The sequence below is a fragment of the Nostoc sp. genome, from assembly GCF_036917195.1.
Classification (GTDB): Bacteria; Cyanobacteriota; Cyanobacteriia; order Cyanobacteriales; family Nostocaceae; genus Nostoc.
Window position 1 is genome coordinate 1 of record NZ_JBALDG010000031.1, and the last position, 51,844, is coordinate 51,844.

The 51,844-nt window shown below is 41.0% G+C and carries 49 protein-coding genes, 1 tRNA gene and 2 pseudogenes; 30 read left to right on the top strand and 22 right to left on the bottom strand.

Translation table 11 applies throughout. From position 1 onward, the window contains the following. Positions 1-277 precede the first annotated feature (277 nt). Positions 278-880 carry a heme-copper oxidase subunit III gene (locus V7K40_RS10675; protein ID WP_334959275.1) on the top strand — a complete coding sequence of 201 codons (603 nt, stop codon included), beginning with the start codon at positions 278-280 and terminating at the stop codon, positions 878-880. An 83-nt stretch (positions 881-963) separates the two neighbouring features. Here V7K40_RS10675 and egtC read toward each other — a convergent pair whose 3' ends face one another. Continuing rightward, positions 964-1,773: an ergothioneine biosynthesis protein EgtC gene (gene egtC, locus V7K40_RS10680; protein ID WP_334959278.1), complete on the bottom strand. Its 810-nt coding sequence runs from the start codon at positions 1,771-1,773 to the stop codon at positions 964-966. A gap of 191 nt (positions 1,774-1,964) precedes the next feature. Between egtC and V7K40_RS10685 the strand changes: the two genes are divergently transcribed. Then, positions 1,965-2,471: a DUF1993 domain-containing protein gene (locus V7K40_RS10685; RefSeq protein ID WP_334959280.1), complete on the top strand. Its 507-nt coding sequence runs from the start codon at positions 1,965-1,967 to the stop codon at positions 2,469-2,471. 94 nt (positions 2,472-2,565) lie between these two features. Here the strand turns inward: V7K40_RS10685 and V7K40_RS10690 are convergent, their stop codons facing one another. The 4 genes from V7K40_RS10690 to V7K40_RS10705 form a co-directional block, all read right to left on the bottom strand. Next, positions 2,566-3,345, bottom strand: a complete 780-nt coding sequence (locus V7K40_RS10690) for a hypothetical protein (RefSeq protein ID WP_334959282.1) — start codon at positions 3,343-3,345, stop codon at positions 2,566-2,568. Between the two features lie 521 nt (positions 3,346-3,866). Beyond that, positions 3,867-4,703: a protein-glutamate O-methyltransferase CheR gene (locus tag V7K40_RS10695; RefSeq protein WP_334959284.1), complete on the bottom strand. Its 837-nt coding sequence runs from the start codon at positions 4,701-4,703 to the stop codon at positions 3,867-3,869. Positions 4,704-4,925: 222 nt separating this feature from the next. Beyond that, entirely contained in the window at positions 4,926-5,468 is a 543-nt protein-coding gene (locus V7K40_RS10700) for a hypothetical protein (RefSeq protein WP_334959286.1), read from the bottom strand. A 160-nt stretch (positions 5,469-5,628) separates the two neighbouring features. After that, positions 5,629-6,195 (bottom strand): HD domain-containing protein, encoded by a 567-nt coding sequence (locus V7K40_RS10705; protein WP_334959354.1) that lies wholly within the window; start codon positions 6,193-6,195, stop codon positions 5,629-5,631. Positions 6,196-6,363: 168 nt separating this feature from the next. Here V7K40_RS10705 and V7K40_RS10710 point away from each other — a divergent pair, with 168 nt between their 5' ends. From V7K40_RS10710 to V7K40_RS10720, 3 genes are all read left to right on the top strand, one after another. Beyond that, positions 6,364-6,936 (top strand): Uma2 family endonuclease, encoded by a 573-nt coding sequence (locus V7K40_RS10710; protein WP_334959288.1) that lies wholly within the window; start codon positions 6,364-6,366, stop codon positions 6,934-6,936. A 472-nt stretch (positions 6,937-7,408) separates the two neighbouring features. Next, on the top strand, positions 7,409-8,152 hold the full coding sequence (locus V7K40_RS10715) for a DUF2993 domain-containing protein (protein WP_334959290.1): 744 nt from the start codon (positions 7,409-7,411) through the stop codon (positions 8,150-8,152). A 34-nt stretch (positions 8,153-8,186) separates the two neighbouring features. Continuing rightward, positions 8,187-8,738, top strand: a complete 552-nt coding sequence (locus V7K40_RS10720; protein WP_334959291.1) for a DUF2231 domain-containing protein — start codon at positions 8,187-8,189, stop codon at positions 8,736-8,738. A 255-nt stretch (positions 8,739-8,993) separates the two neighbouring features. Here V7K40_RS10720 and V7K40_RS10725 read toward each other — a convergent pair whose 3' ends face one another. Then, positions 8,994-9,842, bottom strand: a complete 849-nt coding sequence (locus V7K40_RS10725) for a CmcJ/NvfI family oxidoreductase (protein ID WP_334959292.1) — start codon at positions 9,840-9,842, stop codon at positions 8,994-8,996. Between the two features lie 322 nt (positions 9,843-10,164). Between V7K40_RS10725 and V7K40_RS10730 the strand changes: the two genes are divergently transcribed. The 4 genes from V7K40_RS10730 (at position 10,165) to V7K40_RS10745 (ending at position 13,048) form a co-directional block, all read left to right on the top strand. After that, complete coding sequence (locus V7K40_RS10730) at positions 10,165-10,455, top strand: metalloregulator ArsR/SmtB family transcription factor (RefSeq protein ID WP_334959293.1); 291 nt, start codon at positions 10,165-10,167, stop codon at positions 10,453-10,455. Positions 10,456-11,249: 794 nt separating this feature from the next. Further along, entirely contained in the window at positions 11,250-12,206 is a 957-nt protein-coding gene (locus V7K40_RS10735; RefSeq protein WP_334959294.1) for an aldo/keto reductase, read from the top strand. 220 nt (positions 12,207-12,426) lie between these two features. Then, positions 12,427-12,837 (top strand): DUF2809 domain-containing protein, encoded by a 411-nt coding sequence (locus V7K40_RS10740; RefSeq protein ID WP_334959295.1) that lies wholly within the window; start codon positions 12,427-12,429, stop codon positions 12,835-12,837. Beyond that, positions 12,821-13,048 (top strand): DUF167 domain-containing protein, encoded by a 228-nt coding sequence (locus tag V7K40_RS10745; protein WP_273764283.1) that lies wholly within the window; start codon positions 12,821-12,823, stop codon positions 13,046-13,048. Before V7K40_RS10740 ends, V7K40_RS10745 begins: the two co-directional genes overlap by 17 nt. A 107-nt stretch (positions 13,049-13,155) precedes the next feature. Here V7K40_RS10745 and V7K40_RS10750 read toward each other — a convergent pair whose 3' ends face one another. Next, on the bottom strand, positions 13,156-13,782 hold the full coding sequence (locus V7K40_RS10750) for a glutathione S-transferase family protein (protein ID WP_334959296.1): 627 nt from the start codon (positions 13,780-13,782) through the stop codon (positions 13,156-13,158). Positions 13,783-13,981: 199 nt separating this feature from the next. Here V7K40_RS10750 and V7K40_RS10755 point away from each other — a divergent pair, with 199 nt between their 5' ends. The 4 genes from V7K40_RS10755 to V7K40_RS10770 all read left to right on the top strand — a co-directional run bounded on the left by V7K40_RS10755 (position 13,982) and on the right by V7K40_RS10770 (position 17,200). Then, entirely contained in the window at positions 13,982-14,683 is a 702-nt protein-coding gene (locus tag V7K40_RS10755; protein WP_334959297.1) for an SOS response-associated peptidase, read from the top strand. A 160-nt stretch (positions 14,684-14,843) separates the two neighbouring features. Continuing rightward, the gene (locus V7K40_RS10760) at positions 14,844-15,365 is read left to right on the top strand and encodes a photosystem I assembly protein Ycf3 (RefSeq protein WP_334866519.1); all 522 of its coding nucleotides are present in this window, start codon (positions 14,844-14,846) and stop codon (positions 15,363-15,365) included. 91 nt (positions 15,366-15,456) lie between these two features. Next, positions 15,457-15,747: an Asp-tRNA(Asn)/Glu-tRNA(Gln) amidotransferase subunit GatC gene (gene gatC / locus V7K40_RS10765; protein WP_334959357.1), complete on the top strand. Its 291-nt coding sequence runs from the start codon at positions 15,457-15,459 to the stop codon at positions 15,745-15,747. A gap of 484 nt (positions 15,748-16,231) precedes the next feature. Next, entirely contained in the window at positions 16,232-17,200 is a 969-nt protein-coding gene (locus V7K40_RS10770) for a glutathione S-transferase family protein (protein WP_334959298.1), read from the top strand. 333 nt (positions 17,201-17,533) lie between these two features. Here V7K40_RS10770 and V7K40_RS10775 read toward each other — a convergent pair whose 3' ends face one another. Further along, on the bottom strand, positions 17,534-18,895 hold the full coding sequence (locus tag V7K40_RS10775) for an efflux RND transporter periplasmic adaptor subunit (protein WP_334959299.1): 1,362 nt from the start codon (positions 18,893-18,895) through the stop codon (positions 17,534-17,536). 93 nt (positions 18,896-18,988) lie between these two features. Next, complete coding sequence (locus V7K40_RS10780) at positions 18,989-22,507, bottom strand: efflux RND transporter permease subunit (RefSeq protein ID WP_334959301.1); 3,519 nt, start codon at positions 22,505-22,507, stop codon at positions 18,989-18,991. A gap of 1,111 nt (positions 22,508-23,618) precedes the next feature. Here V7K40_RS10780 and V7K40_RS10785 point away from each other — a divergent pair. Beyond that, on the top strand, positions 23,619-24,131 hold the full coding sequence (locus V7K40_RS10785; protein ID WP_334959303.1) for a hypothetical protein: 513 nt from the start codon (positions 23,619-23,621) through the stop codon (positions 24,129-24,131). A gap of 317 nt (positions 24,132-24,448) precedes the next feature. Here V7K40_RS10785 and V7K40_RS10790 read toward each other — a convergent pair whose 3' ends face one another. After that, positions 24,449-25,030, bottom strand: a complete 582-nt coding sequence (locus V7K40_RS10790) for a thioredoxin family protein (RefSeq protein WP_334959305.1) — start codon at positions 25,028-25,030, stop codon at positions 24,449-24,451. 145 nt (positions 25,031-25,175) lie between these two features. After that, a complete protein-coding gene (locus V7K40_RS10795) occupies positions 25,176-25,391 on the bottom strand; it encodes a high light inducible protein (RefSeq protein WP_334959307.1) in 216 nt (71 codons plus the stop codon). A gap of 285 nt (positions 25,392-25,676) precedes the next feature. Here V7K40_RS10795 and V7K40_RS10800 point away from each other — a divergent pair, with 285 nt between their 5' ends. Then, a complete protein-coding gene (locus tag V7K40_RS10800) occupies positions 25,677-27,215 on the top strand; it encodes a thymidylate synthase (RefSeq protein ID WP_334959309.1) in 1,539 nt (512 codons plus the stop codon). Between the two features lie 25 nt (positions 27,216-27,240). Here the strand turns inward: V7K40_RS10800 and dcd are convergent, their stop codons facing one another. Beyond that, on the bottom strand, positions 27,241-27,840 hold the full coding sequence (dcd, locus tag V7K40_RS10805; protein WP_334959311.1) for a dCTP deaminase: 600 nt from the start codon (positions 27,838-27,840) through the stop codon (positions 27,241-27,243). Between the two features lie 56 nt (positions 27,841-27,896). After that, on the bottom strand, positions 27,897-28,430 hold the full coding sequence (locus V7K40_RS10810) for a P-loop NTPase family protein (protein WP_334959313.1): 534 nt from the start codon (positions 28,428-28,430) through the stop codon (positions 27,897-27,899). A gap of 582 nt (positions 28,431-29,012) precedes the next feature. Between V7K40_RS10810 and V7K40_RS10815 the strand changes: the two genes are divergently transcribed. The 8 genes from V7K40_RS10815 (at position 29,013) to V7K40_RS10850 (ending at position 34,248) form a co-directional block, all read left to right on the top strand. Next, positions 29,013-29,636, top strand: a complete 624-nt coding sequence (locus tag V7K40_RS10815) for a nucleoside monophosphate kinase (RefSeq protein WP_334959315.1) — start codon at positions 29,013-29,015, stop codon at positions 29,634-29,636. Positions 29,637-29,879: 243 nt separating this feature from the next. Further along, complete coding sequence (gene rph, locus V7K40_RS10820; RefSeq protein WP_334959317.1) at positions 29,880-30,623, top strand: ribonuclease PH; 744 nt, start codon at positions 29,880-29,882, stop codon at positions 30,621-30,623. A gap of 269 nt (positions 30,624-30,892) precedes the next feature. Next, positions 30,893-31,615 (top strand): 6-phosphogluconolactonase, encoded by a 723-nt coding sequence (gene pgl, locus V7K40_RS10825; RefSeq protein ID WP_334959319.1) that lies wholly within the window; start codon positions 30,893-30,895, stop codon positions 31,613-31,615. Between the two features lie 280 nt (positions 31,616-31,895). Next, positions 31,896-32,771, top strand: coding sequence for an FHA domain-containing protein (locus V7K40_RS10830; RefSeq protein WP_334959321.1), 876 nt, complete (start codon positions 31,896-31,898; stop codon positions 32,769-32,771). 77 nt (positions 32,772-32,848) lie between these two features. Then, on the top strand, positions 32,849-32,980 hold the full coding sequence (locus tag V7K40_RS10835) for a hypothetical protein (protein WP_298919359.1): 132 nt from the start codon (positions 32,849-32,851) through the stop codon (positions 32,978-32,980). Positions 32,981-33,062: 82 nt separating this feature from the next. Beyond that, entirely contained in the window at positions 33,063-33,806 is a 744-nt protein-coding gene (locus tag V7K40_RS10840; RefSeq protein ID WP_334959324.1) for a M50 family metallopeptidase, read from the top strand. Further along, positions 33,806-33,991 carry a hypothetical protein gene (locus tag V7K40_RS10845; RefSeq protein WP_334959326.1) on the top strand — a complete coding sequence of 62 codons (186 nt, stop codon included), beginning with the start codon at positions 33,806-33,808 and terminating at the stop codon, positions 33,989-33,991. The genes V7K40_RS10840 and V7K40_RS10845 overlap by 1 nt, the downstream gene beginning before the upstream one ends. A 2-nt stretch (positions 33,992-33,993) precedes the next feature. Next, the gene (locus tag V7K40_RS10850; RefSeq protein ID WP_334959328.1) at positions 33,994-34,248 is read left to right on the top strand and encodes a hypothetical protein; all 255 of its coding nucleotides are present in this window, start codon (positions 33,994-33,996) and stop codon (positions 34,246-34,248) included. Positions 34,249-34,359: 111 nt separating this feature from the next. Here the strand turns inward: V7K40_RS10850 and V7K40_RS10855 are convergent, their stop codons facing one another. The 3 genes from V7K40_RS10855 to V7K40_RS10865 all read right to left on the bottom strand — a co-directional run bounded on the left by V7K40_RS10855 (position 34,360) and on the right by V7K40_RS10865 (position 38,073). Then, positions 34,360-35,364 carry a 2-hydroxyacid dehydrogenase gene (locus V7K40_RS10855; RefSeq protein ID WP_334959330.1) on the bottom strand — a complete coding sequence of 335 codons (1,005 nt, stop codon included), beginning with the start codon at positions 35,362-35,364 and terminating at the stop codon, positions 34,360-34,362. A 220-nt stretch (positions 35,365-35,584) separates the two neighbouring features. Then, complete coding sequence (locus tag V7K40_RS10860) at positions 35,585-36,607, bottom strand: serine hydrolase (protein WP_334959332.1); 1,023 nt, start codon at positions 36,605-36,607, stop codon at positions 35,585-35,587. A 596-nt stretch (positions 36,608-37,203) separates the two neighbouring features. After that, positions 37,204-38,073: a class I SAM-dependent methyltransferase gene (locus tag V7K40_RS10865; RefSeq protein WP_334959334.1), complete on the bottom strand. Its 870-nt coding sequence runs from the start codon at positions 38,071-38,073 to the stop codon at positions 37,204-37,206. A gap of 371 nt (positions 38,074-38,444) precedes the next feature. On the opposite strand from V7K40_RS10865, the gene V7K40_RS10870 reads away from it, so the two are divergent. Further along, positions 38,445-38,529 (top strand) — tRNA-Ser (locus tag V7K40_RS10870). A 292-nt stretch (positions 38,530-38,821) separates the two neighbouring features. Here the strand turns inward: V7K40_RS10870 and V7K40_RS10875 are convergent. Then, entirely contained in the window at positions 38,822-39,070 is a 249-nt protein-coding gene (locus V7K40_RS10875) for a hypothetical protein (protein ID WP_334959336.1), read from the bottom strand. A 17-nt stretch (positions 39,071-39,087) separates the two neighbouring features. Between V7K40_RS10875 and V7K40_RS10880 the strand changes: the two genes are divergently transcribed. Continuing rightward, a complete protein-coding gene (locus V7K40_RS10880) occupies positions 39,088-40,263 on the top strand; it encodes a CapA family protein (RefSeq protein WP_334959338.1) in 1,176 nt (391 codons plus the stop codon). An 8-nt stretch (positions 40,264-40,271) separates the two neighbouring features. Here the strand turns inward: V7K40_RS10880 and V7K40_RS10885 are convergent, their stop codons facing one another. Beyond that, positions 40,272-41,870: a protein kinase gene (locus V7K40_RS10885; RefSeq protein WP_334959359.1), complete on the bottom strand. Its 1,599-nt coding sequence runs from the start codon at positions 41,868-41,870 to the stop codon at positions 40,272-40,274. Between the two features lie 503 nt (positions 41,871-42,373). Between V7K40_RS10885 and V7K40_RS10890 the strand changes: the two are divergent. Together V7K40_RS10890 and V7K40_RS10895 are read left to right on the top strand one after the other, a co-directional pair. Beyond that, a pseudogene (locus tag V7K40_RS10890) lies at positions 42,374-42,487 on the top strand (DUF2887 domain-containing protein); the annotation flags it as partial. A 162-nt stretch (positions 42,488-42,649) separates the two neighbouring features. Continuing rightward, entirely contained in the window at positions 42,650-44,014 is a 1,365-nt protein-coding gene (locus V7K40_RS10895; RefSeq protein WP_334959340.1) for a lipid-A-disaccharide synthase-related protein, read from the top strand. Between the two features lie 156 nt (positions 44,015-44,170). Here V7K40_RS10895 and V7K40_RS10900 read toward each other — a convergent pair whose 3' ends face one another. Further along, complete coding sequence (locus V7K40_RS10900; RefSeq protein ID WP_334959342.1) at positions 44,171-44,893, bottom strand: response regulator transcription factor; 723 nt, start codon at positions 44,891-44,893, stop codon at positions 44,171-44,173. A gap of 770 nt (positions 44,894-45,663) precedes the next feature. Between V7K40_RS10900 and V7K40_RS10905 the strand changes: the two genes are divergently transcribed. The 3 genes and pseudogenes from V7K40_RS10905 (at position 45,664) to V7K40_RS10915 (ending at position 48,727) form a co-directional block, all read left to right on the top strand. Beyond that, positions 45,664-45,816 (top strand): hypothetical protein, encoded by a 153-nt coding sequence (locus V7K40_RS10905; RefSeq protein WP_334959344.1) that lies wholly within the window; start codon positions 45,664-45,666, stop codon positions 45,814-45,816. A 416-nt stretch (positions 45,817-46,232) separates the two neighbouring features. Then, positions 46,233-47,566 (top strand): annotated as a pseudogene (locus tag V7K40_RS10910) (ATP-binding protein). Positions 47,567-47,602: 36 nt separating this feature from the next. Continuing rightward, positions 47,603-48,727, top strand: coding sequence for a hybrid sensor histidine kinase/response regulator (locus V7K40_RS10915; protein WP_334959346.1), 1,125 nt, complete (start codon positions 47,603-47,605; stop codon positions 48,725-48,727). A 119-nt stretch (positions 48,728-48,846) separates the two neighbouring features. On the opposite strand, the gene V7K40_RS10920 is transcribed toward V7K40_RS10915, so the two are convergent. From V7K40_RS10920 to V7K40_RS10930, 3 genes are all read right to left on the bottom strand, one after another. Next, positions 48,847-49,737 carry a hypothetical protein gene (locus tag V7K40_RS10920; RefSeq protein ID WP_334959348.1) on the bottom strand — a complete coding sequence of 297 codons (891 nt, stop codon included), beginning with the start codon at positions 49,735-49,737 and terminating at the stop codon, positions 48,847-48,849. 7 nt (positions 49,738-49,744) lie between these two features. Beyond that, the gene (locus tag V7K40_RS10925; RefSeq protein ID WP_334959350.1) at positions 49,745-51,094 is read right to left on the bottom strand and encodes an AAA family ATPase; all 1,350 of its coding nucleotides are present in this window, start codon (positions 51,092-51,094) and stop codon (positions 49,745-49,747) included. Positions 51,095-51,259: 165 nt separating this feature from the next. Further along, positions 51,260-51,745, bottom strand: coding sequence for an RtcB family protein (locus tag V7K40_RS10930; RefSeq protein WP_334959352.1), 486 nt, complete (start codon positions 51,743-51,745; stop codon positions 51,260-51,262). Positions 51,746-51,844 lie beyond the last annotated feature (99 nt).

A 51,844-nucleotide genomic window follows, 5' to 3' on the forward strand; every position in this document is an offset into this window, starting at 1 on the left:
TCTGAACCCTACGGCTACGGCAAATCTGAACCGTTGACTGCTAACCTACGCGAAAACACTCACTCAACATTGACAAGCCCAGACTAACTTTTATTGGAGAACCAAAACCCATTTTAGATATCGTTTCTAAGTAGTACCTGGAAATGCTCTTCATTGGGCTACTGCCGCGAGTAAGAAAGGCGGTAGCCCTCCTGTGTGCATTAAGAGCCAGAGACTAGGAACGAGGAAATGAGGCAATTACACGTTGCAGTTTGCAAGATAAAGGAGAATTTCACCAATGGACAGTTATATCAATTCAAATGAGTTGCACCAGACAAGCGCAGAACATAGCCACGACGAAGAAGGCAACAAGATGTTTGGCTTCATTGTGTTCCTACTGTCTGAAAGCGTCATTTTCCTGAGTTTTTTCGCAGGATATATCATCTACAAAACAACAACTCCTAACTGGCTACCAGCTGGTGTTTCTGGACTAGAAGTAAAAGATCCGACAATCAACACAGTAATTCTTGTTGCCAGTAGCTTTGTGATTTACTTAGCGGAACGCGCCCTTCAACGCCATGACTTAGTGAAATTTCGCCTGTTTCTCTTGGCAACAATGGCGATGGGAACTTACTTTTTGGCTGGACAAGCGATCGAATGGAGCCACCTGGAGTTTGGCTTCACCTCCGGGACATTCGGTGGAACATTCTATCTACTAACAGGTTTCCACGGTTTGCACGTTTTCACAGGTATTCTGTTGCAGTTGATAATTTTGGTACGTTCTTTCATCCCTGGCAACTACGACACAGGTCACTACGGCGTTAATGCAACTTCGTTGTTTTGGCACTTCGTCGATGTTATCTGGATTATTTTGTTTGTCCTTATCTATGTTTGGCAGTAAACATTAGACTTTTGGTGAGAATACGGTCTAAAGATATTTAGAATCACACATGCACACAGATTGATCTGTGTGCATGTGTGATTCTAAACCCCAATGGGAGCAAATTTCTCCAACAGACTAATTGTTGGCTGGAATGAGTAGGGTTGAACAAATAGTATACTTTGCTCAGCAAAAGCAGTCCAATTTTGGTTGGTTAAAGGCTCAGAGGCAACAATAACTTGGTTTGGGTGCTTGAGAGAATCACTTGACCAATAAAGAGTAGGGGCTTGTGTGCGGTAAGCATAGCGAACTGCTACAACTGCTTGACCATCACTGACAATTATATTGGCACTAAAGCTGGTGTCATGTTCTGATGCCAACTCAGTCAATTTTTGAAGTGTCATACGTAAGGCATCAAACAGAGTGCTGTCTGGATACGACTGCCACATTTGGACTAACAGGGCGAAGATGTGTTCTGAGTCAGTCATGCCTTTAATCAAACGGTATGTGGAATCAGAAAGGCTCTGACGTATTGGTCTATAGAGAGTCTGTTGAAAGTCTGAGATTTCACCATTATGCACAAACAACAGTTTCCCACTGCGAAATGGCTGACAGTTGCTAATGTCGAGCGATTCACCTATCCCAGCTAATCGCGCATAGCCTACAGTACAAGTAGATTCTACATAGTTGCTTAACTCTTCGAGATTCGGATCGTTCCAAAGTGGGATCGTGTTTCGGTAAATGAAGGGTTTACCCACTTCGTCGTACCAGCCTACACCCACCCCGTCTGCACAAACTACTCCTGATTTTAATTCCAAAGGACTGTAACTTTGTTTGTAAAGCGAATGCTCCGGTTTATACAGCAACTCATCTAATCGGATGGGATTACCAAGGTAGCCTATTAATCTACACATAAAAAATGACTTGCTGAAAGAGTAAGGAAATTAAGTTACAAGCCCCGATATCAATCGAACCTTTTAACTATAAAATGACTGCAAAGTATTACTAAGTTAACAACTATTTTTTATTTTGTGTATGCTTGAACTATGACTTTAGTCATGATTTTGTTTGTACCTTTCATTAAACTTTTTCTGGAGAAATGTCAATGACCATTTCAATGTACCAAGCTTCAATACCCGTGTCTATTCGCACACTGAATAACCTTGTAAGTATTCTGGAAAAAGGTGCTACATACGCTGAAACTAAAAAAATAAATCCTTCTGTGTTGGTCAATAGTCGTCTATCCCCAGATATGTTTCCATTATCAAAACAAGTACAAATTGCCTCTGACATAGTAAATAGAGGTGCTGCACGACTAGCAGGGATAGAACCACCCCAGTTTGAGGACAATGAAACTACATTCCCTCAACTTATTGACCGCATTCATCAAACTATCTCTCATTTAAATACATTTAAACCTGAGCAAATTGACGGTTCAGAGGAGAGAACAATTAGCCTTAAAATAGGTGACAACACTCTTGATTTTCAAGGAATGTCATTTCTATTATATTTTGTTTTACCAAACCTTTATTTCCATGTCACAACAGCATATGACATTCTCAGGCACTGCGGTGTAGAACTTGGTAAACAAGACTTTCTTGGTCAACCTTAAAATGAAAAAGCATTTAGGCAAATTACTTTCTTAATTTGCCTAAATGCTGATTGAACTCGCTTTATCTATTTTCCCAATGCAGTGTACTTCTTTTTCAAACTAAATAACTCGTATTTGGTACGATAGCAAAGAAGGCGTACTCATACCAAGCAGTCCAGATGAAACTGCGAATCCATCGCTGACGCTTTTCGGGACTCAATTCATATTCAAACGCCCCACGAGATACATTAATGGAAGATAGATGAGAGTTGCAACCGCAGCCGTGTTGATAAGTAAAACCGTATTTGGAAGCTATACTTTGCACCTTCATCTGGATAGCAAACACCTTACCTGCATGGAGTATGGCATCCCAAGCACGCTTGTGTTCGATATCGCGCTGATCAAATCTTAAGGCGCGTTCTTCAAAAACATGATCGCGGTAAATTGGTGCTAGATGCACATGATAGAAGCTGGCAGGTAGTTCATAACCAAACTCGTTGAATAAATCTATACCAATGCGAGCCACTTTTACTTCATTATCATACTTTGTCCCCTTTGATTCCAGATCACGGAGAATTTCTGCAAAATTTGGATAGCTGTGTTTGAGAAAGTCTTGCCCAAAAAAGTCAAGGGTTTCCCATGCTAGTTGTGCAAATAGCTGGGAAAATGAGGGTATCAAGTGAGCCAGTTGGGGGCGATCGCTAAATAAGTCAACATCACCATGCTCTAATTTGTATAGGAACAACTGCGCCATCTCAACATAGCTTTGGGGATGGGAAAGTCCGACACTCGTGGTTCCTCTAGCAATGTCTTGCCATGTAGAAGGTAGTTGAGAAACGTGAACCGCATTTTCTCCAGCAATGATTGCAACAGGAGGACATTCGAGAAGTTGCATCGACAATCTCCTTTAAAACTCTAATGTGTAATTTACCTTAAGCGATCACTAAGTCTATCTTCTGAACACAATTAAAAATGTTTGACAGACTGTCTTTTGACAGCGATGTCTACTAGGGGCTATTCCGCGTCGCAACTTTATTCATAATATTTTTTCTGGAAAATACTTAGTGCTAATTTGAATGCACTTTTAGTGAGAAGATGTTTTAAAAGTATTGCATGATTAGAAGCATCGGTGTCAACTTAAGCACCAACTCGTTTAAAACCCCGCTTCCATTCCTCTCCCCAAAAAGCCGAGAGGCATTGAAACCTCCCTTCCCTTCTAAGGAATGGGGGTTAGGCTTGGGAGTTTTTGATATTAGTAATAATACTTTTCAAACATCCTCTAAGAGGTTTTACTACACAAAACCTGTCCCTCTCCGACTCCCAGAGAAACAGACTTGAACTAAAGTTCAAGGCAGGGAGATGTTTGTCGAACTCACGTAAAATCACTTTCATCTAATGGTTTAAACAGCCTGGATTTTAAGCACCAGCTATTTTCTTATATAGTTTATCCCCTTTGACTATCTCTTCATAGTGCTGTTCATAAGAGGTAAACCTAATGGATTCTTGTTTTCCTAAACCCAAGATGCCAAAGGTGCAGAGGCTATTATAAAACAGTTCGTGTACCCGCTTTTGAAGTACCTGATTGAAATAGATGAGAACGTTACGACAAAGGATGACATTAAACTCATTAAAAGAACTGTCAGTTGCTAAATTATGCTGGGCAAAAACAATATTTTCTCTTAAGGATGCTCGAAAAATAGCGTTATCATAAGCTGCTGTATAATATTCTGAGAATGACTTCTTGCCGCCTGCTTTCAGGTAAAGCTGGGTATATTCCTGCATCAGTTTTAAGGAAAAAATACCACTTTTGGCACTTTGTAATACCTTCTCATTAGTATCAGTGGCATATATGCGACAACGGTGATAAAGTCCTTCTTCTTGCAGTAAAATTGCCATTGAGTAGACTTCTTCACCAGTAGAGCATCCAGCGTGCCAGATCCGAATAAACGGATAGGTTTGCAAGAAGGGGATAACTTGATTTCTGAAGGTGTTATAAAAGCTGGGATCACGAAACATTGATGTTACATTCACCGTCAGACCAAGCAAAAACCGTTCCAAATAAGCACGGTTGTGGAGTAATCGCTCTTGCAAGGCAGAAATATTAGGTAACCCTTCTAATTCCATGAAACTGTGAATGCGGCGCTTGAGTGAGGAAAGAGCATAATTGCGGAAGTCATAACCGTAATACTGATACATCCCTTCCAAAAGCAGATGTATTTCGATGTCCTCCAAGGTAGGTTTGGGCAAAGCCATAGTACGAATTAGCCTATATGCTGAACCAGCTATTTTAAATATACTGGTAATACAACGAGTTAAGTTGCTTGAAGTTAGCAAAACAACTGTTTCCCAAAAAACCTCATGGAGCAAAAATTATTCACATTCTGGGCTGGTAGGGTTTTTATAACCGAAGTGAATTTTACACTGAAAATAGCTTGCTGGATCTATTAAATTTGCTCCCAGTGCTAGCTATGAGTTTCAGTTTAACCTAGCGGCTGTTACTCCTAAAACAGCGATCGCTATTATTGAAATCCCAGCTAGCCATCGGACTTGCTGGCGCAGATTTTTAATCTCTTGGCTCATATTTTCTGTATGTGGTATGGGATATGGTTGAAGTTCTGCAACTTCAACAGCTACTTTTTGAGGTCTATTTTGGGTCTTTTCAAAAGTAACTTGCGTGTGTAGCCAATTAGTAATCAGTTGGGGACAGTTTTTCTTAAACCAATTTAGAGCCAAGGTTCTAAAAACTGGTTTGGACATTCGGGCAATTAATTTCATCACCCTGTTTAGAGGCTTCAAGTGAAGCTTTTGATTGATCAAATTGACTGAACCAACGTCATACAGACAATCCAGGATTAGTTTCACAGTGGCTTCTTCACTGTTGATCAAGTTTTGCAGTAAAAGCTGAACATCGTGCATCCGCTCTGCTTCAAGATACTTTTCCTTTTCTGCCAATGTTTCTGGAGGACTTACTGAAGAATTTAGGGATGTATTTAGAGCGTTTTGTCTTATTATCGTCATATTGGTAACATAGCAGCCATAATAATCTAAGTACACCTATCTACTGAGAGAAAGATTTTTTATCTAGAGAAAGAACCTAAAAGCGAAAATTTGTTCGTGAGAGACATGACTATATTATGTCTGTAAACTATTTACACTGACCTTGGGATAAATAAATTTTTTATTTAGATGCTAATACCTCAATTTGTGCAACGACGCGTTCTAATTCCTCAATAATTATAGTGGTTCCAGTCTTCCTGAAGGTATCCACAAGCGCCCGATAATACCAAAGAGTTCCTTCTTTACGCCCCTGAAAACGTTCCCAAACTGATTCACCTAAAATGCGATAATCTTTGAGAATAGACTGGGCGTTGTAAAGTTTATCTGCTAAGGACACGAGCAGTACTGATGGAGAAGCGGTAGGAATATGAGCAATGTATGCCTCCTTACGCTGTCGCCAAGGGGGTTTTGGAGTTGTATCAGCGTCAGTACAAGCATCTACAATTGCTGTTACATTGTCACCAAAGCGGCGGCGAATTTCTTCACGTGTTGCGGCCCCACCTTGGTCTTCGATCGCATCGTGTAAGAGGGCTGCGATCGCTTCATCTTCATTTGCTCCGTATTCTAAAGCAATACTGGTGACACCTAATAAATGGGCAATGTAGGGAACACCTGAACCTTTACGAACTTGGTTAGCGTGCAGTTGGGTAGCGTAGGTGAGGGCTGCGGTAAAACGTTCTGAGAGCATTGTTTTGAAAGAATAAAACAGCTTATAATCAGATATTGCACTGCTGCTAATGTCAATTTTATAACAAACCGCTCCAGACACAGAGAATCCAGAGCAGGAGAGGGGTACAGAAATAATTGAATCTCAGCCTAAAATTGAGATATCTATCAAGCTTGCTATGAAATCATCATGACCAGCGAAAAAATAACGGTGCAGTCTTTGTATACTGTCACTGATGAAGAATTAATGCTGATGAGTTCGCAAAACCCAGAACTGCGGTTTGAACGTAATGCTAATGGAACATTAGAAACTATGCCCCCAACTGGTGGAATTTCTGGTAATCGAGAAATAAAAGCCGGAGCCTATTTATTGAATTGGGTAGAAAGTCAGGATTTAGGTGAAGTTTTTGGGTCGAGTACAGGTTTTAGATTAGCAAATACTGCTGTCAGAGCACCTGATGCTGCTTTTGTGGCTAAAGGACGTTTACCAGAAGGTTGGGATGAAGAAGACAAATTTATTAATTTAGCACCCGATTTTGTAATTGAAATTCGTTCTAAAAATGATAGCTTGGCAAAACTCAAAGCCAAGATCGAAGAATATATTGCTAATGGTGTTCAATTAGGATGGTTAATTGATAGAAAAAATCAACAAGCTTTAATTTATTACCAGGATGGTTCAATTACTCAATATCCGGCTACAGCAATATTAAGCGGTGAAGATGTTGTGCCTGGGTTTATGTTGCCTTTGAAAAAATTATTGTAAAAGCGATGCCTGCGGTGGTCACTGAGCGGCTGGTGAGCGCAGTCGAACCATGCCGTACCCTTACGGGGAAGCAAGCTACGTGCAGCGTCTTGTAGAGAAGTGCTGGCTACTTACCTACTTTATACCCATCTGATATAATGATGTGCCGCGCCAAACAAAAATTTTATTTTATCTATTGCAAAAACTTTTTATTAAATAGATATTAGCAAAAGTTCATAGATAAACAATATAACTACTAAGTTCTATATATTCAATCTTTCTTTTGAGTGATATCGGATAATCAAACGTTCTGCATCTACGCCTTAAAAACTCTGGATAGAAAAGCAAAAGTTTTGATTATAAATAATATAATTATCCTTTTAGATAGACAGCATTAAAATCTAGATTCCATCGTCAGATAGATAAAAATTTGATGTTAATTATTTTAAAGTAAATGCAAGAAATATTATTTAAAGCAGGAGCTAATTTAATCATGGCAGACAATCCTGGATTAGGAGAGCAAGCGCTAAATAAAGCAGCAGAAATAGGATTATCTAGCCAATTAGATGAAGTAGAAAATTTAGATGTAAACATCCAAACAGATCCGCTGAAACTAGTTCAAGGAGAGGTGGATGCAGTCACGATTGAAGGTGAAGGTTTGGTAATGCAGAAAGACCTCCGCATGGAGGACTTTGAAATGCAAATGACTAGTGTTGCCATTAATCCTCTGAGTGTGGCTTTTGGCAAAATTGAACTCACTAAACCTACTGAGGCTAAGGTACAAGTTGTGTTAACCGAGGTTGATATTAATCGCGCCTTCAACTCAGAATATGTGCGATCGCAACTGCAAACTCAAAAAATCCATATTAACGGGCAACTGACGACTATTGAGCCTCAACATGTAGATTTTCGACTACTCGGTGATGGGAAAGTAGCACTAAATGCCACTATCAAAATAGTAGAAACAGGTGAAAATCAGCAAGTTGCTTTTTCCGCAGTTCCCCAGATTAGCGCTAATGGAAAAACTGTTTCTCTGGAAAATGTCGAATATGGCGAAAGTGAGGAAATATCGCCAGAGTTGACAAAAGCTTTAGTAGACCAAACTAGCGAACTTTTAAATTTGAGTAACTTTGATTTAGAAGGAATGAGCTTGCAAGTTAAACAACTAAAAGTAGAAGTAGGTAAACTAACTCTACAAGCTGAAGCTTATGTTGAACAAATTCCTTCTGGTCAATAATAGGACGCTAATAAATTCAGGATACAAATAAATAATGGAAACTACAGAAACAACGCAAACAAGTTCAACACCTTTCCCAAATATTCCACCAGTTATTGAAAGTAACGATAGTGAGTATCGTGATAGCGGGGTACCCAGTACAGTTGCGATCGCAGGACATCCCCTACATCCCCTGAGTGTGACCTTTCCCATCGCCTTTTTAGCCGCAGCCTTGGGAAGCGACATCGGCTACTGGTTAACTGGTGATTTCTTCTGGGCTAAAGCTTCACTATGGTTAATCGGACTCGGATTAGCTGGAGGCGTCCTTGCATCAGCGATCGGTCTCAGCGACTTTTTTAGAATTGAACGAGTTCGCAAGCGCAGCGCAGGTTGGGCACATTTAATACTTAACGTTTCTCTACTAGTTTTAAGTCTAGTTAACTTTCTCCTGCGTTTGGGCGACGCTGAATCCCGAATACTACCTTGGGGATTGGTTCTCTCCCTCATTGTCGGTACGCTGGTTAGTATTTCCGGCTGGTTCGGTGCTGAACTTTCCTATCGTCACAAAATCGGTGTTGTGGGTGCTGGTAGCAGAAGATATCCTTGAGTGTAAATTCTTCCTTGTGTTTGAGCGATGGGATATTCTTTTTATTTGCAAGTCCCCTACTCTAATGGTAATTAGATTTACTTAAGTAGTTATCTGCTCTAGTTTTATGCTGGGCTGCGTCAGATACAAGCAGCCCAGTTTAGTAGTTTGTAAATTATGAAAGCACTGATTGTGTTTCCAACTTCTGGGTTTTTTGCTTTAAGACGGTTAGTGCTTCTGAGCTGAATGCTTCACCTTGAACCACTTCTGATGAATCTATTCGGGGTAGAAAACTATCGTCCTTAACTCAATGCTCTGACGAGGTGGAGCATCTGGTGGGCTAGTGGGGTCATCAAATCCAGTATGGGCGGCAAACCTGGCCCGTCCTTCTTCTGCGGAGTCAAAGCACTTAATAAATAGCGCTTCGTCTTGTTGCATTTGCGGGAAATAAAACCATTGATGTGATGGGTTATAGGTTATTGCGTAAGTTTCGCCAGCGTAATTGGGGTAGAAGAGATCACTAGCTACAAGGTCTGTAGGTGCGATAGAAAGAGCGTCGCACACTGCCAATGGTGACTCCTCAACTGGTGCAATAGGTCGCCAAATATTAATCAGTGCAAACCTTTTTTGCAGCACTTGATCAATGTTATCTATTCCCTGCTCTGTCAATACCTTGCGTGCGCGAGTATAGCCAGATTTAGCTGTAAAGTCATTATGCACGCGCTTGACGGGTTCCCTGATTTCGTTCTCGCCCGACTGCGAAAGTTGAGCGTTACGAAGAGTGTGATCGAATATTAATACTTCAGTTGCACCTGTCACATCTTTCAATAATTGCTTGGCTTCAGGATAATAGACGCTGCGGATCTCATCTTCATCATAGAAATCACTGACTTTACTTTCATGTGTAGCAAAGTCGAAGCCTTGGCGCTCTAAGGATACTTTATCTGAAATTGCCCGTGCATTATGGATTGGCACTTTGTGTGTCTCGTACTTTCCGTTAGAGCGGGGAACCCCTACTGGGGGTTCATAGGCATAGTTGACAAGCTTTTCTGCCATAGGGGTGAGGTAGGTCAGTTCTGCCTCAACTTGTTTTAGGTCAGAGAAAAAACGATTGCCTGTGCTCATTGCTTACATCCTTGTTCAGAAGTTCAGACAGATAAGATCCCGTGGAGTTGAAGTGCAATTCACGCTCAATATCTGGCAATTGATCGCAATTACATCTAACGGCGTCAGCAAAATTACAACACGCCTCAGCTATGTTGTAAGAGTAGGACTCAAAGTAGCTGTTGATGTTTGTTAACGTCGTATCTTGTCAGGAATCTTCAGTACTAGATAATTATAGTTAAATACTTATTTAACCATTACAGTAATTAGCATAACAGAATTTTTGCAGAATAGTCAAATAATCATTTGACTATTTTAGTAAAATTCCAGATTCTGCTATGATATGGGGATGATTGAGAAAATAAATTACGAAAACCGCGCTAAAATCTTCACAGCTCTTTCAGATGCAACACGCCTGCGCCTAGTAGATTTACTGTTGAATACTGACGAAATCAGCTGTTCAGAAATTGCCGAGCAGTTAGGTATTAGCTTATCTCTTTCTTGTCACCACTTGAAAGTTTTGACGGAAGCAGGTTTGGCGAAGAATTACAAAAAAGGGCAAACAAGATACTACTCAATTGATCGTGCTGTTCTCAATAGTACTTTAGAGAGTTTAAATAGTCTTATTAGATGAATAGTATAGTATACCAATACTGGCTCTTAACTTTGGTTGTGATCAAGGACAATTGAGTGTATTGCTATTAACATACGTTTGATGGGCTGAAAACCAGCGATCGCTTTTAGCAGGCTACTCTTTTCACAACCCGATGACCCAATAATTACAAACTTTTTTTGGGTTCACAGCGAAGCTAACATCTTCTACAGCCGGAAACCGATGCCTACCTTATTTATAGATAATTTGAACACTTCTTGCTATAATTAATAGTTCTAATTTCTCCATGAATTCAATCTCCTTCAACGCCTTTAAGCGTCGGTAAAATTAATTCATCAATTGATTTAGGCTGCTGATTTAGCATCTCTATTCATGCATAAATTATCCATATTTCAAAAAGGCTCTTGGCTCAAGACCGTATTTTACAGCCTTTATATGCTTAAATCGCTTGAATTTCATCATTTTTATATCTTTTGTAGCTGCTTTAATAAGCCTCGTTCTTGCATTTAACATTCCTGAGTAATATTAATTATTTACAAGGCCAAACAGATATAAGCTTTTATCACGTATTGCATCTAAAGGAGAAATAATATATATTCATATTTTGATAAATACGGTAAATCAATAGAGATACAGTATTTTTTAAACTTAAACCAAAGTATTACACAGTCAGAACCAAAAAACAAGGTGTGTTAAGAAGTTTGTAACTTTTCACAGAGACCTCCGTGCCGTAAAGAGCAACTATATTTATGTATGGGGGTAAGGCACGGGCGAATTGATTCGCCGTTAAATAAGGATAAAGGAGTGCAGTGTTGATGGAAAGACTTAAACTTGGACGTTCCGGGCTAGAAGTATCACGACTATGTTTTGGCGGCAACGTGTTTGGGTGGACTATTGATGAAGATACTTCATTTAAGATTTTAGATTACTTCATCAAGGCTGGAGGTAATTTTATTGACACTGCTGATGTCTATTCCAAATGGGCTACAGGCAATCAGGGTGGAGAGTCGGAGATCATCTTAGGGAAGTGGCTCAAGCAGCGAGGCAACCGTGACCAAGTGGTGATCGGCACTAAAGTTGGCAATGATATGGGTATTAAAGGCAAAGGGCTTTCTCCTAAACACATCCAACAAGCTGTTGAAGACTCATTGCAAAGGTTACAAACCGATTATATTGATTTGTATCAATCACATATCGATGATGAAAGTACTCCCCTTGCAGAAACCCTAGAAACTTATGGGGAATTAATTCATCAAGGAAAAGTGCACTACATTGGTGCTTCAAACTATAGTGCAGAGCGTTTGGCACAGGCATTGCAAATCAGCCAGCAGCATAGTTATCCTCGCTATGAAAGCCTTCAGCCTCGTTATAACTTGTATGACCGAGCCGAGTATGAGCAGGAACTACAACAAATCTCCCAAGAACAGGAAATTGGTGTGATTAGCTATTCCTCTCTATGCAGTGGCTTTCTCTCTGGTAAATATCGCTCAGAAAAAGACCTGTCTATTAGTGCCCGTGGTAATTCTGTCAAGAAATATTTGAATGCTCGTGGTTTAGCAATTTTAGAAGCACTAGATGAAGTCGCCAAGATTTATAATGTGACTCTCACCCAAGTTGCTTTGGCCTGGCTAATTGCACGTCCCACTATTACCGCTCCTATTGTTAGTGCTACAAAAGTTGAGCAGCTTCAAGATATCATCAAATCTGTAGATATTAAACTTGAGCCAGATGCTATTCATCTTCTAAATCAAGCCAGTTCCTGGAACAAGTAGTTCAATAAACATTCAACCAACAAGCCAGATAGCACCAACAAGCGCCCCCACAATGAGTTGACGTGTGAAAGAGAAGATAAGTCCGCGTGGGCGGACTAGCCTTCCCTACAAGACGCTACGTGTAGCTGGCTTTTAAGTAGGGGTATGGCTAAGTTTGTGTAGCCGCGACTTCCAGTTGTTCGGGCTGCTAAAATTTTGCTTAGTCTCTAGTCTGTAGAAAATGCTTCGACACCGTAACCAAACAATATTTATTATTCTTTCTGTGCTCATCGTTGTACCGATGGGCTTTTTGTTTAAATATTATAACGGGCCTGCCCATCACTGGTTTAACGACTATGGAGCCGCTGTATTTTACGAAATATTTTGGTGTCTATTTGCATTTTGGTTTTTCAGAAGTCGGGCGGCAGTTATCCAAATTCCTATATGGGTTTTTGTCATCACCTGTATATTAGAATTCTTGCAACTTTGGCATCCGCCACTATTAGAAGAGATTCGCGCCACCTTGATAGGTAAATTGTTACTTGGTACTACCTTTGTTTGGTGGGATTTTCCTCATTATGTATTGGGTTGTGTTTTAGGTTGGTTGTGGCTGCAACAATTACAGAAAATAGGTTATGCAAAAAAAAGTTAAGGTTAAACCTAATTCAAAACAGCAAAAGATTGAAGAACAACCTGATGGCAGTCTGACTGTATATTTAAAATCGCCCCCAGTTGATGGTAAGGCTAATGAAGAGTTAATTAAACTACTAGCAGATAAATTTGATGTACCTAAATCTCATATCAGAATTAAGTTAGGTTTGTCCTCTCGGCAAAAGCTGATAGAAATTGATACAGATGTCTAGTTGATGCTTAGTAACACCTTTTTTGAAGACTCTTTCTTCTGATGAATGTGAGGCTATATCCCACCCAGTACATCCTCTACTAAACCTAATAACCTAGAGACAGAAGCTCACAAAACCAAATTTTTCTGCTGTGTAATACTGATATACCTTGGTTGAGCTTTGACTCTTTCTATCCAAGCTTGAATAGCAGGAAATTGTGTCAAATCAAACCCACCTTCATCAGCTACATGAGTGTAAGCGAACAAGGCAATATCAGCGATCGTGTAACACTCTCCTACAAAAAAAATGTGAGAAGTTAAGTGTTTATCCATCAGGCTAAGTGCTGTATAACCCGGTTCACGTTTTTGCTTAATAGCTTCACTATATTCTTCAGTTTTACCTAAAATAGAAATCCAAAATCTTGATCTAGCAATAAAAGGCTCATGGCTATATTGTTCAAAACATAGCCATTGCAGCACCTGCGCTCGTAGAAAGCGGTCATATGGTAAAAACTCTGTACCTTCACTCAAATACACCAATATGGCATTTGATTCTGCCAAATATTTCCCTGGCTCAATTTCCAGAAGAGGTATCTTACCGTTAGGATTTTTACTTAAAAATTCTCGTGTTTGAGTCTCGCCTTTCAAGATGTTAAGCTCTATTCTCTCAAAAGGCATACCTAGTTGTGTCAATAAAAGACGTATCTTATAACCATTACCAGATGGTAAAAAATCGTACAGACGCAGTAGTTCCATGTTAAAATATAGCTAGTAATATGTTGATAATCAAAGGTTCAAAATACAATATCTTACCAAAAGATTTTCCAAAAACCGGATAATTTTTTTATATTTAGCATCTGAGCGTACTACATAAAATTATCCGAAAAAATAAAAAAAAATATTATTTATTTCTAGATTGAGATGTTTAATTTAGTTAGGGATCGAGAATAAAAGTATGTGTGGAAGATTTACTCTAAACCAGTCAGCAGCAGGATTATCTCAAGTTTTCCATGTCGAGTCAGTTCCCGATTTAGCAGCCGAATATAACATTGCACCTACGCAAATGGTGGCAACAGTGTTACAAAATCCCGAAAGCGAAAAGCGTGAATTTAAGCAGTTGCATTGGGGCTTAATTCCGTCATGGGCGAAAGATGCAGGAATGGGGGCAAAGCTGATTAACGCTAGGGCAGAAACTGTTGCCGAAAAACCCGCTTTTCGTTCGGCTTTTAAGCACAGACGCTGTTTAGTGCTAGCTGATGGCTTTTATGAGTGGCAACGGCAGCAAGGCAAAAAACAGCCGTTTTATTTTCGCCTTCAAGATGGGCAACCCTTCGGCTTTGCAGGTTTGTGGGAGAAATGGCGATCGCCTGCTAACGAGGAAATAATTTCTTGTACAATTTTGACAACGGCAGCTAACGAATTACTCCAACCTATCCACGAACGGATGCCAGTGATTCTAGAGCCACAAGATTACGATTTATGGCTAGATTTGCAGGTGCAAACGCCCCATACCCTACAGCAGTTATTGCGTCCCTATTCAGCGCCAGCAATGACTGCATATCAAGTTAGCACCTTGGTAAACAACTCTCGCCATAATAGTCAAGAGTGCATCATCCCACTCAGTAAGAAGAATGCCACCGCAAATCAGTTAAATTAGCTATTGAGTGTATTAAGGGATTGGGGAAATGAGGGAGCAAAGGAAGCACGGGAAGAAAAACTATTGATTATTGCCCCATGCCCATTACCCCTTATCCGCAGAGGGGACCCCGAGTTCCCCAATCCCCATTACCCCTTATCCCCAATCCCCAGAGACAAATATGCCAAGAACACAAAAAAACGATAATTTTGTTGACAAATCCTTTACAGTAATGGCGGATATCATCCTGAAAATCCTGCCAACCAACAAAAAAGCTAAAGAAGCGTTTGTTTATTATCGAGATGGTATGTCAGCCCAAGCAGAAGGGGAATATGCTGAAGCATTAGAATACTATGAAGAAGCTCTAACACTAGAGGAAGATACCAACGATCGCGGCTATATTCTTTACAATATGGGGCTAATCTATGCCAGCAACGGCGACCACAAAAAAGCTTTAGAACTGTATCACCAGGCAATTGAGTTAAACCCACGTATGCCCCAAGCCTTGAATAACATCGCCGTGATTTATCACTACCAAGGTGAAAGGGAGAAAGAAGCTGGAGATAACGAGGCTGGCGAAGCACTGTTTGACCAAGCAGCAGACTATTGGATTCGAGCTATTCGCATGGCTCCCAATAACTACATCGAAGCCCAAAACTGGCTGAAAACCACTAAGCGATCGCAAATGGACGTATTCTTCTAAAAGTAATGAGTTAGGAATTATGAATCATTCATTCCTAACTCCTGTACAGACGCGATTAATCGCGTCTCTCCTAACTCCTAACTATAAAAATATGATTGACCAAGAACAAGTTCATAAAGTAGCTAATCTTGCTCGTTTAGAATTGACTCCAGAAGAAGAGAAACAATTCACTACCCAGTTAGGAAATATTTTGGATTATATTGAACAGTTGAATGAACTTGATGTTAGTAATGTGCCCCCAACAACACGGGCAATTGATGTCAGCAACATTACACGAGAGGATGAATTGCAACCCTATCCAGATCGGGAAAGTATTCTCAACAGTGCGCCTGAACAAGAAGGCGAATTTTTCAAAGTGCCAAAAATCCTCAACGCTCAATAGTCAAGCAATTTTGGATTTTGGACTTCGGCTCCTTTCGGCAACTCTTGGAGACGCTGCGCGTAGCTTCCCCGCAGGGGTACGCTCAAGGTAAGTCGCTCAGTCGAACGATTTTAGATTTTAGATTGACCCCAGCAATTAAGTCACTTTAAAAGTCAATTAATTTTGGATTTTGGATAATATAATTATTCTCGCGTTCTAATTCGCTTGTTCTCAAACATGCATTGAATAATGGAACGCAAGAATCTTCTCTACGAGAGGCTCCGCCAAAAATTCCATTTTCCAAAATTTCAAATCTAAAATTCGGTCAAAAGTCAAAAGTCCAGAGTTTTAAATTCTTTACTCTTGATTAATAACTAAGTACAACATTGCATTAATTTGTAGCGAAATAAATTAGGCAAAACTCTGTGTCACTTTGCGTTTACTTTGCGTCCCTCTGCGTTTAAAACATTACGCCTTTACGCAAAACTGTACTAAGGAGATAATTATGGGTTTGGGAATTCTTAAGAATGGTCAGTGGGTATCTCAAAGAGATCAAGAAGACTCAGAAGGTAAATTTATCCGTCCATCAACAACTTTCCGTAACCACATTACATCTGATGGTTCTAGTGGTTTGAAAGCTGAAGCGGGACGCTATCATCTGTATATTTCTTGGGCTTGCCCTTGGGCGTGTCGCACCGCCATTATCCGCCAATTGAAAGGACTGCAAGATGTCATTGGGTTATCGGTTGTTGCAGCAGAAATTAATCAAAATAGCTGGGAATTTGGTGATGAACCAGGGTGCATTCCTGATACAGTCAACGGTACTCAATATCTTTGGCAACTTTATCTGAAGGCTGACCCTAACTATAGCGGCCGGGTGACAGTTCCAGTTTTATGGGATATTCAAAATCGGATAATTGTCAATAATGAATCCCGTGAAATCATCCGCATGTTTGATACAGAATTCAATGCTTTCGCTAAACTAAATATTAACTTTTATCCAGAACATTTACAAAAAGTAATTGACGAGACGATTGATATAATTTATCAACCAATAAATAACGGTGTCTACCGGGCGGGATTTGCTACCACTCAATCGGCTTATGATGAAGCGGTAACGGAATTATTCACGGCTCTCGACTACTGGGAAAAAATATTGGGAAATCAACGCTATCTTTGCGGAAACGAAATTACTGAGGCGGACTGGTGTATGTTCACTACTCTGTTTCGTTTCGATGTAGTTTATTATGTGCATTTCAAATGCAACTTACGCAGGATTGTAGATTATCCGAATCTGTGGAATTATCTCAAAGAACTTTACCAACTGCCGGGAGTCAAAGAGACTTGCAACCTTGATCACATCAAACGACATTATTATAAGAGCCATCCCCAGGTTAACCCAACCCGCATTGTGCCAAAAGGCCCGCTGATTGATTTTGATGCACCCCATAACCGGGATAAAATATTTGCTTGATTAACACTGCTGACCTTTAACTATTTTGTTCGCTTGTCGTGTCATCGTTTCATTTTTAGTATTGACAGCTCTAACTCTATTGGTATATATTTTTCTTCTCAACCCTGAAGAAATTAGCGCCAATGATACAGCGGTTGCAGGTGTAGTTTGTACTACTTTTAGCTTTTAGTACAAGAAGTCAGGGGACAGAGGGGCAATTGAAGAAGCGATGCCTTTGGCAAGCAGCAAATTAAAAGTTAATGGAGTACACCCCTCCCTTCCCCAAGGTATGGGGGAGGGTAGGTTAATGTACCCCACTTAGATGAAAAGCGCTGTAAATTGACAACATTGAGTCTACTTTTTTTGTGCAACTGGCTGCACGCGCAAACCCTCTGTCTCATCAACCGTAGGAGTGGCAATCAGCGATTCATTTCCTGTCAGACCGGATGTAATTTCTACTTCAGTACCATAATCTCGCCCAACGACAACTTTTTGATAATGCACTGTTTGGTCTTTGGTTAGAGTTGCTACCTGCGTACCTCCGGCGTTAACGACTAAGGCACTATCTGGCACAACAAAGGGAGTATTAGTACGGTTAATGGCAAATTTAACAGTGGCATACATCCCAGGTCGCAGCGTCGCGTTGTAATTGTCCACTTCTAATTGTGTCAGCAAAGTGCGAGTATTTGGATCTATAGCGTTGCTAGTGCGCACTACTTTACCCGTAAACGCTCGTTGTGGTAACTCTGTGACTGTAATTTGTGCTGTTTGACCAGTCTGAAGTGACGGTGATAAACTCTGTGGAACATTCACATTCACATTTAGCTTGTCATAAGCAGCAATGGTATAAAGGCTGGTATTGCTAGTGTTGGTGTTGCTGGTATTGGTGTTACTACTAGTATTGCTGTTGCCACTACCTGCTGAAATCAAAACACCTGTATTCACATTACGTGCGGTAATTACTCCTGCGAAAGGAGCAGTGACTTTCTTGTAAGACTGCAATACGATATTACGCTGGAAGTTTGCTCGAATGGCGTAGGCGTTAGCTTGTGCTGCTTTGACGTTAGCAGAGTCAGAATTGACAGTATTTTTTGCTGCCTCAACGTTGGCAAGATTCGCCTGATATGTGGCATACCTTGTATCTGCATCTTGTTGAGGCACTGCACCTTGCTTGACAAGAACACTCCAGCGCTGCCAACTCTGACGTGCGATCAATAGATTAGCCTGGGCTTGCTTCAAATCAGAAACACCTTTAGCTAAACTAGCACGACTTTGAAGGACGCTAGCTTGTGCTTGTGCTAACTCTGCCTTCGCTTGCAAAACTTGCTGATCTATGTCTGGTGAATCAATCTCTGCCAACAACTGACCAGCTTGCACGCGATCGCCAATATCTGCGTACCACCGCCGCAAATACCCAGTACTGCGAGCGTAGATGGTCGTTTGGTTAAGAGCTACGACACTGCCAGGTAGTTCCAAATTGGTAGTAGCAGCAGCGCGACGGGGAGTAATAACGTTGACTGAGGGTACAGTGCTTGCTTCCTTGACTGCTGCTTTTAATTCTGACCTTTGGCTTAACCTGGGTAGAATACCTATGGCTAGTAGGCTAGCAAAAAAAACAGCACCAATTACAGTCCAACCAATTCGACCGATGCCGCGCCTTTGTTTTCTAGAAGTCGTTTGTTGTTCTAAATCAGGAGATGGAGGCTGAGAATCCATAGGTAAGCTGTCCCATATTATCTAATTTGCAGAAATTCAGCAGCTAGAGTCATTACCATCATTGGCTTTAGCAATTTTGGACAATGAAATTGCTTATTCCTTGCCTTGGGATGATGACAAGGAGTATGCGGTCTGTGGATCTGAGAAATTTAAATCCTCATCATTCTCATCAATAGGACGAGGTTGTTTACGCCGTAACATACTGTATACAACAGGTACAAAGATGAGTGTAGCAATTGTTGCAGCTGACAAGCCGCCAATTACAGCGCGACCCAAAGGCGCATTCTGCTCACCACCTTCACCAAGACCGAGAGACATTGGCACCATACCAATGAGCATGGCTAAGGCAGTCATCAACACAGGACGCAACCGCGTGTGACCCGCCGCTTGCGCTGCTTTATAGGCATTTTGACCTTCTTGACGCTGGTCATTAGCAAAAGTGATCATTAGAATACTGTTTGATGTCGCCACACCTATACTCATAATTGCACCCATTAATGAAGGAACGCTAAAAGTGGTGCGGGTGACAAACAGCATCCAGACAATACCAGCTAAAGCACTCGGCAATGCCATCATAATAATCAGGGGATCAAGCCAAGATTGGAAGTTCACTACCATTAAGCAGTAAACCAGCACAATTGCAAACACAAGTCCAAAACCAAGTCCCAAAAACGATGAGTTCATCGTTTGCACTTGCCCGCGGACATTAATCTGACTACCGTGAGGCAATTTTTTCTTATAATCAGCGATGATTCGATCCACATCGCGGGCAACTCCCCCTAGATCGCGATCGTAGGAGTTAGCGTAGATATCGAAAACTGGTTGAATATTGTAGTGATTCACAACTTGCATCACTGTGTCGCGTTTGACACTAGCCAAATTTCCTAAAAGTTGGGGTGCAGTTTGACCGTTACTAACTGGCGTATTTTTCAGGCTGTCAATAGAGTCAATTTTGTACTGGGGAACTTGTACAGCAAGGGTGTAACTTACACCTTTTTTGGGATCGAGCCATTGATTGATTGCGGCTTGACCGCTTGAACTTAAAGAAGTGAGAACGCTATTGGCAACATCACGCTGAGTCATACCCAGTTGTTGAGCCTCAGTGCGATCTACATTAAGACGTAACTCTGGCGCATCGACAACTTGCTGCATGTGTACATCTACAGCACCAGGAATGAGCGTCATCCGGGCTTCAATTTGTTTGGCAATTTCAAAGTTGGCCTTTGAGTTTTGCAGAGGGCCAGATACTTGCACGTCAACAGCAGCAGGCAAACCGAAATTCAAAATTTGAGTAACAATATCAGCCGGCTCAAAAAAGAAGGTGTAATTAGGAAATGTCGCTTTCAATTTCTGGCGGAGTTGCTTGACATAAGAAAAAGTTGAACCAGATTCTTTAAGGGACACAAGAATATCAGCATCAGCCGGTCCAATTGTAGCACCGTTGTAGCCATAGGTAAGGTTAATGCCACTGTTGGGTAAGCCGATGTTATCCAGAATCTTCGAGAGATTTTCTTTCGGTACAGTCTGGCGGATAACGCCTTCGACTTGGCTGACAATTCTTTCTGTCTCTTCCAAACGAGTACCAGGTAAGGCTCGAACATGTAAGCTAAACTGACCACCATCGACTTCAGGGAAAAAGTCTTGACCGACGAACGGCAACAAAACTCCTGCACTTACTATAAAAGCACCAAACAGCACAAAGACTATGCGGCGGTGATTTAATGCTGAGGTGAGGACATTGTAGTACCAACTGCGAAATTTCTCAAATTGTCGGTTAAACTTTTCGTGTAGCCGCCATATCCAATCTTTCTTAACAGGTTCGGCAGTTTTCGTTGTTGCTTCTGACCTTTGATGGTGGTTGTCGTGACCATTATTGTTTTGGACTGGCGAATGGGTGTGGTGGTTGCCGCGACTATCATGGATTTCAACTGGTGAATGGGTATGATGGTTGTCGCGACCATTATTGTTTTGGACTGGCGAATCTATATGATGGCGATCGCCATGACCATTATTGTTTTGGACTGGCGAATCAGTATGGTGGTTGTCGCGACCATTATTGTTTTGAACTGGCGAATCTATATGATGGCGATCGCCATGACCATTATGATCCTCACTTTCTCTATGCAAGTCCGCTTCATGCGGTAGGAGATAACTTGCCATCGTCGGTACTACAGTCCGAGATAGCACATAGGAAGCAAGCATGGCAAATACTACCGCCATCGCTAGCGGGACAAACAAGTATTTTGCCACTCCACTCAAAAACACAACCGGCACAAAGACAATACAAATACATAATGTTGCTACAAGTGCTGGAGTTGCGATTTGCTGCGCTCCATCCAAGATTGCTCGCTTGATTGGTTTGCCTTGTCCAAGATTTCGGTGGATATTTTCAATTTCGACTGTGGCATCATCTACGAGAATACCGACAGCTAAGGACAAACCACCCAAAGTCATAATATTGAAAGTTTGTCCCAAACGACTCATCACAATAATCGAAACCAGCATCGAGAGGGGAATCGATACGGCTACGATCACAGTACTGCGCCAACTTCCGAGGAAAATCAAAATCATCAGCGCGGTGAGACACCCGGCAATCAATCCTTCTTTGAGAACGCCTTGAATCGAAGCTTTAACAAATATAGATTGATCAAACAAAAATGCTAAATTCAGTCCTGGGGGCAAGGTGGATTGGATGCGAGGCAAAGCTTTTTTTACCCGATCAATCACATCAATAGTCGAGGCATTGCCACTCTTAAGGATACTGAGTAAGCTTGAACGTCTGCCATTCTCACGTACTATGTTCGCTTGCACAGCAAAGCCATCTCGTACCTGGGCGACATCGCGAATGTAAGTCACGTTACCATTAACTTGCTTAATCGGCAAGTCGTTGAGGGCTGTCACTACATCTGGACTATTATTGATTTGTACGGCGAAGTCGCGAGCGCCTATCTTCATATTGCCTGCGGGCAAGACTAGATTTTGAACACTGACAGCATTAGTCACATCCTGGGCAGAAACACCTTTAGCCAACATCGCTTGGGGATCGATATCAACCATAATTTGCCGAGGTTTACCACCATAGGGCAAAGGTACACTCGCCCCTTGTACTGTTGCTAACTGGGTGCGGACAAAGTTGGTAGCATAGTCGTTGAGCGCTTGTTCCGGCAAGTTTTTGCTGCTGACACTCATCTGGATAATCGGCACGCTAGAAGCGTTGTATTGAATGATGAATGGCGGCGTGATTCCGGGTGGCAAAGGACGGAGAATTGTTTGGCTGACAGAGGTGATTTGAGCGACGGCTGAGGCTATATTGACGCTCGGTTGGAAGAAAACCTTGACGACACTAACACCACTTAAAGATTGAGACTCAATGTGTTCGATGTCACCAACGGTTGTTGTCATGGCGCGTTCGCTAATTGTCACGATTCGCTGTGCCATTTCCTCAGATGTAGTACCAGTATAAGTCCAAACTATACTGACAACCGGAATGTTGATTGCGGGAAAAATGTCAACCGCTGTGCCAAATATTGTTACTACACCCAAGATCACAATCATCAAGGCAGCGATCGCGAATGTATATGGAAGACGTAAAGCAATTTTGACGATCCACATGCAATTTCCTTTTAGATAGGTTTAGCGCTCTATCATCACTATTGCGAGAGAATAATTTAGAATCCTTCATACAAGTGGCTTTTGTCAAAAAGCCACAATTTTGTGCATTGTATTAAAAAATAAAAACTCAAACCCATTTCTTGTCTTGTATTAAAAATGGCATCTGATTTTTCGTTTTCTAAAGTGATGAAACAGAGTTAGATATATAAAGGTCTACTGAAGATATCGTAAATAAATGTAACGCGTTTTCTCCTTTGTGATCCATGTCACCAGTCATAGATGCTATTAAGGAAATATTTCTTAACATTAAACAAAAAGGTATTGGGTCAATCGGTTCGGTTAAGCTTTAAGCAGTATTGAGTACAGAGAACATGAGTGTTTCAATTTTGGCTCCCATTCCTTTGTGTATCAGTTTCTTGGAAGAAAATTTAGCTCTAGTTTTTTTACTGCTCACGGGTTATATTACACACACTTTACGATTCTTTTCTTCGCAACGCTGCACGAACCCAAGAGCGTCTTGTAGAGTTGGAGTATGCTTCATTTGCAATTGACTTTTAACGATTTTAGTAAATTTGCTTGCATTGGGATGCTCCCCAGATGCCAGCCTGTAAAGATAGCCCAATAAAATGGCTGCTGAATAATTAACTTGTGAGAAAGGTCTTGTGAGCTTCTACGGTTATAACAGAAGCCGACATTAGGATACACTGGCTTTTGAATACACCGGAAGTTTATCAGTGACTTTATTTGTCGCTGCTAGTGACTTCCTGCCTAGTGTCCTATCGCTTTTTGCTGTATTGAAACTTACTTCAATCTACGGCAAGTCTCTCTCAATAAGGTTTCTTAGCATCTAAAACGACTCCCACTGTTTTGAGGCTATAGCCTTAGAATATTTACAAGCTTTACTTACGAATTAGCTTTTTCTAGAAAAATACCGTTTTTGCTATCTAAGCTGACATTCTACCTGTTTTTATCCAAATTTTTGTAGCTTGACAAATCAGCTGATTCATTAATATTAAGCCTGTTTTACTATTTAGTTTCTTACCCGTGACCTATTAGACAGTTAGAGTGTTCATTTTACTTTGTTCAATAGCTTTTAGCCCTTATCGCTCCCATGCTCACCCATCACCGCAAGCCCGTGTGCTTATCACTTATTTCCACTGACCTACCAATCTGGTCTGTTGTGGAAACTGCCGCAACATTGTATCAAAAGGATACTAACAGATTCCATTTGCTGTTAACTGCACCGCCCCTAATTAGCTGCGAAGTAGAGAGTGTCGTAAGTCCAGAGGACACACTTACCCAAAGTAAGAGCAAAGCTTATGCCCCTAACAGTCCCAGAATTTTGTGGCTGGAGATTTCCCCTTACCGGGTGATCATGACTATGCAAGGTAACGCTCAAGTGAGTTACCGTCACTTTTGGGAACAGGGCGTTTATGGCATTAGTCGCTATTGGTTGCCAACTGAGTCATTCCAACCTAACAATCCGATTCGTTTACGAAATTTTACTAGTAGCTTAACTCTCAACGGACATCCTTTGCCAGAACATTTGCGTCTGGAATATGAATTGTGGGCAGAAAAAGTCCAACTAGGATGCTACATACTTAATTTGGAAATTAAACATTGATAGTTAGGGGGACTGGGGATTGGGGACTAAAAACATTTTCCAGTACCCAATACCCAATACCTAATACAGTACGGCATAAATAAGCCACCCATTCCAAATCAACGAAACGCTTACGCTGTATTCATTTTAACTTTTGACTTTTGAACGCCAGTTGCTACCCTGCGGGAACGCTAAGAGCGAACAAGTCGGCAGAGCCGGACGCCAGTCGCTCATGGGGGAAACCCCCTTGGCGCTAGCCTCTCCCTTTGGGAGAAGACCGGGCTGGCTCCCCAACGCACTGGCTCCTTTTGACTTCCGCCTTACGGTACTAGTTCCTTTCAACCAAAATAACTGGGTTGGTTTCCAGGTTTCCATTTAATATTGCAACCAACACTCGGCTTTTGCTCGCTTGTCACAGGTTTACCCGCCAGCGCTGCTTCAATGGCTGCGCGTAAATCTGCGCCTGTTACAGGTTTACCATTACTCGGACGGCTATCGTCTAATTGCCCCCGATAAACAAGTTGGCGTTGGTCATCAAATACAAAAAAATCTGGTGTGCAAGCTGCTGTGTAAGCTTTTGCCGTTTCCTGACTCTCGTCGTAGCAGAAGGTAAAATTAAACCCTTGTTCTGTAACAAATGCTTGTAACGACTCTGGCGCATCATCTGGGTAATTCTTTGCATCATTAGCACTGATGGCAACGATCGCTAAATTACCTGTAAAATAATCTTTTCCTAACTGCGCTAATTCTTGTTGGACGTGCTTTACAAATGGGCAATGCCGACAAATAAACATTACCAACAGCACTTTTTTGTCTGCAAAGGTGGAAAGTGAAGTTGCCTTTCCAGATACTACTTCCGGTAGATCAAAATCTGGTGCTTTTGTGCCTAGCGGCAACATAGTTGAAGCAGTTAAAGCCATAATTTACCTGATAACTTTATGCTGATAACTAACGGCTTTTGCTATCAGTATATTTTACTTTACCACTAAGTTTTCCATAAATTAAGAGACGGTAAATTTACCGTCTCTTAATTTATGTTGAGAGTTATGTTACAGGAATCAGTTTTTACAGACTTGTCAAAACACTAACGATACCGTGTCCTGTGAATACTTCTAATGCTATCAGAGAGACAAAACCAATCATTGCTAAACGACCGTTGAGCAGTTCTGCAAAAGGAGTGAAACCTGTGCGATCGCCTTGATCATCTATATAAATCCTTGGTTCGATCGCAAAGTTGTTCAGTTTGCCTTGGTCGTCAATTATAGCAGTGTTTGTACGCATGGATTTTTCCCTGTCTTCTCTTTATGTAAATAACTGTAACAGAGATATTAATATTTGTAAACTAAAAATAGTGATCGGGTTCTAGAGGAAGTATCTGTGGGAGGCATAACCCTAGCTGTAGGAAGGAAAAGAGCGCTCATAACATTTATCAGAAATTCAACTAACTGGTAAACAGATCGCTTGTAGTGTCTCTTGCATCTCAGGTCAATCTCAAGAATCAACTTTCCAAATTAGTATTAATTGTGATTGGATGTTAAACTAGTTAGGTTTTACTTTTAACCAACGATGACAGGAACGGGTCAAGTAACCCAATTTCATTACCAAGCACAGCACAAGCCCAACCAGCTAATCTATGGACATGGGCAAACAGCAGTGATTACAGGGTGGACAGTGAAGCAGGCGATCGCTAAACACCTGCAACCCAAAGAGTATGCTGTAATTGGGCAACTATACTCACCGACAAGAGGGATAAACTTACTAATTCGCAATTTGCTGTTGAATCCCCACGTTCGCTATTTAGTTGTTCTCAACGCTACGAAGGAAGACAAGAACGCAGGCGGATGTCAGTGCCTGCTGGACTTTTTTTGCAATGGTTTTGAAGAAGGAAGGAGTGACACTGGACGGCGTTGCTGGATAATTCGGTCTACTATTCTTAGTTATATTGATATTGATATTGATATTAATGCCCTGGAAAAATTACGACAGTCCGTAGATTGGAAAGAAGCCAAATTAATTACTGATGCAATTAATCAAGTTAAGTCCTATGCTGAACGAGACGTGATTGAACCGTGGAGTTTGCCGTTAAGGTTTAATATGTCAACCGTTGAATCAACTGTTTTACCTGGTCCACGCTACGGACACCGAATTGAAGGCAAGACCATAGCTGAAACTTGGGTAAAAATTATCCACCGCATTAAAACAACAGGCACGATTCGCCCTACGCTTCATGATGGGCAATGGCAAGAACTGATTGACTTAATGGCAATTGTCACAGATGAGCCTAATGACTTCTATTTTCCAGAACCTAATTATTTACCATTTGATCGCTCTTTTATTGATCCTTATACTTCAAACATTTTAGATGATATTTCTCACAGTGAAGAAGGAGTAAAGTATACATATGGTCAACTTCTCCGTTCAGGGTTTTATAAAATTGATCAAATTAAAGAAGTAATTAAAAAACTTGTCAAAAATATTGATTCAGCTAGGGTAGTGATGTCTCTGTGGGATGTACGTAATGACCTTCTCTTAAACGATAGTCCACCTTGTCTTAATCACATTTGGATACGAGTGGTTGATCAGGAACTATCTTTAACAGCAACTTTCCGCAGTAATGATATGTTTTCAGCATGGCCTGCTAATGCTATGGGGTTAAGAGCTTTGCAAAAACATCTCTGGGACGAAGTGACTAAACAATCAACGCATCATCTGAAAATGGGACCATTAATTACTATTAGCCAGAGTGCCCATATTTATGATGACTGTTTTGAAAATGCTGATAAGCTGATTCAACATCAGTACCCCAAAATTTTTAAGCAAAAGGATTACACTGATCCATCAGGTAACTTTATGATTACTGTACAGGATGGCATAATTTTAGTAGAACACACAACACCTGGATCTGGAGAAGTAGTTAATTGTTATTCAGCTAAATCTGCAAGTCAACTCTATCGGCAAATAGCAGCGGATTGTCCAGGTTTAGAAGTAGAACATGCAATGTATTTGGGAGCAGAGTTGCAAAAAGCAGAAGTTGTTTTGTCAATGAGTCAAAGTCTAGTTTATGAACAAGACAAGCCGCTAAAAACCCATTTGATTTCAAAGTAAATTCAATCTGTATTAGGCATAATTACTACATGCGAGCTAAAGTAACAATTTCTAGCTGATCCTGATATTTACCTTGACGAGCTTCGTAACTAATAGCGCAGGGTTCGCCTTCTAAAAATAATAATTGCACCACACCTTCATTAGCGTAGATGCGACAGTCTGCGCTGGAAGAATTGGAAAATTCTAAAGTTAGATGACCCCGCCATGCAGCTTCAGCAGGTGTCAGATTTGCAATGATTCCACACCTTGCATATGTAGATTTACCTATACAAATTACAGTAATATTCTCAGGAACCTCTAGTTTTTCTAAAGCAACCCCAAGTCCATAGGAATGAGCAGGTAAAATAAAATAACTGCCATTGGCATCTGTGTGCAGTGCTGTTGGTTCTAAATTCTGGGGATTAAAGTTTTTGGGATCAACTACAGTTCCGGGAATGTGGCGAAAAATGCGGAACTCAGCCGAGGAAAGGCGTATATCGTAGCCATAAGAAGACAAACCGTAGCTAATTACAGGTTGAACTGCTACAGACTCATCTTTTTGTACTTTTCGGATTAAACTTGGCTCAAAGGGCGAAATTAGACCCTGTTGAGCCTTTTCAGTAATCCAGATATCGTTTTTAATCACAAGTTCACAGCTAATCCAAACTGAATTACTAGAATATCGTGAACTGAGTATTTTGTTTAGGGTCGATAACTCCGGCGGATCTCTGTAATTTGATCTGCTATATCTAAAAGGGATTTGGGCATCTCTGGCCCTGTGAGAATGATATCGACGTGGGGAGGACGTTTTGCCAGAAACCCTAAAACTTCGGTTTCAGGAATTAAACCAAAGTTAATCGCTAAACTTAACTCATCTAAGACAACAAGAGAATACTTACTCTCAGACACTACCTGCTGTGTATACTGCCACAGCTTTTGTAAGGCTTGGTTTTCCGTATCTTCTAAATGTGGTGTATCGATACAACGAGGCAAATCACAGCGAATCCAATCTAAATTTTGCCCTAATTGTATGGGTCGATCATGTCCTTGACGAATACCTCCTTTGAGGAACTGCACTATTAATACTGGCGTTCCTTGTCCAGCTATTCTCAGTGATTGAGCCATAACGCTCGTAAAAAAGTTGCGATGGGAGCTAGTGAAAACTTGCACTAGTCCTTCAACTGGATATAGTAAGGGAAGGGTTGAATTGATACTTGTTTCTAGCTGGGCAACCATAGGGTTAAGTTCAAAAAGATACAATAATTTGAGGCTTTCTGCTGACCGAAGAGGACTCTTGGGAGGGCAGATTTAGGGACTTGGGGAAAAAAGAAAAAACCCCTTGTCTACTTTCTTTTCAAGAAGAGTAAATTCATTTATGCAAAAAAAGAAAAATTTCTTCCGAGATTACTTGCAATGAGGTATAAGGCGTCCAACTTTTCAGACCAAATAGATTTGTCTATGGGGTAACCCCAAAGTCCCCCTATCCAATGAGTCTCAAGAGGACTCTTGTCCCAAAAGTCCTCTTGTTGACAGTAATTATTACAAATCTGCCTGTATAATCAATCTGTTTTTCACACGTGTGGTGGATTTGGCAAATTGCATTCTTAGTCAAACACTACATTTGTGCTGAAGTCAAGAGTTATTTTGGTTTTTTTCTCTGAAAGTAGTTGTAAAAATGAAAACACATGAGTTAGAGTTCCATTTATTTAAAAAAGCTGGGCATAACGGCTGAAAATCGCTAAATGTTAGATTTCCCGGTTGTTTGGGCAAAACAGACTTAACAAGTAGTGAATTTGACAGGATGAGGAGTTAATTGTTGTGAGATTGGTGATTGTGGGAGGTTCAGGATCGGGGAAAAGCACTCAAGGACAAAGGCTTTGCAGATACTTTGATATTCCTCTGATTTCTACAGGAGAGATTTTACGGGAAGCAATATCTGGCGATCAACATATCCCGGAACTTCGATGGTCACATGCCGATCCCCGGACTTCTCTTCCGGTTTACGCTAGCTTGAGTGAATTAGGTTACCACGCACGGCCCTACATGGAAAAAGGGGAGTTAGTTCCAGACGAAATGATTATTGAATTGATCCAAATTCGCCTCAGACAACCAGATATTGACTGTGCTTGGGTGTTAGAAGGCTATCCCCGTACTGCCTTCCAAGCTAAAGAATTAGATTTTTTATTGGATAATTCAGGACAAAAGCTAGATTGGGCAATTTATCTTCAAGTCTCAGAAGCAGTCATGGTTAGCCGATCCTTGGGGCGATCACTACCAGATGACCAACCGGAAATTGTGCAACGCCGTATAGAATTATTCTACGATCGCACCATTCCTATCCTAGAATATTACGACCGTCGTCGCCGCCTATTGACCATCAACGGCGACCAGTCACCAGATATGGTGCAGCAAAATATTTTGACTCTGCTTTCAGTTCCTTAGAAAAGAAGCAGGGGAAACAAATCAATTCAAAATGACGCTTGCAGACTCGCTCTAAGCGTTGGCGCAGCCTCTCCAAGAGTTGCCATGCCGTTGGCGTAGCCTCTCGTAGAGAAGGCTTTACGCTGCGCTAACAAAATTCAAAAACTTCTACCTCCTCTTTCCCAATGCCCAATGCCCCTAAAATGATGATTTACAACACTAAGGTAACCTTAAGGCAGTATTGTAAAACTTGAGGCAACTCTAATGGCTTGGCAGCGTCCAGACGGCCGTCTTCCCTACGAACTACGTCCGATCAGCTTTTACCCCAGTTTCACCCGCTTTGCTCCCGGTTCTGTTCTCACCAGATGTGGTGACACTCAGGTACTTTGTACCGTTAGCGTTACTAAAGGAGTTCCGAAGTTTCTCGAAGGAACTGGTAAAGGCTGGTTAACTGCTGAGTATCGGATGTTACCATCTGCTACTCAAAAACGGCAAGAAAGGGAATTATTGAAATTATCTGGACGGACGCAAGAAATTCAACGTCTAATTGGGCGTAGCTTACGCGCAGCAGTGGATTTTGAGGCTCTGGGAGAACGCACGCTGACTGTAGATGCCGATGTCTTGCAAGCAGACGCTGGAACTCGGACAACAGCGATTACAGGCTCTTTTGTCGCGTTGGCTCATGCGATTTCTAAATTGTTGCAGGAGGGCGGGTTGGAGCGATCGCCTCTGTGTGGACAGGTAGCAGCAGTTTCCGTAGGATTACTGGAGAAAGAGCCATTTTTAGATCTAAATTATATTGAAGATGTGGCTGCAACAGTAGATTTTAACGTGGTGATGAATCAACACCTGGGAATTATTGAAGTCCAGGGAACAGCCGAAGAAGGCAGCTTTAGCCGTACTCAGCTGGATCAACTCCTAGATGTCGCTCAAAAAGGAATTCAGCAATTGTTAATCGCCCAACGCGAAGCGATCGCTGACTGGGAAGCATTGTTTCTAATTAATTAGTTTTATTAATTTTTAATAAGAATTAATCAATGTATCCTCTATGGCGTTACTCAACCAAGTATCAAGTAACTGGGTGTAAATAAAATAATCATGAAAGTAGTTAGTAGTTAGTACGACTGACTACTGACAACTCACCGTTAAAAATGATAATGAGCGTCTATATTTTTCCAGCCTACTTAATCCACGATGTTAAATGTTTCAAAATTTCAAAAGGAGGACTGTAATAAGTTCGGTATTGTATTGCTGGAAGCCAGCAATATGATGAAGCCATGAACAAAACCGTTGAAGTTCTACCGGATCAGCCAGCACTGGTTGCACGAGCGCTAGAATTAATTCTGTCCAAGTTAGAAACTGCCATTGAGCAGCGGGGGCAGTTTACCATCGCCTTATCTGGCGGTAATACACCTAAACCGTTATACGAAGCGATCGCTAATCAAAAACTGCCTTGGGATAAAATTCATATATTCTGGGGGGATGAGCGTTACGTACCACCAGATCACCCCGATAGCAATGAACTGATGACGCGTCGTGCGTGGCTAGATCGTGTTGACATCCCAGCGGCTAACATTCATCCTGTACCAACTTTAGAAGCCAATCCAGAACTGGCTGCTGCTAAGTATGAACAACAACTCAAAGAATTTTTCAATTCTTCTGGGGTCGAGTTTCCCTCATTGGATGTAGTATTACTAGGAATGGGTGATGATGCACATACCGCATCTTTGTTTCCCCATACAGAGGCTCTCAAAGTACGCGATCGCCTGCTGACTGTGGGTAACAAAAACGGAAACCTCAGGATAAGTTTCACATACCCCTTTATCAACTCTGCTCACAGCGTGATTTTTCTGGTTGCTGGTGCTAATAAACGACCAGCTTTAGCGCAAGTCTTTGCACCTGTAGCGGATGACTTCACTTACCCATCCCGCTTAATTCAGCCCCAAGGTGAACTTTGGTGGCTGCTGGATGCGGCAGCAGGTTTGGAACTCCAACATTGAACAATGGGGCATTGGGCACAAGAGGCAGTGCAAAGGGGCAGAAAGACTTACTGTAACTTCCCCTCTGCTTTGCTGGTTACTGAGCGACCTGTCCTGAGCATCTCGGCTTGCGGACATGGAGCCGGAGTCGAAGGAAGTCGAAGTATGCTCCTTTCCTCGCGTCAGAGTGTCCAATTCATTGTTCCATCAGCAGTAATTGCTAGAATCTAAAGCTAGGGCCGCTCTCTGCTTGCCAGTCCTACCTATATTTATGATGATCTTGAACAAAGGCTAAATATCGATGATCGTCTGCCCTAATTGCAATCATCCTAACCCTGACGGCGCTGTCCAGTGTGAAGCCTGCTATACACCCTTACCCGCGACTACTAACTGTCCCAGCTGTGGGGCAACTGTGCAGGCAGATGCTGCATTCTGCGGTCAGTGTGGCTATAACCTTCACTCCGCAGGAGTTCCACATGTTCATACTGCGGTAGCTGCAACAGTTACTCCCAATATTCCTGTGGAAGTTCCGCCGTTAGATCCACCCGATCCACTGTTAGAACTTTTACAACCAGATGCTTTGGGAATAAGCGGTTCTACTAATCCCCATCCCTCTGGCTCATCTTTACCACCAACAGAGGTGGCAGTTACCCCAGTAGCTCCGCCACAGGTATCTGTTACAGAAAGCAGCCTCCCAGAACCACCGCCAACCGTTGTAGCTCAACCCGTAGTTTCTGGACAAAGTATTCCGACTCCACCACCTTTGGAACCAACGCCAGCCTCTGAAGCCGAACTACCCCCGCCAGCAGCAGCACCAACTGCAACTGCTGCCAGAACGCAATTGCAGCAGGTTACAGCGCGGTTAATCCACGTTCAAAGTGATCGGTTAATTGAATTGCCCCAAAATCTCTCTGTGATTCATATCGGCAAGCTCAATGACCGGATTCCCCCAGATATAGATGTTTCAGGATTTCCCAATTCAGAAATTGTCTCGCGGATTCATGCAGATATTCGCGTCGAGGGAGACGCTCACTATGTAGAGGATGTGGGAAGTTCCAATGGCACCTACATTAATAATTTGCCACTCTTACCGGGGAATCGTCACCGCTTGCGACCAGGCGATCGCATCAGCTTGGGTAAAGGCGACTTAATGACATTCCTGTTTCAACTTGCTTAACTGATTGTCGATCAATTGTGACATCAGTCTAGGCATTTTCTGCCCATCCTCCGGCATCATTGAAGGAGGATAAACAAATGAACCGCATCAGACAAGCGACGGATAACTATGTTGTTCTTGATAGCGCCATAGTTTACAGCCGTCGCTTTGATGTGCGAATTGTTGCATTGCCCAGCAACCCCACTACCTTAATAATTACACTAGGATAGAGAAAATACACTGTCAGTTTTAGATTTTGAATTTTCCGGAAAATCTAAAATCTAAAATCTAAAATCCAAAATCGAGTGACCTATGAGGGAACCAAGCAAAAATTTTAAACCCTTGCTCACCAAAGAAGCCCCGCCAGTTGTTGAACGTATGGGGCTAACCTGGTTAATTGCAGCAGCGATCGCAACAGCTTTATTGTGGCAAATACCAGGAGGGGATTATATCTTATACCCATTTACAATCTTGGCAACTTGGTTTCATGAAATGGGTCACGGCTTAATGGCACTCCTATTAGGGGGACAGTTTCAGAAGTTGCAGATTTTTAGCAATGGTTCCGGTGTCGCAACTTATGGTATCCGGTCGGCATTGGGGCCAATTGGCCCGGCAATGGTCGCAGCAGCAGGGCCAATGGGACCGCCTCTTGCCGGTGCAGCTTTGATTCTGGCTTCCCGCAGTTTTAGAGCAGCAACCCTCTGTTTAAAAATATTAGGGAGTTTTTTGCTGTTTTCCACATTAATTTGGATACGTTCCTGGTTTGGATTGGTGGCAATTCCCTTGCTGGGTTTAATAATTTTGGGTATCGCCCTGAGAGCACCTCGCTGGGCTCAAGGGTTTGCCATTCAATTGCTGGGTGTGCAAGCTTGTGTGAGTACGTACCATCAACTTGATTATCTATTTAGTAGCTCTGCTGGCCCCCTTGGACTCTCTGATACAGCGCAAATGCAGCGGTATTTGCTTTTACCTTACTGGTTTTGGGGCGGTTTGATGGCGATCGCATCTCTGGTGATTTTAGTCCAAAGTCTCCGCGTTGCTTATCGTTCGGAGTAATGGGTAATAAGCATCACAAAAAGGCGATTGAATCTTTGACTCTAAGAATTATTGAACATCAAGAAAAGATTAGACTCGAATCAGAGAAGAGTTTTCCTGACGAAGGTTTAATTAAGCATTGGGAAAAAGAGATTCGTGCTTTTGACAAGGCAATCCAACAAGCGCGTAAAAGATTGGGACAATAAATATGCAGATTAGCGATCGCTCTCTTGCAGTCACGAATTCAACCCTCAGTACCTTGATTGCTGAATTAGGTACAGAGTGCCTGAAAGTACAAGCATTAGTTAACCAGTTACAGTTACCTAGTTTAACTGCTAATCAACAAGCTGAAATTCTAGCAGAACTCTTAGCTGCTGCGGTTCATCTGCATAATCATTGTGACGAAGATTTTCAGACGCTAATTAGTGAGGAAATGGAAAATTTGCCTGATGATGAGGATTGAATGGTGATTTCAGTCCAAAGTCTTTGCGTTACTTATTGTTAGGCGTACATGAATGTGCTCCCTTAACGTTATCTAGTCATTTAATATTAGCGATCAATCGCCAAGCATTATTTAAACTGACGGTTGAGCGCGAATTTCATTTGCACAAGGACGACCATGTTCAAGATCAGTAATATTAGCAAAAGTTGTTTCTGCAATATTGTAGAGAGCTTCTACTGTAAAAAAGGCTTGATGTCCGGTAATAAGTACATTGGGGAACGTTGTCAGACGTTGGAAAATATCATCCTGAATAATTTCGCCAGACAAATCCTCAAAGAACAATTCTGATTCTTGTTCGTAGACATCCACACCGAGATAGCCAATCTTACCAGACTTCAATCCCTCAATTACTGCTTGGGTATCAATCAGCGCTCCTCGGCTAGTGTTAATTAGCATCACGCCTGACTTAATCTGTTTTATAGCCTCAGCGTTAATCAAGTGATGCGTTTCAGGAATCAGGGGGCAATGCAGGGAGATAATATCGGAGTTGGCAAATAGCTCAGGTAGTTCTACATACTTTCCACCTAACGCTTCCAATTCTGGATTGTGATAAACGTCATAGGCAAGTAGGTTACAGCCAAACCCCTTCATAATCTTTCCTAAAATTAGACCGATTTTGCCGGTGCCCACAATCCCTACTGTGCGCTCATGCAAATTAAATCCCAACAGTCCATCTAGGGAAAAATTGCCTTCTCGGACACGGTTATAGGCACGATGAATTTTGCGATTCAAGCTTAAAATCAATCCTACAGCATGTTCTGCTACTCCGTAGGGTGAATAGGCGGGAACACGCGCAACAGTAATTCCTAAATCCGCTGCGGCTTGTAAGTCTACATTGTTAAACCCTGCACAGCGAAGGACAACCAGCCGAGTTCCCCATGAGGCGAGAAGCTCTAAAGTTGGGGCATCAACTTGGTCATGCACAAATACGCAAACCGTCGGAAATCCGGCGGCGAGGATAGCAGTATCCCGATTTAAACGGGGTTCAAAAAATACTAATTCGTGTTGGGTGAGAGAATTTGCAGCTGACAAAAAATGCCGATCATAGACTTTTGTACTGAAGACTGCTACTTTCATGCAAAACCTCAAGCTGTATGCTGCATGGTATTCGACTACATAATACCTTGGCAGTTAGAGAAGCGATGTCTATGATGGGCTATTCGGGATCACAGCTTTGAACTTTGCCAGTCTTCAGGATTACTGTTAGTGTAAGCGATTCAATTTTCTCCGTGAGTACTAAACTCAGACGTTTCGCTCAAAAATTAAGTGTTAATTATGTTTCATACCCAATAAATAATTAAGGTAGATGACTTACTTTTGGTTGCTCGAAGTAGCCATACATCACCTGAGAAACTTGACGAATAAAATCCCTAGCTCTATTGTCATTATTCGGTCTTCGGACAAAAATTCCTGCTAAATAACGCTTACCTGATGGCGTTTCAATGATACCCGCATCGCCTAGTACAAACCGCAGAGTACCTGTTTTATGAGCAATATTTGCACCATAACCTAAGCCAGATGGGAGCAATGTTCTATTGTGACAACGAATCATAATACCTAAAACTTGGGATTGACTTGTCATCGAAATTAACTGATTATTTGTAATCAAAGCTGATAGTCGTACCAAGTCTTTTGCACTAGTTTTATTAGTTCCTTTAAAGTCTCCTAGCAGATTGTGAATTACAGTGCTTTGCAATCCCCAACGGTGAAACTTTTGATTTAATTTAGATACACCACCTAAACGGTCAATAATCATATTTGTAGCAGTGTTATCACTAATAGTCATCATCTTAGTTGCAGTTTGCAAGAGACTAAGCTTAGTTCCTACTCGTTGATACTGCATATCTCCAGAACCGCCAGTGACATGTTTGCGTCGCATCACCAAAGTTTCACCTAGTTTGATTCTCCCTGCATCTACTTCCTGAAACAATGCAATCAAAATAGGATATTTAATTGTGCTAGCGGCAGAAAAAGCTTGCTCACCATTAAAACTAAAATAATCCCCAGTTTGTAAGTCCATAAAAAACATTCCGGGAGTCAGGAATCTATAGTGCTCCATTAATGCTTTAATAGGAGTTTTTAGTTCTGATATCTCGCGTCCCAGAGGAACTACACCAGTGAATTTAGAAGTATTTATTGGGTTGACAGGTTCGCTTAGAGGAACCGGAGGAATAAATTTAAGTTTTGGTAGTTGTAAATTATATTGATTTGCACTCCAGTCATTTACGTTGCTAACTTGATTCGTGTTGGGATTAGCTTTTACTGGAGATGACAGTAAAAGAATACTTGTAAGGCTCAATAAGAACCAGCGTAGTTTCATGCAGTGCTGTAAGGATAGTGTTGGATTTATTTACAGAGATTTTCCAAAGAAGTTAATCAAATCCGGATTGATTGACATAGTAATCCCTAAAATATCCCATGTCAAGAGAGATTAATAACACATTACCTAGAATATTGAAAACAAGAATTGTGACAAAAAAGCACAAGGTTGAGTATAGAAAATATGCATAGATTACATCAATTAATTATGTATTTATACAAATATTAATAGATTATGATTACTGTTTTAATTTCGCTAGCAATGATTTATACATTGCGAGAGAGATGAAAAAAGTACTCGCAGTGGAACTAATTAAAAAATGGAAACTGAAAACTACAAAACGACTAATGCTCATTGGCTTTTGAGGATTTTCTCACTGTTATAAAAGTTCTACAGGAGGTTTATCAGCAACAGGTTGGGTGTTTGTTTCAGAGGTCATCTTAGAGGATGTTTGAAAAGTATTTCTGGTACTCTAAAACCTAACCCCTCTAGCCCCCTTTCCCACAAGAGAATGGGGATTTCAAAGCCTCTCAGGAGTGAGGGAGAGGAATGGAAGTGGGGTTTTTAGTATACTTTAGGACTTTTCAAACATCCTCTTAGTTAACCTGATGAATTGATGATAACTGCCAGAGTTGAATTTCATAACAGAGATGCTTATCAAAAATGGTGCGTGCTGCTAATCCTTCGACAATCGGCTTTTCCAGCCAGCGTTTGAACGCTAAACGACCGATCGCGTGTAATGGTGGGAGTGCGATCGCTACAATATCCGCAATATATTTGATGGTGGTCAGCCCAAAAGTCCGGAAGTTATCAACACCCAAATCAATCGTCGGTGCAATTTGGCTGGAAATGTCTTCAGTCTTAATTAACTTGAATCCGGCTTTTATCAACGCCGCCTGAAGCTCGCTAACGACATGACAATTAGAAAAAATTCCCTTTCGATATCCAGCATCAGAGCGCATCATATCTGCAAGCAATAGATAGCCACCACTACTTAATAAACGAGCTGCACCTTGAGCCAAATCGTCAGCAGCAATATATTGGCTGCTTTCACTGAACAGAACTAGGTCGTAGGAGTGTGAAGTGTGAAAATCTTCAAATCTCGTTAAGTAGAAAGGTACTTGAGAGTTGGTATTCTTGATAAACTTTTCTTGTTGGAGTACATCGGGTGCTAATCCCTCAACAGTGAAACCACGTGAGCACAAATATGCTGCGTTCCCACCGATACCACAACCTACGTCAAGCACAGTTTTTGTACCCTCTGGAATAAAACTCAAAAGCTTGGCTGCATAAGCAACTTGCGCCGCACGCAGGCGAGTTACAGTCAATTCTTCACCAGCAGTAGGTAGTGGCTCCCAATAGCCATAATGGAGATAGGAGGAATCTGTGATTCCCATGTAATAATCTATCGCCGCATTTTGATATCGAGTTGGTTTAGGAATGTTGATTGATTTTGACTTGAGCATTGATGAATAAAGTAAGTTTTAGGGTATTTGACTTGGTTGAAATTCTGACCAACGTTTGCAAACTTGTTCGTAGCAATCGGGTGGAGTAATTTTTAGTTGGTGTAAGAAATTGACCTCAGTCAGAGGATCGGCCTTCTCAACAAGACGCTACGCCAACACCACCATAATAATATTGTCTGCGTGTCATTGACTCACTGGGTAATTGCATCAACCACGATAATGAGAAATGTCTTGGGCTTGGACGTTGCCGGAGCATTCCGTTACACAAAAAAAGCAATAATGTTATAGTAATATAGGAAATGCGCTAAAATTTCCCTTACTTCATGGCATTTGAGTATACAATAGATACTCAAATCTGTAAATAAATAGCTGGAGAGGTGTCCGAGTGGTTGATGGTGACGCACTCGAAATGCGTTTTGGGGAAACCCAACGGGGGTTCAAATCCCCCCCTCTCCGTTTTTCCTTATTTTGTAAGCATTTCAATTATTTAAGCTTGAAGTTATCTGGTTTAATTGGTTTAAGTTATGTAACTATAGTTAAATCATAAGTATACACAACCAGGACTTACGCAAAATCATGATAAAACGAACCGCAAAGGACGCATAGACACGAAGTGGCTTCCCGCAGGGTAGGACACAAAGGAATAAGAGTTTCAGAGAGTTGTTGCGTAAGTCCTGACAACATCATATTCATTATTGCCACAAGATTTAAAATATTCTATAAATTCCGAACTATTATAAATATTAATTTATTCAATCTTATTGGGCTGGATAATTACATTGCTTTGATATTTTTTGCTAATTTTGTTATAGTTTTTAGTCAACAAATTTATAAAAATTTCCTTTACTAATTCGTGTGCGCTAATATTTTCACCTACACAGAAACAGACTTTCACTTCTGGGCGATTGCGTAATTCTTCAGTTAATTCCTTTGCAAACTCAGATATTGATTCTAAGGCATTAGAGCTTTGAGTATTTTTGGGATAAACTAATGCCATCGTGTGAGGAGTGAACAATGGCAAATCACAGCATGAGGAGAGTGCTCTCATTTAGTTTTATCAGCGTCTGTTTATATCTGGGTATTAGTATAGGAGTCATTATCCGGCTTGGGCAATCACAGCGATTAAACGCTGCTACTACACCTACCGAGCCTGTGCAATTTCCATTACCTATCCCTGTTACACCATCAACAACAAAACAACAAACCTTTCCAGACACTATTACCATCAAAGCCGTTGGAGATATTATTCCCGGCACTAATTTCCCTAACTATAGGTTACCCCGTTTTCGAGATCAATTATTACCAAAGTCAGTGAGGACTCAGTTGCAAGGATCTGATATCTTATTTGGTAACTTTGAAAGTAGCTTAACTAATTATCCCTACACTGCCAAAGATATTAGTCGTGGACAAATATTTGCCTTTCGCTCTCCACCTGCATATGCCCAGCTATTTGCTGAAGCTGGTTTTAATGTGTTTAATATGGCGAATAACCATGCAATGGACTTTGGGCCTGTAGGATTTAAAGATACAAAGAAAAATCTTGAGGCTGTGGGCATTGCAACATTAGATCATAAAAATCAAATTCTCTATTTGGAAGCTAACAATATCTCTGTGGCAATGATCGGGTTTTCTCCTTATGAAATATATAATTCGATCCATAATTTAGGAGTAGCCCAAGCACTCGTAGCAGAAGCTAAAAAGAAAGCCAACATTATAGTAGTATCGATGCACGCTGGAGCCGAAGGAACGGGGGCACTACAAGTTAAGAATCAGACAGAGTTTTTTTATGGAGAAAATCGAGGTAATTCGATCAAGTTTGCTCGAAACATGATTGATGCGGGAGCAGACTTAGTACTTGGACATGGCCCTCATGTTCCGAGAGCGATGGAAATATATAAAGGAAAAATCATTGCCTATTCTTTAGGAAACTTTCTGGGATACCGGACCTTATCTACAAATGCCCAGACGGGTGACTCAATGATTTTAGAAGTTAAACTTAACCCAGCGGGAAATTTAGTATCAAGTAAAATTATTCCTGTTCGGATGGATCGGCAGGGAATCCCTCATATCGATCAGCGTTTTCAGACTGTAAGACTTATGCGTTATTTGAATTATCAAGCTTTTCCCAAGAATCCGGTGAAAATTAATAAGAAGGGGGAAATTGTTGTAGGCAATATCAAATACAAATAAAGAACCCTTTAATTGTTATCATCTCCCAATTTTTTCGGAAATTTGTCATTTTGAGGTTGACTCTGAATCGGTGAATTTGGCGTTTCCTGTGTTGGTACTACTATACCAGAAGGATCTGATTGTTTGGATTCGGTTGACGGTGCTGTTGGTATAATCACAGGATGTGATCGATTTAGAGGCTGAGGGGAGGCAGAATTTTGCTTAAAAACAGGTGAGTTATTTTGTGGCAATGTTGCTGGGGAAGCATTACGAGATGACCGGATCGCCCGTAGTTTCTCTACTAACGAGGGTGTAGGTGAAACCTTAGGTAAAGGTGCGGATTGTTCCGAATCACGCCGTTGTGATTCTCTTGTAGGGTTGCTGGGAGTTTCTGACGGGGAAGAACGACGATTACGCCGCCGCTGCTTGGAATTAGAAACAGGTGCTGATTCGGTTCTTGAAGTAGTGTTAGTCTGTTCACCATTCTCGAAGCTAGGTACTTTCGCGGCTGGCTTTTGAGTTGGCTGTTCAAAAAGCGGCTTTACTGTTGGCTGCGGCTGAGATTTGGGTAAAATTCTAGTGATGCCAAAACCTGCTGTAGCGGCAACCAAGGCTACACCTATACCAATGTATATTTTAGATGACCCTAGTTTTTTCGCCACTACAGTCTTCTTGGCGATGCCTGGGTTGGGCTGCACCAACACAGATGGTCTATGAAGGCGATTTTGGGTAGTTTTTCCAATTAATGCTGCCTGTTGGGCAGATAAATTGACAGTTGGTACTGCGTAAGTGGCTAACGCTTCCGGTGTCATATTCACGCCATCTCCAGGTAGCAGTTGTAACCACTCAGCAACTGTCGCTGGCCGAAAACGAGATTCCACCGCCATACCGCGCATTACTGCCTGATTGACAGCAGCACTCAAGTGTGGTTGCAGTTCGCGGGGGGAAGGCATTTGCTCGCGATCGCGCAATAATGCTGGCATAGGAACTTGAGCAGTCAACAGAGTATATAAGGTTGCGGCTAAACCATAAACATCCGTGGCGGGTGTGCGCGGCGCTTGCGTCAGGTACTGCTCAATTGGAGAATAACCCTCAGAAACCAGACCTGTGTGAGTCTGTCTGACACCCCCATTAAATTCCCTGGCAATGCCAAAATCAATTAGCACTACTTCCTGCGTTCCAAGGCGTTGGATGATATTATCTGGTTTGACATCTCGGTGCAGCAAACCGTTGTTGTGTACTACCTGCAAAGCTGCCCCAATTTGCCGGATGTAATGAATTGCTGTGGCTTCTGGCAAAGGTATCCCTGGTAATACAAATGCGTCTGTCAAGGTTTCCCCAGGAATGTATTCCATCACCATGTAAGGCAGTCCAGCTTCAACAAAAAAGTCACTGACTCGAACTATATTTGGGTGGATACACGTAGCTAATCGTCTGGCTTCATCTTGGAATTGGCGCTCAAATTTCGCGAAATCAGGATGTTGTCGCAGCCGTTCATTGATGGTTTTCATCACCACCTCCTGACCCAAGTAGCGATGAGTAGCTTTAAATGTAATGCCAAAACCACCCCGCCCTATTTCTTGAATTAGGGTATATTTTCCATCCTGCAAAATTGTGCCTGCTAACATAGAGAATCCTGAGTCTTGAGTGAGCAGATAACTAGCGAGTTCTGAGTCTTGAGGGATTACCAAAAAATTTTCCCATATTTTATATAGGACAGGGTTATTGCCTGTCTATCCTACAGGATGATTTAGTTGTTGGAACTCCCTAAGCGGGAAAAACCTCCCCACGATCACAACAGTTTTATCTTTTTCATAGGATAACGCGGGAGTTGAGAAATCCTGAAAGAAAAAACAGACTCAAGTTGTCTTCCACGTCCGTCATGTCAAGCAGGAAACTTGATTCGACATTTTACTTGCTACAACGCCTAAAGAGCAACTCACTAACTTGGCTCTAGCCACATTAAAAGCGATCGCTTCTATGATTTACAAGTCTGCCTGCAAATTGCTCAAGTCTGAGTTTTGCTGTCTGATTATTAACCATAAGCAAAAAATTAGTAAAATTCTTTCATTTTTCAACAATCGCCAGTTTGCTATTTGAACTATTGACAAATCCATCAATAAATGCATAAATTTATCGTTTTGATTCAGTAGCTGTTAAAGAACTGAAGTTTGAAATAGATGGGGTATTTTTACTACCAGAAAAGGAAGGTACGGATATTGTATATTTCTGTGAGGTGCAGTTCTAAAAAGCGGTACGAATGTTGATAGCACTATTAAAATCACCTCTGCGGTAGTAAATCGCCGCACCAGTACGCAAGTAATCCGCCACTTCAAACGAGTGAGGCAAATCTACCACCCGCTCTCCTAGATAAAAAAGCCCCGTTAATATTGATGTTTTGTTTCTTATGAGTAATGTATCTCGCTTATCCCTAGCCTCTAACTCCCAAGCTGCAACTTCTCCTTTGCGGTTACTTGTATTAAGTAATGGTCATGGAGAAGATGTAATTGCAGTTCGGATTTTGCAAGAACTCCAACGACAATCAAACCCACCAGAGATATTTGCTTTATCTCTGGTGGGCGAAGGACGTGCTTATCAACAGTTGAATATCCCTCTGATCGGTTCAGTCCGCACTATGCCTTCTGGCGGCTTTATTTATATGGATGGTCGCCAATTAGTGCGGGATGTACGCGGTGGTTTATTGCAACTTACCCTCAGCCAGATTAAAGCTGTCCGTCGTTGGGTGAGTTCTCAAAAAAAATTAGGTAATAAAAGAGCAATTTTAGCTGTGGGAGATATTGTCCCGCTATTGTTTGCAACTTTCAGTGGCGCTAATTATGCTTTTGTGGGTACGGCGAAATCTGAATATTATGTGCGGGATGAAGCTGGATTATTACCACGGAAATCCAAAGATGCGCGTTGGGAAAACTTTTCTGGTTCAGTTTACCATCCTTGGGAACGTTGGTTAATGAGTCGTCGCCGTTGTAAGGCAGTGTTCCCTAGAGATGCACTGACGACGGAAACATTAAAACAATGGCCAATTCCAGCTTTTAATTTGGGTAATCCGATGATGGATGGTCTGCAACCGACCTTTTCACGCCAACAATTTTACAGTCAAAATAGTCAACAGCAAGAGACAGTTCGACCTTTAATGGTGACTCTTCTTCCTGGTTCCCGTCCACCAGAGGCATACACTAACTGGGAAACAATTATGATTGCCGTATCTGCGTTGATGGCAAGTTTCCAGGAGCGAGATTCAGTGTTCTATACTTCTGGCACAGTAGTGTTTTTAGGTGCGATCGCTCCTGGTTTAGACTCTAATATTCTATCCCGAAGTGTGCAATCCCAAGGCTGGCGCACTCAATCAGCATCTCCTCTCAAAATCTCTGATCCAAATGTCTTTACATTTAAACAAAGGAATGCATATTTATTGCTAACACAACAAGCCTATAATGATTGTCTGCATTTGGGAGATTTAGCGATCGCAATGGCAGGTACAGCCACAGAACAGTTTATCGGTTTAGGGAAACCTGCGATCGCGATTCCTGGTAATGGACCCCAATTTAACCGGGGCTTTGCTGAAGCTCAAAGTCGTCATTTAGGCTCATCTTTGATTTTAGTCGAGGAGCCAGCAGAAGTTGCCCAAATAGTCCAGTCCCTATTCAAAAATCCTGATATTTTGCAAATTATTGCCGAAAATGGTTTACGACGCATGGGTAAACCGGGAGCCGCATTACGCATTGCGGAATGTTTACAGGAACGATTCGGTTAAAGAGGCATTGGGCATTGGGCATAAGAGGCACAGGGGCAGTTGTTATTGGGGGCAACGAGGAAAATTAAAATTACCTTCCCCTTTGCTCCCAGCAAGAACTACTCCCCTGCCTCTTCTTCCTCTGCCTGCTCTGTTCCCTGCTCCTTGTCCAGTACTTTAGGCCACCAACCCAGAACGTAGGGCCCTAACAGCAGCTTGCGTACGGTCATCAGCACATAATTTATTTAGAATATTACGAACATGGGTTTTCACAGTACCAACTGTAATATAAAGTTTCTCGGCAATTTGCCCATTGCTACACCCAGCTACAATCAACTCTAGGATTTCCAGTTCACGTTGAGTCAGGGGGTATGTTTCCAAAACTTGCTCATATTCTGACGCCAGCGCCTCAATTTTTACAGTCTTCGGCTTGTCAGAGTTTTGGCTCTCTCCAGGAATACCTTGCCGCATCTTCCGCAATACCACGTTGGCAATTGCCGGATCAATCCAAGAGTTACCGCCGTGAGTTGCTTGGATTGCCTCCGTTAATTTACTGATACTTGTTTCTTTCATGTAATAAGAATCAGCACCCGCTGCGAAAGCTGCAAGTACAGCATCCTCTGTATGATCCATTGTTAGGATCAGAATCTTCGTTGTGCCTTGCCCACTTTCAACTTGGTAGCGTTTGAATTTACGGGTGAGTTCGATGCCATCCATGTCAGGCAAGCCGATATCTACAACAGCTACATCTGGCTTTGCCGTTTCTAAAAGTTTTAATCCTTGGGTAGCATTTGCCGCTTCGCCAATTACTTTCAATGCGCTGTGAGATTGTAATGCTGCTCGTAGCCCCATTCGCGTTAAGTCGTGATCTTCAATTAAAATAATACTAATTTCATTCATAGCTACACTTACTCTTACGCTGTTTGCAATCTTTCAAAGTATTACCTTTTATAAGCGCTATCTATCTATTTTCCCAAACTAAAGATAGATGATTTTTCAAACAGTCTGCATCCACCGATAGAAATAAGAAACACCCTATTTTTTAGTATTTAGATAGAGGACATATCTAGCTGGAGATATATAGATACTTACACAAAAAGTATGAAATATTGAGACTAATGCAAAATTGCCCCGTTTGCTCAGAATTAAGCTTTTAAGTAGGCACGCATAATTAAACGCAATGAAAGTCCATATTAGATTTATTTATACCCATCCGCTTAGTTGCTATTTTCGATCAGTTAATTACTATTATCTTGTATAAAGCTTTGAAAAAAAGCTTACAAAAATGCACAAATTACATACAACAGATCGAACTTCTGACTTTTCACGGCTTCTGGAAAACTTTACTTCCATTCCTCTCTCCTGCTTTTGAGAGGGTTTTAATTTTTCCCCAACCATACAAGGTTTGAGGCTGAGGGGTTAAGATTTCGCCCTCTTGTTTTCCATATGACCTGAATTATCAAGCTCATTGGTGGACAATTTCAAAAGCAATTCAAGCACAATTACCAAAGGTAATTACTCATGCCTCCATATGGTGGGAGACTTAGAGATCACAAGTTAGACCCTTCAGCAATCAAAGTAGACAACTAATCTTTTTAATGCTAAAAGGCTTAGAAGCACTTAATATTCTTCCCAAAGTTCACAAGAAGGTTTGAGGAATTTTCCAAACAGTGGAAGTCCGCGATCGCCAAAAAAATACTAACACAGGTGTGGCGATCGTTCAAAAAATTGTCAAAATTCCAGGAGGTAGGATTACTTCGGATTCACAAATAAATATAGGTAGTACTTTGTCATCTACCTGGTTTAGGCAATCTGATGAGTAAAACTACTCAGGCTTATGGTAGACGATAATGGTATGCAACTCTGACCAATGGGTGACGACGGTCGCTTGCTGACTCATTTACAATTGTATTAAGCTTAGTAAAGTATTTTATTTTACTTTATATTAGCTCTAACTGTTGTATTCAGAGCAATAGTTTTCAGTTTATTAATTGCTAATTGTTTTAAAACTATTAGTCATTAACTAGGAGTTGAATTCCAATATTAGGGTAAATTAACCAGATTGAGAATATAACAAACTGAATTCAACCTAAAGAGAAGTATTGGATATTATACAAAATGCCTTAGTAAATCAAGTGAGAGATTTTAAATGTCCGAAAATCTTATATTCTTTAGTTGGATAATCTGAAAAAAGAAACATTATACATCAACCTATGTTTGGCGGCAAAAATAAAAACTGATGAAACAGACGCTGAAAATTTTGGTTGTAGACGATAACGAAGTTGACCGGATGGCAGTCCGTGATGCGCTGACTAAAGCAGGTGTTCAAATGGAACTGTTTGAAGTAAGCAATGGCAATGATGCGTTTTCTGCCTTAAACACTACTGCCTATGATTGTGTTTTCTTCGACTATCGCTTACCAGATCAGCATGGACTAACCTTCATTCAACAGCTACGTTCTTCCAAAATTAAAGTTCCTTCAGTAGTCTTAACTGCTCAAGGAGATGAACAAATTGCTGTGCAATTAATCAAAGCTGGTGCTACAGACTATCTATCTAAGTCAAAGATATCTCCAGAAATGTTGGTACAGGTTTTGCGGAGTGCGATTCGGATTTATCGGGCTGAAACGCAGGCTGCTTTGGTAAACCAGCAGCTTAGAGAAAGTCATGAACAACTCATTCGTAAGAACCAAGAATTGGAAAGACAACAGCAACAGATTCAAATGCAAAACTTCAAGCTATTGGAGGTATCACAGCTAAAATCACATTTTTTGGCAACTATGTCCCACGAACTCAGAACGCCGATGAATGCGATTATTGGTTTTTCGCAAATACTGTTCCGTTCTAAGTTCGGTCAACTAACGCACCAGCAAGCAGATATGGTTGAGCGGATCTTGAATAATGGGAAGCATTTGCTGATGCTAGTCAATGAAGTTCTTGACTTTTCCAAATTGGAGGCAGGACGATTAGACTTCAAGGCGGAAATATTTGATGTATCAAAGGTAATAAATCTCGCTGTAGGTGAAATGCGTTCCCTTGCTGATGCCAAAAATCTATCATTGTTAGTACAAACAGATTTGCAAAATACTTTGGTATTTAATGATCCGGTTCGGATCAAACAGATTTTAATTAATCTGCTCTCCAATGCCATTAAGTTCACAGAGTCTGGGGAAATTTGGGTTGAGGTTAAGGAATTACCTGCAAGTCGAGTGACAATTGTTGTTCGGGATACAGGTATTGGCATAGCACCCAGAGATTTTAAACGTATTTTTGAAGCATTTTGGCAAGTCGATCAAACTATCACTCGTAAATATCCAGGTACAGGTCTGGGTTTGGCAATTATAGATTCGCTGGTGCCAATGATGGGCGGCAAAATTTTTCTTGAGAGCAAATTAGGCATCGGTTCAATGTTTAAAATTGAATTGCCGCGTCAAATCACATTATTCACTGAAGCAGTTGATGCTCCAGCTATAGAGTTAGATGGCGACGAGATTTATAGCTCTGTTAAAAATCCGCATCATTCATCTTCTCAAACCAGTTAACAGCAATAGGATATCCGAAATTTAAACTATAAATTGCTTTCAAAAAAACTGATAAAAGTTGATAAATTATGTCTGTAGTTGAAAATAATAAAATTGATCGTATCCTCGCAGTTGATGATACTCTAGATAATCTCATTTTGGTTCAAGCAATTTTAGAAAGTGAGGGCTATGAAATTGATTCGGTTTCAGATGGAATAAAGGCTTTGCAGCAAGTTGAACAATCTCCACCCGATCTGATTCTGTTAGATGTGATGATGCCGGGAGTCGATGGTTATGAAGTCACACGTCGGATTCGGAATAATCCAGCAATTAGTTATATTCCAATTCTGTTAATTACTGCCTTTCATGAATCTAGCGTTGTCGAAGGTTTGGATGCTGGTGCTGATGACTTTATTCGTAAACCATTTGATACCGATGAACTACTGGCAAGGGTGCGATCGCTGTTGCGTCTCAAGCACAGTCTGGACGAACAACAAAAAATGGCCCGCCAACGGGAAGACTTTGTTTCGCGTCTGACTCATGATTTGCGAACTCCCCTAGTAGCCGCCGATCGCATGTTGAATTTGTTTGAGATGGAAACATTCTGCAAAATTTCGCCGGAAATGAAACAGGCGATCACAGTCATGATTCGCAGTAACCAAAATTTGATGGAAATGGTGAACACCCTCCTAGAAGTCTATCGCTTCGAGGCAGGTAAAAAAACGTTGAATTGGGAAGAATGCGATTTACGTGAGATATCTCAAGAAGTAGTGAGCGAACTAAGTCCTCTAACTAGTGAAAAAGGTTTGACTCTGGAAATAGACACCCGTGAATTAGACTCACAAGGAAAAAATGCTGGTATTATTATGGGCGATCGCTTGGAACTACGCCGGGTGCTAAACAACCTGATCGCAAATGCGATCAAATTTACAGATACAGGAGGCATCACAATCCGCATTTTTGAAACATCACCTCATCCAGAAAATCAAGATTCAGTAACAATCGAGATCCAAGATACAGGATATGGGATTGCGCCAGAAGATCAGGCAACAATTTTCAAGCGATTTCGCCAAGGTAAACATAAACGCTCAGGTAGTGGCTTAGGACTACATCTATCCCATCGGATTGTAGAAGCGCACGCAGGAACTATCCAGGTCACCTCTGAAGTAGGTAAAGGTAGTTTGTTCACTGTGCAACTACCTAAAAATATTTAAGTTTTCTCCTTCATCCAAGGAGTTATAGTTGCTTGATCACGTCTAAAGGGTCAAAGCGATCGCTTTGACCCTTAAAAAATAAATTAAACGATAAATCTGATTCTTTCGTTAATACATTATTATCTGCTAATACGAGCAAGTAAGCTCTGAAATAAACCTTCTTGAAATAACTTTTCAGCATCAATAGATGCCAATAAACTCCTTGCAAGAATCTCTGAATTGTAAGAATTCTTGATTTCTTTCCCAAGATAGGGTCTGATATACCAACACAAAAGCTCAGTAAAATCATGTCCATGAATTTTATATCGTATTTCTATCAGTTCTTTTGCACGTAATTCTTCGAGTTTAGTTATGAATCTCGATTCTTCTGAGCGATTACCATTGCTATTTAAATATTTAGTAATGAAAGTTTTTAATTCAAACTGAACCTGATTATTTTTTTTATTTAATTTACAGCAGTCACCAAATTTTTCGAGCCATTTCATATTTAATTCAAGTGTTTCATTGGTAGCCCTAATTAAGAATAAATCCTCTAATACTCTAGATAATTGATTAAGTACTTCCCTAGCTTTGGGCTGAGATAAACCTAGTCCTAAACGCAGGTATTTATCTAAAACAACCTCGTTAAATAAGTACATCTCAAGACACGAATAATCAGTAAATAATAGTAAATTACACTGATAATCTTTGCCAAATAGCCAATCAAAATCCTTATCTGCAACACATGTAATATGTAGAGGAGTTTCTGAGAGTTTATCATTTATATAAAGGGCAAGAGCAATAACACGACTTCGATTATTGTCTTTTAATCCTTGTTCAAATAATAATTGGGCAGGAATTTCAACTGTATCAATTTCATAAACAGCAAAACCTTGATTTTTTTTCTGGTCTAAAAACCATTCTATCAATAGCTTATCTGTCTTACCTTCAACATATATATCACACAGATCAGGCTCAAGTTCATATCTAGTTATAAGTTCGTCAAGCGTGCGTCGTATTTCATTCTCCATTTCTCAATTATTTCTCCATCTTCACAAGCTTAACGACATTGTTGTTGTACTGAGAAAGTAATTCAATTGAATGAGTAGCTAATATAAATTGAACTTGGCTTCCTTTTGTCAGTTCAAGCAATGCATGAATAAGTTGACGTTGCCATTTTATATTTAGTGATATTTCTGGCTCATCAATAATAAAGATTGTTGCTTTATCTCTCGCTGTCAGAGTATTGCAAAAAAGTAGTAAGAGTTGTTTTTCTCCTGAAGAAAGCGTTTCTGGAGATAATTCTTTTCCTTCTTCGGTAAATATTTTTAGTCCGTCTCTGACATGCAACCTTATATATTTATCACGAAAAAATAACTTATTGATTGTCGTTTCAAAAATGGTCAATAAATTTTGTGTATCCTGGAGAGCATCAAAACGTGCCGCTACACTATCTAAGTATGGTTTTAAAACTCTTGATATAATCGAGTAATCAGCTTGAGCATTAGATTGCAGTATCTGAACTATTTTCTGAGCCTCCAATGGTGGCATTAACCCAAAGCGAGAAAAATCTTTGCTGCGATTCTCATGAGCTTTGAGTTCTTCAATTAGCATTGCAGATGATTGTGGTAGTTCTTCAACTCTCCTGCCTGAACTTTGAATAATTGTTAGAATGATTTCCTCATATATACTATGAACATTTTCTGCTCCCTGGTTAGCGCCTCTTAACGCCTGTTCACGAATCCATTCTTCAGTTCTATAAATAGATGTTTTAAGAGCATGTTCTCTATTTATGGTATATTTATCTTCAAGCGTATTCCCGAAGCTTGATAATAGTATTCTGCTTATTTTTTTTTCATCTTCTCTATCTTCAGTTTCAAACATATCACTATCTAAAACTCTATTATCGCCTAATAAAAATAAACTTAATTGAAGTTGCGAAATATTCTTGTAAAATTTCTCTCCTGGTAGCTCATCTTGTATTCTTCTGATGCGATTATCAGACTCAGCTTGAATATCTTCAGTAAAGATAATGTTATTCCCTTGTGAAAGCTGAAGTCGAAATGATCCAATTAAGCCGCCATTTCCTCGACTGGCAATAATACTTGTTCTATCAGCCAGAAAGACTGAAAACTTGGCAAAAGGGGTTTTAGCTAAAAAAGTGCGATGACCGCGATGGTGACCTGTTGAGAGCAGGTGAAATAAGAGCTTGAGGATAGTCGTCTTACCAGAACCATTGTCACCATAAAGGATGATTAGTGAAGAATCTATGTGAGGATTATTATCTTTTTTGACCAAAGTATATGTATACCTACCAAAGAGCCGTTCTACTTCAATGCGAACTACTGATAGGGGAGGACTAGCTGTGTTTATATCGAGCATCTGCATAAAAATTGCTGTTCCTTATTTGAAGAGATAGGGTTGTAAAAGCTGAAATTTCTTTTACTCCCCTAATTACACTTTATCGTTCAATCAGATGGCAATAAACTCTTGAACTACATTTAGACAAATCTAGCTACAATAATTCATTGCTTTTGACTAATTCACAATCTCTTACGCCTTAAATGTCAATACCGGACTCAACCGTGCCACAACGTCCACCATTTCTGCCTCAACCTGCACATCAATCACAGATTGAATCGGTTTGTAGGCGACGGGTGCTTCTTGAATTCGGCGTTCTTCACGCAAAGTGATGCAGTCTATTCCAGTTAATCCCAGTTCTGCCTCACTTTGGGATGCACCTTTGCGGTTGAGGTCAAAGCGAGAATAAATTCTTCCCGCCCCATGTGAGGCCGAATTACAAAATGCTGGATTGCTTCTACCCACCATCAGATAAGAATAAGCACCCATTGAACCAGGGATAATCACTGGTTGCCCTACATGGGCTGGACTTGCGCCCTTGCGTGTTACCCACTTCTCAATTTTGGATTTTGGATTTTGGATTTTGGATTGTAGAGATGTTGTACCCAATGTCTCTACATCTTCAAGTTGTGGCAAGGTGATGTTATGGGGCAAGTCATAAACTAGAGGTGCTTCCACATCTTTAGACTTGTCGCTTAATAAGGTAGAGTAACGATTAGCAACTGGAATGAGACAGAAAAATGCTAGACATCAATCGGGTGTTGAAAGAAGACCGCC

Bases quoted from the DNA above. Each gene is read 5' to 3' on its own strand.
- V7K40_RS10705 (WP_334959354.1), bottom strand. From the start codon at position 6,195: ATGCTCTCAGAACGTTTTACCGCAGCCCTCACCTACGCTACCCAACTG.
- V7K40_RS10700 (WP_334959286.1), bottom strand. From the start codon at position 5,468: ATGACGATAATAAGACAAAACGCTCTAAATACATCCCTAAATTCTTCA.
- gatC (WP_334959357.1), top strand. From the start codon at position 15,457: ATGATTGACCAAGAACAAGTTCATAAAGTAGCTAATCTTGCTCGTTTA.
- V7K40_RS10925 (WP_334959350.1), bottom strand. From the start codon at position 51,094: ATGCAGATGCTCGATATAAACACAGCTAGTCCTCCCCTATCAGTAGTT.
- V7K40_RS10880 (WP_334959338.1), top strand. From the start codon at position 39,088: ATGGCAAATCACAGCATGAGGAGAGTGCTCTCATTTAGTTTTATCAGC.
- V7K40_RS10920 (WP_334959348.1), bottom strand. From the start codon at position 49,737: ATGGAGAATGAAATACGACGCACGCTTGACGAACTTATAACTAGATAT.
- V7K40_RS10835 (WP_298919359.1), top strand. From the start codon at position 32,849: ATGAACCGCATCAGACAAGCGACGGATAACTATGTTGTTCTTGATAGC.
- V7K40_RS10865 (WP_334959334.1), bottom strand. From the start codon at position 38,073: ATGCTCAAGTCAAAATCAATCAACATTCCTAAACCAACTCGATATCAA.
- V7K40_RS10710 (WP_334959288.1), top strand. From the start codon at position 6,364: ATGACCAGCGAAAAAATAACGGTGCAGTCTTTGTATACTGTCACTGAT.
- V7K40_RS10780 (WP_334959301.1), bottom strand. From the start codon at position 22,507: ATGTGGATCGTCAAAATTGCTTTACGTCTTCCATATACATTCGCGATC.
- V7K40_RS10845 (WP_334959326.1), top strand. From the start codon at position 33,806: ATGGGTAATAAGCATCACAAAAAGGCGATTGAATCTTTGACTCTAAGA.
- egtC (WP_334959278.1), bottom strand. From the start codon at position 1,773: ATGTGTAGATTAATAGGCTACCTTGGTAATCCCATCCGATTAGATGAG.
- V7K40_RS10730 (WP_334959293.1), top strand. From the start codon at position 10,165: ATGGGGATGATTGAGAAAATAAATTACGAAAACCGCGCTAAAATCTTC.
- V7K40_RS10850 (WP_334959328.1), top strand. From the start codon at position 33,994: ATGCAGATTAGCGATCGCTCTCTTGCAGTCACGAATTCAACCCTCAGT.
- V7K40_RS10885 (WP_334959359.1), bottom strand. From the start codon at position 41,870: ATGTTAGCAGGCACAATTTTGCAGGATGGAAAATATACCCTAATTCAA.
- V7K40_RS10755 (WP_334959297.1), top strand. From the start codon at position 13,982: ATGTGTGGAAGATTTACTCTAAACCAGTCAGCAGCAGGATTATCTCAA.
- V7K40_RS10675 (WP_334959275.1), top strand. From the start codon at position 278: ATGGACAGTTATATCAATTCAAATGAGTTGCACCAGACAAGCGCAGAA.
- V7K40_RS10795 (WP_334959307.1), bottom strand. From the start codon at position 25,391: ATGCGTACAAACACTGCTATAATTGACGACCAAGGCAAACTGAACAAC.
- V7K40_RS10690 (WP_334959282.1), bottom strand. From the start codon at position 3,345: ATGCAACTTCTCGAATGTCCTCCTGTTGCAATCATTGCTGGAGAAAAT.
- V7K40_RS10770 (WP_334959298.1), top strand. From the start codon at position 16,232: ATGGGTTTGGGAATTCTTAAGAATGGTCAGTGGGTATCTCAAAGAGAT.
- V7K40_RS10715 (WP_334959290.1), top strand. From the start codon at position 7,409: ATGGCAGACAATCCTGGATTAGGAGAGCAAGCGCTAAATAAAGCAGCA.
- V7K40_RS10895 (WP_334959340.1), top strand. From the start codon at position 42,650: ATGAGTAATGTATCTCGCTTATCCCTAGCCTCTAACTCCCAAGCTGCA.
- V7K40_RS10800 (WP_334959309.1), top strand. From the start codon at position 25,677: ATGACAGGAACGGGTCAAGTAACCCAATTTCATTACCAAGCACAGCAC.
- V7K40_RS10750 (WP_334959296.1), bottom strand. From the start codon at position 13,782: ATGGAACTACTGCGTCTGTACGATTTTTTACCATCTGGTAATGGTTAT.
- V7K40_RS10725 (WP_334959292.1), bottom strand. From the start codon at position 9,842: ATGAGCACAGGCAATCGTTTTTTCTCTGACCTAAAACAAGTTGAGGCA.
- V7K40_RS10775 (WP_334959299.1), bottom strand. From the start codon at position 18,895: ATGGATTCTCAGCCTCCATCTCCTGATTTAGAACAACAAACGACTTCT.
- pgl (WP_334959319.1), top strand. From the start codon at position 30,893: ATGAACAAAACCGTTGAAGTTCTACCGGATCAGCCAGCACTGGTTGCA.
- V7K40_RS10695 (WP_334959284.1), bottom strand. From the start codon at position 4,703: ATGGCTTTGCCCAAACCTACCTTGGAGGACATCGAAATACATCTGCTT.
- V7K40_RS10735 (WP_334959294.1), top strand. From the start codon at position 11,250: ATGGAAAGACTTAAACTTGGACGTTCCGGGCTAGAAGTATCACGACTA.
- V7K40_RS10745 (WP_273764283.1), top strand. From the start codon at position 12,821: ATGCAAAAAAAAGTTAAGGTTAAACCTAATTCAAAACAGCAAAAGATT.
- V7K40_RS10790 (WP_334959305.1), bottom strand. From the start codon at position 25,030: ATGGCTTTAACTGCTTCAACTATGTTGCCGCTAGGCACAAAAGCACCA.
- V7K40_RS10840 (WP_334959324.1), top strand. From the start codon at position 33,063: ATGAGGGAACCAAGCAAAAATTTTAAACCCTTGCTCACCAAAGAAGCC.
- rph (WP_334959317.1), top strand. From the start codon at position 29,880: ATGGCTTGGCAGCGTCCAGACGGCCGTCTTCCCTACGAACTACGTCCG.
- V7K40_RS10860 (WP_334959332.1), bottom strand. From the start codon at position 36,607: ATGAAACTACGCTGGTTCTTATTGAGCCTTACAAGTATTCTTTTACTG.
- V7K40_RS10760 (WP_334866519.1), top strand. From the start codon at position 14,844: ATGCCAAGAACACAAAAAAACGATAATTTTGTTGACAAATCCTTTACA.
- V7K40_RS10900 (WP_334959342.1), bottom strand. From the start codon at position 44,893: ATGAATGAAATTAGTATTATTTTAATTGAAGATCACGACTTAACGCGA.
- V7K40_RS10830 (WP_334959321.1), top strand. From the start codon at position 31,896: ATGATCGTCTGCCCTAATTGCAATCATCCTAACCCTGACGGCGCTGTC.
- V7K40_RS10685 (WP_334959280.1), top strand. From the start codon at position 1,965: ATGACCATTTCAATGTACCAAGCTTCAATACCCGTGTCTATTCGCACA.
- V7K40_RS10855 (WP_334959330.1), bottom strand. From the start codon at position 35,364: ATGAAAGTAGCAGTCTTCAGTACAAAAGTCTATGATCGGCATTTTTTG.
- V7K40_RS10785 (WP_334959303.1), top strand. From the start codon at position 23,619: ATGCTCACCCATCACCGCAAGCCCGTGTGCTTATCACTTATTTCCACT.
- V7K40_RS10810 (WP_334959313.1), bottom strand. From the start codon at position 28,430: ATGGTTGCCCAGCTAGAAACAAGTATCAATTCAACCCTTCCCTTACTA.
- V7K40_RS10915 (WP_334959346.1), top strand. From the start codon at position 47,603: ATGTCTGTAGTTGAAAATAATAAAATTGATCGTATCCTCGCAGTTGAT.
- V7K40_RS10875 (WP_334959336.1), bottom strand. From the start codon at position 39,070: ATGGCATTAGTTTATCCCAAAAATACTCAAAGCTCTAATGCCTTAGAA.
- V7K40_RS10720 (WP_334959291.1), top strand. From the start codon at position 8,187: ATGGAAACTACAGAAACAACGCAAACAAGTTCAACACCTTTCCCAAAT.
- V7K40_RS10740 (WP_334959295.1), top strand. From the start codon at position 12,427: ATGCTTCGACACCGTAACCAAACAATATTTATTATTCTTTCTGTGCTC.